This is a genomic window from Cedecea sp. VD22, from assembly GCF_037150195.1.
Classification (GTDB): domain Bacteria; phylum Pseudomonadota; class Gammaproteobacteria; order Enterobacterales; family Enterobacteriaceae; genus Cedecea.
Genome location: NZ_JBBCPX010000001.1, coordinates 223,507 through 279,406, shown reverse-complemented (window position 1 = coordinate 279,406; position 55,900 = coordinate 223,507). Strand labels below are relative to the sequence as shown.

61 protein-coding genes and 1 pseudogene (2 of these 62 running past the window's edge) are annotated in these 55,900 nt (G+C 55.3%); 40 read left to right on the top strand and 22 right to left on the bottom strand.

Features of this window, described 5'->3' with window-relative positions; all coding sequences use genetic code 11:
* On the bottom strand, nucleotides 1-221 hold the start of the coding sequence (locus WFK85_RS01440) for a Kdo(2)-lipid IV(A) acyltransferase (protein ID WP_008453533.1). The gene continues 703 nt to the left of window position 1, outside the view; 221 of the gene's 924 nt are visible here — the first part of the coding sequence; it begins with the start codon at nucleotides 219-221; the stop codon falls past the left edge of the window.
* A 224-nt stretch (nucleotides 222-445) separates the two neighbouring features.
* Between WFK85_RS01440 and trhO the strand changes: the two genes are divergently transcribed.
* Nucleotides 446-1,498, top strand: coding sequence for an oxygen-dependent tRNA uridine(34) hydroxylase TrhO (gene trhO, locus WFK85_RS01435; RefSeq protein ID WP_008453532.1), 1,053 nt, complete (start codon nucleotides 446-448; stop codon nucleotides 1,496-1,498).
* 32 nt (nucleotides 1,499-1,530) lie between these two features.
* On the opposite strand, the gene WFK85_RS01430 is transcribed toward trhO, so the two are convergent.
* The 9 genes from WFK85_RS01430 to mdtH form a co-directional block, all read right to left on the bottom strand.
* Entirely contained in the window at nucleotides 1,531-2,103 is a 573-nt protein-coding gene (locus WFK85_RS01430; protein ID WP_336707885.1) for a YceI family protein, read from the bottom strand.
* Nucleotides 2,104-2,120: 17 nt separating this feature from the next.
* The gene (locus WFK85_RS01425) at nucleotides 2,121-2,675 is read right to left on the bottom strand and encodes a cytochrome b (RefSeq protein WP_008453530.1); all 555 of its coding nucleotides are present in this window, start codon (nucleotides 2,673-2,675) and stop codon (nucleotides 2,121-2,123) included.
* Between the two features lie 264 nt (nucleotides 2,676-2,939).
* Nucleotides 2,940-3,053: a DUF2770 family protein gene (locus tag WFK85_RS01420; protein WP_071530454.1), complete on the bottom strand. Its 114-nt coding sequence runs from the start codon at nucleotides 3,051-3,053 to the stop codon at nucleotides 2,940-2,942.
* Between the two features lie 46 nt (nucleotides 3,054-3,099).
* Nucleotides 3,100-4,221, bottom strand: coding sequence for an N-methyl-L-tryptophan oxidase (solA, locus tag WFK85_RS01415; protein ID WP_166993740.1), 1,122 nt, complete (start codon nucleotides 4,219-4,221; stop codon nucleotides 3,100-3,102).
* 129 nt (nucleotides 4,222-4,350) lie between these two features.
* Nucleotides 4,351-4,605, bottom strand: a complete 255-nt coding sequence (gene bssS / locus WFK85_RS01410) for a biofilm formation regulator BssS (RefSeq protein ID WP_008453527.1) — start codon at nucleotides 4,603-4,605, stop codon at nucleotides 4,351-4,353.
* Nucleotides 4,606-4,903: 298 nt separating this feature from the next.
* Entirely contained in the window at nucleotides 4,904-5,149 is a 246-nt protein-coding gene (gene dinI, locus WFK85_RS01405) for a DNA damage-inducible protein I (RefSeq protein WP_336707887.1), read from the bottom strand.
* Between the two features lie 75 nt (nucleotides 5,150-5,224).
* The gene (gene pyrC, locus WFK85_RS01400; RefSeq protein ID WP_336707889.1) at nucleotides 5,225-6,271 is read right to left on the bottom strand and encodes a dihydroorotase; all 1,047 of its coding nucleotides are present in this window, start codon (nucleotides 6,269-6,271) and stop codon (nucleotides 5,225-5,227) included.
* A 153-nt stretch (nucleotides 6,272-6,424) separates the two neighbouring features.
* The gene (locus WFK85_RS01395) at nucleotides 6,425-6,985 is read right to left on the bottom strand and encodes a lipoprotein (protein ID WP_039301825.1); all 561 of its coding nucleotides are present in this window, start codon (nucleotides 6,983-6,985) and stop codon (nucleotides 6,425-6,427) included.
* Between the two features lie 98 nt (nucleotides 6,986-7,083).
* Complete coding sequence (gene mdtH / locus WFK85_RS01390; protein ID WP_166865567.1) at nucleotides 7,084-8,298, bottom strand: multidrug efflux MFS transporter MdtH; 1,215 nt, start codon at nucleotides 8,296-8,298, stop codon at nucleotides 7,084-7,086.
* 229 nt (nucleotides 8,299-8,527) lie between these two features.
* On the opposite strand from mdtH, the gene rimJ reads away from it, so the two are divergent.
* The 5 genes from rimJ to WFK85_RS01365 all read left to right on the top strand — a co-directional run bounded on the left by rimJ (nucleotide 8,528) and on the right by WFK85_RS01365 (nucleotide 12,904).
* Nucleotides 8,528-9,118 carry a ribosomal protein S5-alanine N-acetyltransferase gene (gene rimJ, locus WFK85_RS01385; RefSeq protein WP_166993744.1) on the top strand — a complete coding sequence of 197 codons (591 nt, stop codon included), beginning with the start codon at nucleotides 8,528-8,530 and terminating at the stop codon, nucleotides 9,116-9,118.
* Between the two features lie 3 nt (nucleotides 9,119-9,121).
* A complete protein-coding gene (locus WFK85_RS01380; RefSeq protein WP_008453511.1) occupies nucleotides 9,122-9,769 on the top strand; it encodes a YceH family protein in 648 nt (215 codons plus the stop codon).
* 2 nt (nucleotides 9,770-9,771) lie between these two features.
* Complete coding sequence (locus WFK85_RS01375) at nucleotides 9,772-10,695, top strand: Gfo/Idh/MocA family oxidoreductase (protein WP_166993746.1); 924 nt, start codon at nucleotides 9,772-9,774, stop codon at nucleotides 10,693-10,695.
* Between the two features lie 113 nt (nucleotides 10,696-10,808).
* Nucleotides 10,809-12,344: a murein biosynthesis integral membrane protein MurJ gene (gene murJ / locus WFK85_RS01370; RefSeq protein ID WP_166875183.1), complete on the top strand. Its 1,536-nt coding sequence runs from the start codon at nucleotides 10,809-10,811 to the stop codon at nucleotides 12,342-12,344.
* Nucleotides 12,345-12,421: 77 nt separating this feature from the next.
* Complete coding sequence (locus WFK85_RS01365; RefSeq protein ID WP_008453505.1) at nucleotides 12,422-12,904, top strand: cold shock domain-containing protein; 483 nt, start codon at nucleotides 12,422-12,424, stop codon at nucleotides 12,902-12,904.
* A 54-nt stretch (nucleotides 12,905-12,958) separates the two neighbouring features.
* Here the strand turns inward: WFK85_RS01365 and flgN are convergent, their stop codons facing one another.
* The 3 genes from flgN to flgA all read right to left on the bottom strand — a co-directional run bounded on the left by flgN (nucleotide 12,959) and on the right by flgA (nucleotide 14,435).
* Complete coding sequence (gene flgN, locus WFK85_RS01360; protein ID WP_008453503.1) at nucleotides 12,959-13,384, bottom strand: flagella biosynthesis chaperone FlgN; 426 nt, start codon at nucleotides 13,382-13,384, stop codon at nucleotides 12,959-12,961.
* 2 nt (nucleotides 13,385-13,386) lie between these two features.
* The gene (gene flgM, locus WFK85_RS01355) at nucleotides 13,387-13,680 is read right to left on the bottom strand and encodes a flagellar biosynthesis anti-sigma factor FlgM (protein ID WP_039291844.1); all 294 of its coding nucleotides are present in this window, start codon (nucleotides 13,678-13,680) and stop codon (nucleotides 13,387-13,389) included.
* Nucleotides 13,681-13,775: 95 nt separating this feature from the next.
* A complete protein-coding gene (gene flgA / locus WFK85_RS01350) occupies nucleotides 13,776-14,435 on the bottom strand; it encodes a flagellar basal body P-ring formation chaperone FlgA (protein WP_008453501.1) in 660 nt (219 codons plus the stop codon).
* A 159-nt stretch (nucleotides 14,436-14,594) separates the two neighbouring features.
* On the opposite strand from flgA, the gene flgB reads away from it, so the two are divergent.
* From flgB to flgL, 11 genes and pseudogenes are all read left to right on the top strand, one after another.
* Entirely contained in the window at nucleotides 14,595-15,005 is a 411-nt protein-coding gene (gene flgB / locus WFK85_RS01345) for a flagellar basal body rod protein FlgB (protein WP_008453500.1), read from the top strand.
* 3 nt (nucleotides 15,006-15,008) lie between these two features.
* Entirely contained in the window at nucleotides 15,009-15,413 is a 405-nt protein-coding gene (gene flgC, locus WFK85_RS01340; protein WP_008453499.1) for a flagellar basal body rod protein FlgC, read from the top strand.
* Between the two features lie 11 nt (nucleotides 15,414-15,424).
* A complete protein-coding gene (gene flgD, locus WFK85_RS01335) occupies nucleotides 15,425-16,123 on the top strand; it encodes a flagellar hook assembly protein FlgD (protein WP_008453498.1) in 699 nt (232 codons plus the stop codon).
* A 26-nt stretch (nucleotides 16,124-16,149) separates the two neighbouring features.
* Complete coding sequence (gene flgE / locus WFK85_RS01330; RefSeq protein WP_008453497.1) at nucleotides 16,150-17,400, top strand: flagellar hook protein FlgE; 1,251 nt, start codon at nucleotides 16,150-16,152, stop codon at nucleotides 17,398-17,400.
* Nucleotides 17,401-17,420: 20 nt separating this feature from the next.
* Nucleotides 17,421-18,176: a flagellar basal body rod protein FlgF gene (locus WFK85_RS01325; protein WP_336707896.1), complete on the top strand. Its 756-nt coding sequence runs from the start codon at nucleotides 17,421-17,423 to the stop codon at nucleotides 18,174-18,176.
* Nucleotides 18,177-18,206: 30 nt separating this feature from the next.
* On the top strand, nucleotides 18,207-18,989 hold the full coding sequence (gene flgG, locus WFK85_RS01320) for a flagellar basal-body rod protein FlgG (RefSeq protein WP_039291854.1): 783 nt from the start codon (nucleotides 18,207-18,209) through the stop codon (nucleotides 18,987-18,989).
* 55 nt (nucleotides 18,990-19,044) lie between these two features.
* Nucleotides 19,045-19,740, top strand: coding sequence for a flagellar basal body L-ring protein FlgH (locus tag WFK85_RS01315; protein ID WP_085938871.1), 696 nt, complete (start codon nucleotides 19,045-19,047; stop codon nucleotides 19,738-19,740).
* A gap of 11 nt (nucleotides 19,741-19,751) precedes the next feature.
* Nucleotides 19,752-20,848, top strand: a pseudogene (locus WFK85_RS01310) (flagellar basal body P-ring protein FlgI).
* Entirely contained in the window at nucleotides 20,848-21,792 is a 945-nt protein-coding gene (flgJ, locus tag WFK85_RS01305) for a flagellar assembly peptidoglycan hydrolase FlgJ (RefSeq protein ID WP_008453487.1), read from the top strand. Before WFK85_RS01310 ends, flgJ begins: the two are co-directional and overlap by 1 nt.
* 75 nt (nucleotides 21,793-21,867) lie before the next feature.
* Complete coding sequence (gene flgK, locus WFK85_RS01300; RefSeq protein ID WP_336707898.1) at nucleotides 21,868-23,523, top strand: flagellar hook-associated protein FlgK; 1,656 nt, start codon at nucleotides 21,868-21,870, stop codon at nucleotides 23,521-23,523.
* A 14-nt stretch (nucleotides 23,524-23,537) separates the two neighbouring features.
* Nucleotides 23,538-24,506, top strand: a complete 969-nt coding sequence (gene flgL / locus WFK85_RS01295) for a flagellar hook-associated protein FlgL (protein ID WP_008453482.1) — start codon at nucleotides 23,538-23,540, stop codon at nucleotides 24,504-24,506.
* A gap of 86 nt (nucleotides 24,507-24,592) precedes the next feature.
* Here the strand turns inward: flgL and WFK85_RS01290 are convergent, their stop codons facing one another.
* From WFK85_RS01290 to rne, 4 genes are all read right to left on the bottom strand, one after another.
* Complete coding sequence (locus tag WFK85_RS01290; RefSeq protein WP_008453480.1) at nucleotides 24,593-24,775, bottom strand: DUF1869 domain-containing protein; 183 nt, start codon at nucleotides 24,773-24,775, stop codon at nucleotides 24,593-24,595.
* Nucleotides 24,776-24,780: 5 nt separating this feature from the next.
* Nucleotides 24,781-25,131 carry a DUF1971 domain-containing protein gene (locus tag WFK85_RS01285; RefSeq protein WP_336707900.1) on the bottom strand — a complete coding sequence of 117 codons (351 nt, stop codon included), beginning with the start codon at nucleotides 25,129-25,131 and terminating at the stop codon, nucleotides 24,781-24,783.
* A gap of 16 nt (nucleotides 25,132-25,147) precedes the next feature.
* Nucleotides 25,148-25,477 carry a DUF1971 domain-containing protein gene (locus WFK85_RS01280; protein ID WP_008453477.1) on the bottom strand — a complete coding sequence of 110 codons (330 nt, stop codon included), beginning with the start codon at nucleotides 25,475-25,477 and terminating at the stop codon, nucleotides 25,148-25,150.
* A gap of 175 nt (nucleotides 25,478-25,652) precedes the next feature.
* Nucleotides 25,653-28,955 (bottom strand): ribonuclease E, encoded by a 3,303-nt coding sequence (gene rne, locus WFK85_RS01275; RefSeq protein ID WP_336707903.1) that lies wholly within the window; start codon nucleotides 28,953-28,955, stop codon nucleotides 25,653-25,655.
* Nucleotides 28,956-29,524: 569 nt separating this feature from the next.
* Here rne and rluC point away from each other — a divergent pair.
* Nucleotides 29,525-30,478, top strand: coding sequence for a 23S rRNA pseudouridine(955/2504/2580) synthase RluC (gene rluC / locus WFK85_RS01270; protein WP_008453474.1), 954 nt, complete (start codon nucleotides 29,525-29,527; stop codon nucleotides 30,476-30,478).
* A 34-nt stretch (nucleotides 30,479-30,512) separates the two neighbouring features.
* On the opposite strand, the gene WFK85_RS01265 is transcribed toward rluC, so the two are convergent.
* Nucleotides 30,513-31,097, bottom strand: a complete 585-nt coding sequence (locus WFK85_RS01265) for a Maf family nucleotide pyrophosphatase (protein WP_166993756.1) — start codon at nucleotides 31,095-31,097, stop codon at nucleotides 30,513-30,515.
* Between the two features lie 232 nt (nucleotides 31,098-31,329).
* Here WFK85_RS01265 and yceD point away from each other — a divergent pair, with 232 nt between their 5' ends.
* From yceD to WFK85_RS01155, 22 genes are all read left to right on the top strand, one after another.
* Nucleotides 31,330-31,851, top strand: a complete 522-nt coding sequence (gene yceD / locus WFK85_RS01260) for a 23S rRNA accumulation protein YceD (protein WP_336707905.1) — start codon at nucleotides 31,330-31,332, stop codon at nucleotides 31,849-31,851.
* Nucleotides 31,852-31,867: 16 nt separating this feature from the next.
* Nucleotides 31,868-32,038, top strand: coding sequence for a 50S ribosomal protein L32 (rpmF, locus tag WFK85_RS01255; RefSeq protein WP_008453470.1), 171 nt, complete (start codon nucleotides 31,868-31,870; stop codon nucleotides 32,036-32,038).
* Between the two features lie 12 nt (nucleotides 32,039-32,050).
* Nucleotides 32,051-33,085 (top strand): phosphate acyltransferase PlsX, encoded by a 1,035-nt coding sequence (gene plsX, locus WFK85_RS01250; RefSeq protein ID WP_336707907.1) that lies wholly within the window; start codon nucleotides 32,051-32,053, stop codon nucleotides 33,083-33,085.
* 6 nt (nucleotides 33,086-33,091) lie between these two features.
* Nucleotides 33,092-34,045 carry a beta-ketoacyl-ACP synthase III gene (locus tag WFK85_RS01245; protein ID WP_039291889.1) on the top strand — a complete coding sequence of 318 codons (954 nt, stop codon included), beginning with the start codon at nucleotides 33,092-33,094 and terminating at the stop codon, nucleotides 34,043-34,045.
* Nucleotides 34,046-34,062: 17 nt separating this feature from the next.
* On the top strand, nucleotides 34,063-34,992 hold the full coding sequence (gene fabD, locus WFK85_RS01240) for an ACP S-malonyltransferase (RefSeq protein ID WP_166993758.1): 930 nt from the start codon (nucleotides 34,063-34,065) through the stop codon (nucleotides 34,990-34,992).
* 13 nt (nucleotides 34,993-35,005) lie between these two features.
* Nucleotides 35,006-35,740: a 3-oxoacyl-ACP reductase FabG gene (fabG, locus tag WFK85_RS01235; RefSeq protein ID WP_008453466.1), complete on the top strand. Its 735-nt coding sequence runs from the start codon at nucleotides 35,006-35,008 to the stop codon at nucleotides 35,738-35,740.
* A 154-nt stretch (nucleotides 35,741-35,894) separates the two neighbouring features.
* On the top strand, nucleotides 35,895-36,131 hold the full coding sequence (acpP, locus tag WFK85_RS01230) for an acyl carrier protein (RefSeq protein WP_004157115.1): 237 nt from the start codon (nucleotides 35,895-35,897) through the stop codon (nucleotides 36,129-36,131).
* 85 nt (nucleotides 36,132-36,216) lie between these two features.
* Nucleotides 36,217-37,458, top strand: coding sequence for a beta-ketoacyl-ACP synthase II (gene fabF / locus WFK85_RS01225; RefSeq protein WP_166993760.1), 1,242 nt, complete (start codon nucleotides 36,217-36,219; stop codon nucleotides 37,456-37,458).
* Between the two features lie 109 nt (nucleotides 37,459-37,567).
* Complete coding sequence (gene pabC / locus WFK85_RS01220; RefSeq protein ID WP_336707915.1) at nucleotides 37,568-38,368, top strand: aminodeoxychorismate lyase; 801 nt, start codon at nucleotides 37,568-37,570, stop codon at nucleotides 38,366-38,368.
* A gap of 10 nt (nucleotides 38,369-38,378) precedes the next feature.
* Nucleotides 38,379-39,401 carry a cell division protein YceG gene (gene yceG, locus WFK85_RS01215; RefSeq protein WP_166993764.1) on the top strand — a complete coding sequence of 341 codons (1,023 nt, stop codon included), beginning with the start codon at nucleotides 38,379-38,381 and terminating at the stop codon, nucleotides 39,399-39,401.
* Nucleotides 39,391-40,029: a dTMP kinase gene (gene tmk, locus WFK85_RS01210; protein WP_008453462.1), complete on the top strand. Its 639-nt coding sequence runs from the start codon at nucleotides 39,391-39,393 to the stop codon at nucleotides 40,027-40,029. Before yceG ends, tmk begins: the two co-directional genes overlap by 11 nt.
* Entirely contained in the window at nucleotides 40,029-41,036 is a 1,008-nt protein-coding gene (gene holB, locus WFK85_RS01205; RefSeq protein WP_008453461.1) for a DNA polymerase III subunit delta', read from the top strand. The genes tmk and holB overlap by 1 nt, the downstream gene beginning before the upstream one ends.
* Before the next feature lie 10 nt (nucleotides 41,037-41,046).
* Nucleotides 41,047-41,841: a metal-dependent hydrolase gene (locus tag WFK85_RS01200; protein WP_008453460.1), complete on the top strand. Its 795-nt coding sequence runs from the start codon at nucleotides 41,047-41,049 to the stop codon at nucleotides 41,839-41,841.
* A gap of 301 nt (nucleotides 41,842-42,142) precedes the next feature.
* Complete coding sequence (gene ptsG / locus WFK85_RS01195; protein ID WP_008453459.1) at nucleotides 42,143-43,576, top strand: PTS glucose transporter subunit IIBC; 1,434 nt, start codon at nucleotides 42,143-42,145, stop codon at nucleotides 43,574-43,576.
* Nucleotides 43,577-43,747: 171 nt separating this feature from the next.
* A complete protein-coding gene (gene hinT / locus WFK85_RS01190; RefSeq protein ID WP_008453457.1) occupies nucleotides 43,748-44,104 on the top strand; it encodes a purine nucleoside phosphoramidase in 357 nt (118 codons plus the stop codon).
* Between the two features lie 4 nt (nucleotides 44,105-44,108).
* Nucleotides 44,109-44,492, top strand: coding sequence for a YcfL family protein (locus WFK85_RS01185; protein ID WP_008453455.1), 384 nt, complete (start codon nucleotides 44,109-44,111; stop codon nucleotides 44,490-44,492).
* Complete coding sequence (lpoB, locus tag WFK85_RS01180; protein WP_008453453.1) at nucleotides 44,489-45,130, top strand: penicillin-binding protein activator LpoB; 642 nt, start codon at nucleotides 44,489-44,491, stop codon at nucleotides 45,128-45,130. Before WFK85_RS01185 ends, lpoB begins: the two co-directional genes overlap by 4 nt.
* Nucleotides 45,108-45,968, top strand: a complete 861-nt coding sequence (thiK, locus tag WFK85_RS01175) for a thiamine kinase (RefSeq protein WP_166993770.1) — start codon at nucleotides 45,108-45,110, stop codon at nucleotides 45,966-45,968. The genes lpoB and thiK overlap by 23 nt, the downstream gene beginning before the upstream one ends.
* The gene (nagZ, locus tag WFK85_RS01170) at nucleotides 45,956-46,978 is read left to right on the top strand and encodes a beta-N-acetylhexosaminidase (RefSeq protein ID WP_336707920.1); all 1,023 of its coding nucleotides are present in this window, start codon (nucleotides 45,956-45,958) and stop codon (nucleotides 46,976-46,978) included. The genes thiK and nagZ overlap by 13 nt, the downstream gene beginning before the upstream one ends.
* Before the next feature lie 21 nt (nucleotides 46,979-46,999).
* Nucleotides 47,000-47,542 carry an alpha/beta hydrolase YcfP gene (gene ycfP / locus WFK85_RS01165; protein ID WP_008453447.1) on the top strand — a complete coding sequence of 181 codons (543 nt, stop codon included), beginning with the start codon at nucleotides 47,000-47,002 and terminating at the stop codon, nucleotides 47,540-47,542.
* Between the two features lie 402 nt (nucleotides 47,543-47,944).
* Complete coding sequence (locus WFK85_RS01160; RefSeq protein WP_008453443.1) at nucleotides 47,945-49,249, top strand: NAD(P)/FAD-dependent oxidoreductase; 1,305 nt, start codon at nucleotides 47,945-47,947, stop codon at nucleotides 49,247-49,249.
* Nucleotides 49,250-49,460: 211 nt separating this feature from the next.
* A complete protein-coding gene (locus WFK85_RS01155; RefSeq protein ID WP_008453441.1) occupies nucleotides 49,461-49,997 on the top strand; it encodes a glycine zipper 2TM domain-containing protein in 537 nt (178 codons plus the stop codon).
* A gap of 47 nt (nucleotides 49,998-50,044) precedes the next feature.
* On the opposite strand, the gene WFK85_RS01150 is transcribed toward WFK85_RS01155, so the two are convergent.
* The 4 genes from WFK85_RS01150 to iucC all read right to left on the bottom strand — a co-directional run.
* Entirely contained in the window at nucleotides 50,045-51,064 is a 1,020-nt protein-coding gene (locus tag WFK85_RS01150; RefSeq protein ID WP_166993776.1) for a Gfo/Idh/MocA family oxidoreductase, read from the bottom strand.
* 130 nt (nucleotides 51,065-51,194) lie between these two features.
* Nucleotides 51,195-53,396, bottom strand: coding sequence for a ferric aerobactin receptor IutA (gene iutA / locus WFK85_RS01145; protein ID WP_336707923.1), 2,202 nt, complete (start codon nucleotides 53,394-53,396; stop codon nucleotides 51,195-51,197).
* A 122-nt stretch (nucleotides 53,397-53,518) separates the two neighbouring features.
* Nucleotides 53,519-54,874, bottom strand: coding sequence for an NADPH-dependent L-lysine N(6)-monooxygenase (gene iucD, locus WFK85_RS01140; protein WP_336707925.1), 1,356 nt, complete (start codon nucleotides 54,872-54,874; stop codon nucleotides 53,519-53,521).
* Nucleotides 54,875-54,877: 3 nt separating this feature from the next.
* A protein-coding gene (gene iucC, locus WFK85_RS01135; RefSeq protein ID WP_336707927.1) for an aerobactin synthase IucC crosses the window boundary here: on the bottom strand, nucleotides 54,878-55,900 show its 3' portion. It continues 711 nt past the right edge of the window; only the last 1,023 of its 1,734 coding nucleotides appear in the window; its start codon lies beyond the right edge, outside the window — the gene reads right to left on this strand; it ends in the stop codon at nucleotides 54,878-54,880.

Genomic DNA, 55,900 nt, shown 5'->3' with positions numbered 1-55,900 from the left:
TTTTCCTCGCTCATGTCCGGGAAGCAGAGTTCAAGATTGCGGTAGGCTATTTTCGCGCGACGTTTCATCAGGCGTTTTGCCAGCCGGCCCAGCCCGCAGCCGATGCGATAAAGCACCGGGTAGGGGAGCTGCACCAGCAGGTATAAAAAGCCGATGCCCAGCCAGGTGAGCCAATAGCGCGGGTGCAGTAATGCACGGGAGAATTGCGGTAAGTTCGTCATGTAAAACCTTTGTGACGGCAATTGCCGGATCTTCTAATCATTCCATTGTGGCATTTTTTAGCGCAGAGCCAAAATACGCGGCGTCGGAGTGCCTGATATTTCATCGATTGTTGCCGCAGATGCCTTTGAGTGAGCAAAATGTAGCGTAAAACGTGGGGATGTAAATAAGCGTTATTTGCTTTATGATGCAGCCCACTTTTTTTCAACGATTGCGAGCGAACACCATGCCAGTGTTACACAACCGCGTATCGAATGAGGAGCTGCGCGAGCGCATGCTTGCCGAAACCGAGCCGCGCACGACCATCTCATTCTACAAATATTTCACTATCGAAACGCCGCAGGCGACCCGTGATGCTCTGTATCAGCTATTCCTGAGCCTGAACGTGTTTGGCCGCGTCTATCTGGCGCATGAAGGGATCAACGCTCAGATTAGCGTCCCGGAAAGCCGCGTTGATGCCCTGCGCGAAGCGATTTATGCCTTCCACCCGGCCTTAAATAATTTGCGCCTGAATATTGCGCTGGAAGATGACGGTAAATCCTTCTGGGTGCTGCGCATGAAGGTACGCGACCGTATTGTTGCTGACGGTATTGATGACCCTACGTTTGACGCAAGTGACGTGGGGGAATATCTGAAGGCTGCGGAAGTGAACGCCATGCTCGACGATCCGAGCGCGGTATTTATCGATATGCGTAACCACTATGAATACGAAGTGGGGCATTTCGAGGACGCCGTCGAAATTCCGGCCGACACCTTCCGTGAGCAGCTGCCGAAAGCCGTGGATATGATGCAGGATGACAAAGAGAAGAAAATTGTCATGTATTGCACCGGCGGCATTCGCTGTGAAAAAGCCAGCGCCTGGATGCGCCATAACGGCTTCAAAAATGTGTATCACATTGAAGGCGGGATCATTGAATATGCACGCCGCGCGCGTGAGCAAGGATTGCCGGTGCGCTTTGTCGGTAAAAACTTTGTTTTTGATGAGCGTATGGGAGAGCGTATATCTGACGATGTGATCGCCCATTGCCATCAGTGCGGAACGCCGTGCGACAGCCACACCAACTGCAAAAATGACGGCTGCCATCTGCTGTTTATTCAGTGTCCGGCCTGTGCTGAAAAATTCTCTGGCTGCTGCAGTGAAGTTTGCCGTGATGAGCTGGCGCTATCTCCAGAAGAACAGCGCCGCCGCCGGGCAGGCCGCGAAAACGGGAATAAGATCTTTAATAAATCTCGTGGGATGCTGAATACCACGCTGGGTATTCCTGACCCCGAGAAGTAATAACATTCCCCCGGTTCGCCGGGGGAGTCTTTTTACTGACGCACGCCTTCGACAGAAATAATCAGATCAACGTCCTGAGAAGCTGGCCCCAGATCCTGAGTAATATTGAAGTCCTTCAGCTTAATTTTACCTTCGGCCTCAAAACCCGCGCGCACGCCGCCCCATGGATCGTTACCCTGACCAATCAGCTTAGCCTTCAGCGTAACCGGCTTTGTCACGCCGTTCAGCGTCAGGTTGCCGATAATATCTAAAGCTTCAGCGTCTTTTTTCACTTCCGTTGAGGCGAAGGTAGCCTGCGGGAACTTAGTCACGTTGAGGAACTCTGCGCTACGCAGGTGTTTGTCGCGTTCGGCATGGTTGGTATCCACGCTGGTGGTGTTGATGGTGACGTTGACTTTATCTGCCGAAGGGTTTTTCTCGTCGAAGGTAAAGGTTCCGTCAAAATCACGGAAGGTACCGTACAGCCAGCTATAGCCGAGATGCTGAATACGGAAATTCACAAACGCATGCTGACCTTGTTTATCAATTTTATAGTCAGCGGCCACGGCGGAGCCGGTGGTGAATAACAGAGCGCCTAAGGTGGCTCCCAGCAGGATTTTCTTCATTGTCTTACTCTCCATAGTTAACGGGATGCTTTCCCCAGCATGCGCTTGAGGGTGGCATCTTTATCTAGAAAATGGTGCTTTAAGGCTGCAAGAGCGTGTAGAACGGAAACAATCACCACGGTCCACGCCAGCCAGAGATGAACTGTCCCGGCAAGGTCGGCCTGCGCCCCGAAGTCGGTTAGCGTGGCGGGCACATCAAACCAGCCAAACACGCTAATGGGTTTACCGTCAGCCGTTGAAATCAGATATCCGCTCAGCAAAATGGCGAACAATAATGCATACAGCAAAATATGTGCGGTAAGCGCGCCGATGCGCGTCAGACGTGAATAACTTTTTAACGGTGGCGGCGGAGGCGATATAAAGCGCCAGAGAATACGAATAGCCAGAGCAGACATTAACAAGATGCCGATGCTCTTATGTATTTCTGGTGCTTTATGGTACCAGACGTCGTAATAGCCCAGCGTCACCATCCAGAGTCCGAGTGCGAACATGCCATAAACCGTGGCGGCAACCAGCCAGTGAAGGAGAACCGAAAAATGTCCATAGCGTTCGGATGAGTTTCGCCATTGCATATTTATGCGTCCATGTATTTTCTAAAGAAGCTAAAACATAGGCGTTCTGTTAACAGCAGATCAACATAAATATCCGTATTTCGATATATATTTATTGTATGTCTGTTTTTTTGAATAACACTCGCGGCAGGCGTTCAGTAGAGTCGAATGAATATGATCGTTTTTGATTGAGAAGAGTATTTATTGACGGTTAATTATTTGCGCTAAAACTATATTTAATTAATTTTACGTCAATAATTGTCAATGTAACAGGAGTCTGAATAATCAAAAGAAATAGATATAAGCCAGATCGAGAAGTGCAAGTATTGCCCAGAGAAAAAGATACAGAATAAAGTGTTCGCGAATATTGTTGGTTAAAAATTGAAAAAAGCGAATCATGATGGCCCCAAGGAAAAGTGGCGGAAATGCCCGCCACTCGGGGATTCTACGCGGTTTTGAAGCGAGAAAGTACAAACGGGGATAAATCAAAGGCAGGTTTTTGACCCAAAGCAAACTGGCAGGCAATTTCGCCTAAAACGGAGGCGAATTTGAACCCGTGTCCGCTCAGCCCGGTAATGATCAGGGTGTTGTCATGGCCGGGGAGAGTATCAATGATGAAATCTTCATCCGGCGAATTGTCATAGGTGCAGGCTTTACCGTGCAGGCAGCAGCCGATGCCGGGTAAAAATTCGCGCAAGAACGGAAAGACTTCAGACCCATCGCTGGCGACGGCGCCAAAGGGTTTACGCTGCTCGGGGGAGTCAATCAGCTGCCCGCCGTTGTGCTTGCCCAGCTTCAGTTCGTTGTCTTCCGCCGGGAAGCCGTAATACTGATCTCCGTTGGGTGTTTCTGCGGTAAACGCCGGGAATTTGTTGTTCTCGCTGTAGCGCCCATCGGCCTGGTGCCAGGCAAAGATTTTGCGAACCGACGCGATCGGCAGGTCCGGCAGCAGTTTGGTAACCCAGGTCCCCGCGCTGACCAGCAGTTTGCTCCCGTGATATTCACCTTCTTCAGTCACGACGGTGACACCTTCGTCGCCGTGGCGGATCGCCGTCACCTTACAGTTAAAAAGCTGAGCGCTGCCGCCTTGCTTAGCAAGGTTGATGTAGGTTTCGATGGCCAGCTCGCTTTTCAGCACGCCTGAGTCCGTCTCAAACAGGCCGACGTAGTTTTCAGGCACAGCAATCTCCGGCCAGCGGGCGGCAATGGCGGCGGCGTCCAGGGTTTCAACCGGCAGGGAAAATTTCTCTGCGCTGGAGGCGACATTGCGAATAAAGGGCGAATCAGATGGCCCCAGGTTAATGACCCCGGTGCGGTGGAAGAGCTTCTCACCGCTGGCTTCCGCCAGGGCATCCCACAGTTTTTGTGCTCGCAGGACCAACGGGACATATTTTTCACCTTCGCCATAAGCATGGCGCATCAGGCGAGTGTCGCCGTGGTGGCTGCCCTGGTCATGCGGCGGGTGGCCGCTGTCGATCATCAGTACCTTCAGGCCCGAGTGTGTGGCATAGCAGCCTGCGGCGGCACCGACGGAGCCGCTGCCGACAATGATGAGGTCGTAGTTCATAAGCTTTTCTCTGTGGAAAATTATCTGTAGCAGGGTAATTAATTCACCGGAACGATGCAATTGACGGTGACGCTTAAAATAAAAAAGGCACCCCGTTGGGTGCCTGTGGCCATTGTTAAGCATGTGTCGTCAATGCTTGCGATAATCGCTTTCCTGGTAATCACTGGATTCAATTTTGGCTATCCCGGCCTCAAGGATGGAAATAAATTGCCGGGCGACATCGGTGGTCAGCCAGAGGGTCTGACCGATTTCGGTTTCATCGTGCTTCTGATTATTGGATGTCAGGTAATGCAGGCGCAGCATCATGGCGTCGTAGCTGTCGACGGTGCTGATATCCCATCCGACGAGGGGATGAGTCTGAATAACATCACTATTTTTTTCCATCATAACCCCTTTTATACGTGTTTAAAGACAACGACTAGTGAGGTTCATGCGTGATTTATCGTGAAGCGACTTAAGTATATCAACACTCTTGCGGTCATGGGGATGAAATAATTACCTGGTAACACTTTTTCCACATTATTCGAGAAAAGCGAACAATAAATCGACAGGCTATTCCGATGTAATCGGAAAGAAAGGCAGGAAAGACTTTAGCGGCGTTTAAAAAATAATCAAATCGGCGAGGGAAATAAAAAAACCGGATGGCGACACCCGGCAAAAAGTACCAACATACTTGAGGGTATTAGTCGGCAGAGAACCAATCGTCAGCGCTTTCCCAGGTTTCCTGGAGGATCTCGCTGATTCGCGTTTTGTCTTCTTTGGCACCGCCCAGCACGGAGAGGTTATTGCCGGAGGCATAACGTACCTGCACTTCGCTGCTGGTGTCGGGGAAATGTTGATTGATACGGCGGGAAAGCTCACAGGCAAGGGCATCGATAGCCCCGGCTGGCAATGGTGTGGTTTTGGCTATAGTGACTTCAATACGCATAACGACCCCCTGTACAATATACTGGATATTTATACAGGCTTAGTTTCCAGTAAGCAACAGGGGGCGTTGAAAAATTTAGCCTTTAACGGACCAGACGACCTCTTCACCCGCCAGGAACGGCACGATGCTGTCGTCGCCGGCTTCAATCAGTTCTGGCATTTTCTCAGTGACGCGAACCAGCTCGATGTGCTCTTCATTGACCGGCAGGCCGTAGAAGCGTGGGCCGTTCAGCGAAGCGAAGGCTTCAAAATGCTGCAGCGCGTTCATTTCTTCAAGTACCGTCGCATAGGCACCCAGCGCAGAAGGCGCGTTAAAGCAGCCGGCGCAGCCGCAGCTGGCCTCTTTGCGATGACGGGCATGTGGCGCAGAGTCGGTACCGAGGAACACGCGATCGCAGCCGCTGGCAACCAGCTCGCGCAGGGCTTCCTGGTGGGTGCTGCGTTTTAGAATCGGCAGGCAATAAAGGTGCGGACGAATCCCGCCCACCAGCATGTGGTTACGGTTAAACATCAGGTGTTGTGGCGTGATAGTCGCGCCAATCAGCGAGTTGCCTTCTTTCACATACTGGGCGGCATCTTTGGTGGTGATATGTTCAAACACCACTTTCAGCTCAGGTAGCTGGCGACGCAGCGGCTCCATGACGGTTTCAATGAAGCGCGCTTCGCGATCGAAAATATCGATGTCAGCATGGGTGACTTCGCCGTGTACCAGCAGCGGCATGCCAATTTTCTGCATACGTTCAAGCACCGGCAGGATGGCTGCGGTGCTGGTTACGCCGTGAGCGGAGTTAGTTGTGGCGTTCGCCGGGTAAAGCTTGGCGGCGGTAAATACGCCTGCATTGAACCCGCGTTCGATTTCGTTGGGATCCAGCGTGTCGGTCAGGTAGCAGGTCATCAGCGGCTCAAACTTTTGCCCGGCCGGAACTGCATCAAGAATACGCTGGCGATAAGCGGCAGCAGCTTCCACGCTGGTCACTGGGGGCACAAGATTGGGCATGACAATCGCACGGCCATAGGTCTGGCTGGTGTAAGGCACCACGGTTTTCAGCATCTCACCGTCTCGAAGGTGAATATGCCAGTCATCTGGGCGGCGGATTTTTAATACCTGAGGTAATGCGGTCATCAATGTGCTCCGGCGTGAGAGGGAAATCAGTCATCAAGGGCTGGTTTTATGCCGGGCACTAAGGATAAGGGGAAACGTTATCGTTTGCACCCCTTATGTTGCTCATGTTGCGCAAAACCCTCAGAGCGCATGAACGGCTCTGAGGGGGAAGGGCTATTCCGTTAACGGAATGATTATCTCACCGGGTTTTACTTCAATGCCTTTGGCATATTTCTTCGCCAGCGACTCGCCGGTGCTGCGGTCTTCACTCAGAATATATGCAGGCTGTTGATTGAAGTAGCTGCGCAGGGACTGGTTAAGGTATGGGATCATGGTCTGCAGTACGGTCTGCATTTTTTGCGGCTCGACCTGAGCGTCAACCACCTCCATTTCCTGCAGGTAGATGGCGCCTTGCTCTTTATTGAACACCGGCAGCGCTTTCAATTTGAGCTTCAGGACGGCTTTCTGGTTACCAAATAGCGACGTCATGTCGAGATTGGCATCGCCGGTCAGGGTGATTTTATTCGGCTCTTCCCGTCCAATCTGGCTGACTAAATGGGTTAGCACCACATGGGCTTCAGCCACGCCGGGCAGGCCAATATCCTTCGAGAAGTTATTGTGTTTTTCCAGCGACTGGTTGATTTCCTGTTCGCTCACGCTGTACTGCGTTAACTGGTTGCATCCTGAGAGCAGGCCGCTAAGCATCAATGCTGCGGCAAAAACAATCTTCTTCATAGGCTTCCTCAAAATAGCGGCTCCAATGCCGTGCCTTTCTTTATCAGCATAATGCGGCACGGCGGGAGCGGCTACCGGAAAAAGATGATACGAGAAAATTATCCCTGCCCGCCAGGCTCCAGCATCGTTGGCTCAACGGGTCTAAGGCTAAATTGCCACCACAGGGCGGCAAGGGTGATACAGCCGATAATGCCGAGCATGGCCCAGGGTAATTCCGGCTGCTGCAGGGCTTTACCTGCGTCAAACAGCCAGCCACCGCCGGTGTAACCTAGTGCGCCGCCCAGCGACAGGCCCAAACGGCTGAACCCCATGTAGCTGCCGCGAGCGCGGGCATCCGCCAGCGAGGCGCTGAGCGTTTCCCGCGCAGGCTCAGCGATGATTGAGCCGATGTAGAAGGTACAGATCAGGGCGAAAAGCTGCTGCAGGTTGGAGGCCAGACCAATAGGCATCAGGCTCACCGTCATCAGCACCAGGCCTGCCATTAAGCGTTGCTCCAGGCGGAAACGCCTTTCACTCCAGCGGGCGATAGGGTAGAGCAGCGTCAGCGAAAGCGCGGCTTCAATGGCGTACATCCATTTTACCGCCGACGCGGTACCGGCAATGTCGTTGACCATCAGCGGCAGCATCAGCATGACCTGCACCGCCAGCATGTAATAGCCGGTGAGCGTCAGAACATAGGTGATAAAGCGTTTATCTCGAAACACGCGCCCCATGCCTTCACGCATTGGGGTGCGGATCGTTGAAAGCTTATAGGCGGGCAGCAGCCAGGCATTAAGCGCGGCGCACAGCACAAACATTACGGCACCGACGGCGCATACCAGACGGAAGTCGTACTGCAACAGCCAGCTACCCAGCAGAGCGCCGATCACCGCGCCCGCGCTGTCCTGCATCATCAGGATGGAGAAGAAGCGGCCGCGGTGCTGAGGGCGAACCAGTTTGACGACCAGCGCCGAGCGGGGCGGATCAAACAGTGTTCCGCCAATGGCGGAGAGCAGGCAGGAAAGCCATAGCATCCAGGGTTCCGTGGCGATGCCCATGGTGGCAAAACCTGCGGCCCGCAGCAGCATGCCGGTGACAATCATCGGTTTAGCGCCCAGCCTGTCGGCAATCGCGCCGCCGAAGACGCCGAGCCCCTGCTGGATAAACTGACGCAGACCCAGGGCAATCCCGACCATTAAAGCGGCCCAGCCCAACTGGTCAACGAAGCGAATGGAAATTAAAGGGAAGACAACGAAAAAGCCTAATACCACTAACATGTTATCAAGCAGCAGGAAATATTTACCCAGGCTCCTTGCCTGCGCCACCCGCGACATCTCCCCTCCAGGGAACTTAATTAAACGCGACAAGTCTTTATTCTCGCTTGGCATTCGGGCTTTTAATACCTGATGCAGGACAATATTTTTTTATCGTGCAACGAGTTTGATTCAAGGCTTTCATCGAAAAAAGTGATGTCGCTTCATGTTGTTGTTTTCACACGGCGGTCAGGCGCAGGTATAGTAACAAGATGAGCCTCGTTAACCGGGATGAAGGAGTGGGATAAACATGTTTGGCTACCGCAGTAACGCACCAAAAATTCGCCTGGTGACTGACCGTCTGGTGGTGCGTCTGGTTCATGAGCGAGATGCCTGGCGCCTGGCGGATTACTACACGGAAAATCGCCTGTTTCTGAAGCCCTGGGAACCCGTTCGGGATGAGAGCTACTGCTATCCTTCGGGCTGGCAGGCAAGGCTGGGCATGATAAGTGAAATGCACAAGCAGGGTAGCGCGTACTACTTCGCGCTGCTCGACCCGGAAGAAAAAGAGGTTATCGGCGTCGCCAACTTCTCCAACGTGGTGCGTGGCTCCTTCCATGCCTGCTTTCTCGGGTACTCCATCGGTGAAAAGTGGCAGGGGCAGGGACTAATGTACGAGGCCTTGGCCTGCGCCATTCGCTATATGCAACGTAGCCAAAATGTGCATCGCATTATGGCCAACTATATGCCGCATAATCAGCGCAGCGGCGACCTTCTGGCGCGCCTGGGCTTTGAAAAAGAAGGCTATGCAAAGGATTATTTGCTGATTGACGGCGTATGGCGGGATCACGTTCTCACCGCGCTGGTTAATCAAGACTGGACCCCAGGTCGTGGAGTTTAAAAGATGAAATATCAGTTAACGGCGATTGAAGCCCGCGTTATCGGCAGCCTGCTGGAAAAACAGCTCACTACGCCAGAGCAATATCCGATGTCCGTCAACGGCGTGGTGACCGCCTGTAATCAGAAAACAAACCGTGAACCTGTGATGGAGCTGAAAGAGCATGAAGTCCAGGACTCGCTGGACGGGCTGGTCAAAGGCCATTATTTGCGAACCGTCAGCGGGTTTGGCAACCGCGTGACGAAATACGAGCAGCGTTTTTGCAACTCCGAGTTTGGTCATTTAAAGCTAGCGCCAGCGGAAGTGGCTGTGGTTACGACTTTGCTGCTGCGCGGCGCGCAAACGCCGGGTGAGCTGCGCAGCCGTGCCGGGAGAATGTTTGAGTTCACCGATATGGCGCAGGTAGAAGCGACGCTGGAAGGGCTGGCTGGCCGTGAAGATGGGCCGTTTGTCGTACGTCTGCCGCGTGAGCCGGGTAAACGAGAAAGCCGCTATATGCATCTTTTCAGCGGTGAGGTTGAGGCGTCAGTGTCCCCGGAACAAAGTATCAGCCCGGTTGCAGACGATCTCAGCGCGCGAGTGGCCGCGCTGGAAACTGAAGTCGCCGAACTTAAACAGCGTCTGGATTCCTTGTTGGCGCATTTGGGAGATTAAGGATGACGAAATTACGTATTGGCGTCGTGGGGCTGGGCGGGATCGCGCAGAAAGCCTGGCTTCCGGTTCTGGGGGCATCCGAGGACTGGTCGCTGGTGGGCGCATTTTCACCGACCAAAGCGAAAGCGCTGCCGGTGTGTGAAACCTGGCGTATGCCGTATATCGATTCGCTCAGCAATCTGGCGGCGCAGTGCGATGCTGTTTTTGTGCATAGCGCCACCAGTTCCCACTACGCGGTGGTGAATGATCTGCTCAATGCGGGCGTCAGCGTCTGCGTGGATAAGCCGCTGGCGGAAAACCTGGCTGACGCCGAAAAGCTGGTGGAGCTTGCAGAGCGCAAAAAACGCACCCTGATGGTGGGCTTTAACCGCCGTTTTGCCCCGCGTTACCAGCAGTTAAAGGCAAAGCTGTCTGCCGGGGCATCCTTGCGGATGGACAAACACCGCAGCGACAGCGTCGGCCCGGGGGATCTGCGCTTCACGCTGCTTGATGACTATCTTCACGTCGTGGATACCGCGCTCTGGCTTGGCGGCGGCAGTGCCCAGCTGCAAAGCGGGACGTTGCAAACCAATGAATCAGGGCAAATGCTGTACGCCGAACACCATTTCAGCCAGGGCAACCTGAGCGTGACCACCAGTATGCATCGCCGCGCCGGAAGCCAGCGAGAGTGGGTGCAGGCGGTGACTGACGGCGGGCTGTATGAGGTAACCGACATGCGTCAGTGGCGCGAAGAATGCGGCGCGGGTGTGGTGGAACAGCCCATTCCCGGCTGGCAAACCACGCTGGAACAGCGCGGCTTTGTGGGCTGTGCGCGTCACTTTATCGACTGCGTGGCGAACCAAACTGTCCCGGAAACCTCCGGCGAGCAGGCGCTGCTGGCGCAGCGTGTCGTTGAGAAGCTCTGGCGCGAGGCAATTAGCGAATAAGCTGTAACATATCGCGGTAGCAATTCAGCGCCGTATCGGTAGACTATGCCGACTTGTCATCATCCATGTACGCCTGCATTGCAGGCGTTCATGTTTGTGGAATAACAGAATAAATGAACCTATTAAAATCGCTGGCAGCCGTCAGCTCGATGACCATGTTTTCACGCGTGCTTGGTTTCGCGCGCGACGCCATTGTGGCAAGGGTATTTGGGGCAGGGATGGCGACGGATGCTTTCTTTGTTGCCTTTAAGCTGCCGAACCTGCTGCGCCGAATCTTTGCCGAAGGCGCTTTCTCCCAGGCGTTTGTGCCTATTCTGGCCGAATACAAAAGTAAGCAGGGCGAAGATGCCACGCGCGTCTTTGTCTCATACGTTTCCGGGCTGCTGACGCTTGCGCTGGCGCTGGTCACCGTCCTCGGGATGCTTGCGGCGCCCTGGGTTATTCTGGTCACTGCGCCGGGTTTTGCCGACACGGCGGATAAATTTGCGCTAACGTCGAGCCTGCTGCGCATTACCTTCCCGTACATTTTACTGATTTCGCTGGCGTCGCTGGTCGGGGCAATTCTCAATACCTGGAACCGTTTCTCTGTGCCAGCCTTTGCCCCGACGTTCCTTAATCTCAGCATGATTGGCTTCGCGCTGTTTGCCGCCCCGCACTTTAATCCACCGATTCTGGCGCTGGCCTGGGCGGTAACGGTAGGGGGCGTATTACAGCTGGCCTATCAGCTGCCGCACCTGAAGAAAATTGGCATGCTGGTGCTGCCGCGTATCAGCTTTAAGGATGCGGGCGCAATGCGGGTTATCAAACAGATGGGGCCGGCTATTCTCGGCGTTTCCGTCAGCCAGATTTCACTGATCATCAACACCATCTTTGCTTCGTTCCTGGTGTCCGGTTCGGTTTCCTGGATGTATTATGCCGACCGCCTGATGGAGTTTCCGTCCGGGGTTTTAGGCGTGGCGTTAGGCACTATTCTGCTGCCGTCGCTGGCGAAGAGTTTTGCCACCGGCAACCACGATGAATACTCCCGCCTGATGGACTGGGGGCTGCGCCTTTGCTTCCTGCTGGCGCTCCCAAGCGCGGTGGCGCTGGGAATTCTGGCAAAACCGCTGACCGTCTCTTTGTTCCAGTACGGTAAGTTCTCAGCTTTCGATGCCCTGATGACCCAGCGGGCGCTGGTGGCGTATTCGGTCGGCCTGATGGGGCTTATCGTGGTTAAGGTTCTGGCGCCAGGCTTCTATTCCCGGCAGGACATTAAAACCCCGGTTAAAATCGCTATCGTGACGCTGATTTTGACGCAGCTAATGAACCTCGCGTTTATCGGCCCGCTAAAACACGCCGGACTTTCCCTGTCGATTGGTTTGGGGGCCTGTATTAACGCCTCGCTGCTTTACTGGCAGCTGCGTAAGCAGGATATCTTCCAGCCACAGCCCGGCTGGACGGCATTTCTGCTGCGTCTGGTCGCCGCCGTGTTGGTGATGTCTGCGGTACTGATTGGGATAATGTACGTTATGCCTGCGTGGGATCTGGGCAACATGCCTTATCGCCTGCTGCGGCTGATGGCGGTGGTGGTGGCCGGCATCGTCGCTTATTTTGCGACATTGTTGCTGTTGGGCTTCAGGTTGAAAGATTTCGCCCGCCGCACAATTTGATTTTTTCTGGGTGGATGACGGTTTTGTCACGCCGCCCTATTCTTTATATGTTGAAAGGTTAATTAGGTGACAGAGCGATGAGAGGAATAATCACAACCTGGTTCGAAGAGAAGGGCTTCGGATTTATCAAAGATGAAAACGGTGAAAACCGTTATTTCCACGTGATTAAAGTCGCCAACCCGGAACTTATCAAAAAGGACGCGTCGGTGACCTTCGAGCCGGGAACCAATAATAAAGGGCTGTCGGCGTTTGCTGTGAAAGTGGAGCCTGAGAGCAAGCATCTGTTTATTGCGGGCGAGCGGCTTAAAATCACCTCGATCAAATCTTTCGTGGTGTACAGCGAAGAAGAGCCCGCGGACGGGAAGATTGATAAAGAAAATGCGGTGCTGTCGGTTGGGTTGCTGATGAACAGCATTCGCCCGAAGGCAGAGAAAAAAGAAGGGGAAATGCGCACGGTGAAAAAACTGGCCGTGACCACCTTCCAGGGCGAAACACATCTGTTCTCAGAGGATGAGATTGATATTGAGGCGACGGTAAAAGTCTTGAAATCGCTGAAATAAGCAAGCAGCTGGTCAAGGAGAGCGTTGACCAGCTGTTTTCATTGGCGAGGAGAATCAGATCGTGATTTTTTTGCCGCCGCGGCTGCCCTGCGCCGTTGCCTGCCCATCGGCGCCATAGAAGTCCGGTGCCTGATGCGGTTTTAACACGGCAATAGCCTGCTCATTGCGGGCCATCTGGTCTTCCAGCAACCAACCGTTATGCTGATTAATGTCCCGCAGGTGCAGGGTTTTTTGCGTGATCGTCTGCCAGCGCTGGCTAACGTCCAGGCTGGTGACCGCCCCGGCGTTTTGTTCCGCGCGACGCTGTTGTTCCAGGTAATCCAGCGTAGCCAGCAGCGAGCTTTTATCTTCAGTTATACGTTGCAGCGCATTGCTGTTTATCTGGCCTGCGGAAAGCTGCAGCTGTTCAGCGTCCATCACCTCTTTCAGTGAATTCAGCACTGCGGTCATTTGGTCCAGCACTTCTAACAGACGACTCACCGTTATTTACTCGACAAATAGCTTTGGGCTTCCTGGATCAGCGCGTCGGCGATCTTGCCGGTATCCATCTTCAGGTCGCCGTTACGAATGGCCGTCTTCAGCGCTTCAACGCGTTCCATGTTGATATCGCCGGTGCCGGGCTGCATCAGTTTGGCCTGCGCATCACTCAGCTTTACGCTGGTGCTGTTGGCGGTAGTGGATTTTTCAAGACGGCTTTTCAGCGTCTGTGGATCGCTGGTTTCACGTGGTTGAACAGTGCTTACCGGTTTCAGTGGCGACGTGCGATCAATGCTCATTGTTCTCTCCTCATCGAGGGGCTCGCGGCGTAAGAGCCAGTCAGTATCATTTGTTGATAGTACTATCGGCAGTCGCCGCGGAATCTTTAAAAAGATTATAGATTAATCAGAATATTCCCATCAGCATCCACCGTCCCGCTCACCACCTGCCCTGAGGACATGCGAACGCGGGCATTTTGCGCGACGGCGGCGTTATTCAACGCTTTGCCTTCTCCGTTGACGCTAAAGCCTTCGCCGGAGGCAATCACCTGAACCTGCTGACCGGCTTTTACTCGCCAGGCCTGGCGTACCATCGTCTGAATCACCGGCTGCCCGGGGGCAATATCCCGAAGTGAAACGGCGTCCGTCGCCTGGCCGAGATCCAGCATAGTCCGTGGCGGCAGTTGGTCAAGGCGCCCCTGGGTTAACTGCACGCTACTGGCATCGATCCTTGCACCACGGGAAATAGGGCGGCTGGCAACCACATACTGGCCCGTGGCAATCACCTGAACCTGGATAAACCGTTTGTCGCTGCCGCAGCGGGCCATGACGCTAACGTTGCCCCACAGTTTGGCATTGCCGGGCGTTGAGAATTCTGGCTGAGGGCAGGCTGGAAGCTGAGCCTCTGGCGTTTTCACCTTGACGCTGACGTCATCGCTGATCCCCGCCAGTCGCTGTTGAAAATACTCAGTCAGCGGCTGATCGAGTGCGCTCGCCATAGCCAACTGACCGAACAGCAAACTGGCTATACCGCTCAAGATTTTCAGACTTCTCATCGCGCTTCTCCGTATTCAGATTGCGGTGATTTTAACCGCGAGTCGTTTTGATCAAGGCGATAAATAGCGACGTATTTTGCGTTTATTCCACCCATCGCGTACGCGTAAGGGGATTTAAGCTTTCGGACGATTCCTAATTCTATGGACCATGGAGGAAGCATGCTCGATAAACTGGACGCCGCACTGCGATTTCAGCAAGAAGCGCTTAATTTGCGTGCTCAGCGCCAAGAGATTCTGGCCGCGAATATCGCCAATGCCGACACGCCGGGCTTTCAGGCGCGCGATATCGACTTTGCCAGTGAAATGAAAAAAGTGATGGAGCGCGGACGCGTTGAAGGAGGCGGCATGTCTCTGGCGCTCACTTCGGCACGCCATATCCCGGCAGAAACCCACTCCACTCCGTCGCTCGATCTCCTTTACCGCGTACCTGACCAGCCCGCCATGGACGGTAACACCGTCGATATGGACCGTGAACGTACGCAGTTTGCCGATAACAGCCTGAATTACCAAACAAACCTCACGGTGCTTGGCGGGCAAATCAAAAGCATGATGTCGGTGCTACAGGGATAATCGATGGCCTTACTCAATATTTTCGACATCGCCGGTTCGGCTATGACGGCCCAGTCCAAACGCATGAACGTGGCAGCAAGTAACCTCGCCAACGCCGACAGCGTCACCGGACCAGACGGTCAGCCTTACCGCGCAAAACAGGTCGTTTTCCAGGTGGATGCAGCCCCTGGCGCGGCGACCGGTGGCGTTAAAGTGACCAAAGTGATTGAGAGCGATGCGCCGGACAAGCTGGTTTTCCAGCCGGGTAACCCGCTTGCGGACGCGCGCGGCTACGTGCGTATGCCAAACGTTGATGTGGTCGGGGAGATGGTCAACAGCATGTCCGCCTCCCGTAGCTATCAGGCCAACGTCGAAGTGCTCAACACCGTGAAGGGCATGATGATGAAAACGCTCACTCTCGGTCAGTAACAGGAGCCTATATGTCCATTGCAGTCAAAGTGAACGATCCGACTAACAATGTTGATCCTACGGCTGGTGCATCGAAAAACAGCCTGACCGGCAACAGCGCCGCAGACCTGCAGGGGAGTTTTCTGACCCTGCTGGTGGCGCAGTTAAAAAACCAGGATCCGACCAACCCGATGCAGAACAACGAACTGACCACGCAGCTGGCGCAGATCAGTACCGTTAGCGGCATCGAAAAACTTAACACCACGCTGGGTTCCGTCTCCGGCCAGATCAACCAGAACCAGTCTCTGCAGGCCAGCGCCCTGATTGGCCATGGCGTCATGATCCCGGGCAACAAAATCCTGGCGGGGACCGATTCAAAAACCAACACCATCAGCACCACGCCGTTTGGCGTCGAGCTGCAGCAGGCGGCGGACAAAGTCACGGCCACCATCTCCGATAAAGACGGCAAAGTGGTGCGTACTATCGAGATTGGTGGACTGAGTGCCGGGGTGCATACCTTTACCTGGGACGGCAGCGCCAACGACGGCACCAACGTGCCGGACGGCTCTTATACCGTGGCGATCAACGCCACGAATGGCGGGACACAGCTGGTGGCTCAGCCGCTGGGCTTCGCTATGGTGAGCGGTGTTATCAACGGCAAAGATGGCCTCAAACTGGATCTCGGGACCTACGGTTCTACGACCCTCGATGCAATCAGGCAAATTATTTAAGCCTATAACCTAAGCAGGAGTAAGACATGGCGTTTTCTCAAGCGGTCAGCGGCTTAAATGCTGCGGCCACCAACCTGGACGTGATTGGTAACAACATTGCCAACTCCGCCACCTATGGTTTTAAATCAGGTTCGGTCTCTTTTGCCGATATGTTCGCAGGCTCTAAAGTGGGTCTGGGCGTTAAAGTCGCGGGCGTGACCCAGAACTTTGGCGACGGGACTACCACCGGGACCGGTCGTGGCCTGGACGTCGCTATCAGCCAGAACGGCTTCTTCCGCCTGGTAGACAGCTCCGGCTCGGTATTTTATAGCCGTAACGGCCAGTTCAAGCTGGATGAAAACCGTAACCTGGTGAACATGCAGGGCCTGCAGCTGACCGGTTACCCGGCAACCGGCACACCGCCAACCATTCAACAGGGCGCCAACCCGGTAGGCTTGTCGATCCCGAACACGCTGATGCCGGCGAAGACCACCACCACTGCGTCCCAGCAGATCAACCTGAACTCTACCGATAAGATCCCGACCGTAACGCCGTTCGATCCTACCAATGCGAACAGCTACAACAAGAAGGGCACGGTCACCGTTTATGACAGCCAGGGTAACGCCCATGGTATGGATGTTTACTACGTTAAGAGCGCGGATAACGCCTGGCAGGTTTACACCAAAGACTCTTCCGTAGCGGGTTCTACGGCAACGTCCGCCGGGTTTATGCGTTTCGACAACAACGGCAACCTGCAGGGGATTACTGCCAATGCCGCCGATCCGATTCCAAACCCGAACACGCTGCCAACCAGCATCAACGTGACCACCGGCGTCACCAACGGCGCGACACCTGCGACCTTCGCGCTGAGCTTCCAGAACTCCATGCAGCAGAACACCGGGTCTAACAACATCGTGGCGACCAACCAGAACGGCTACAAGCCGGGTGACCTGACGTCTTATCAGATTAACGACGATGGCACCGTGGTCGGGAACTACTCCAACGAGCAGACCCAGCTTCTGGGGCAAATCGTGCTGTCCAACTTTGCGAACCCTGAAGGTTTGCAGTCCCAGGGCGATAACGTCTGGACCGCAAGCAACTCTTCCGGTGTTGCGTTGCTGGGCCTGGCGGGCACAGGTAACTTCGGAACCCTGACCAGCGGCGCGCTGGAGTCTTCGAACGTGGATCTGAGTAAAGAACTGGTCAACATGATCGTCGCGCAGCGTAACTATCAGTCGAACGCGCAGACCATCAAAACCCAGGACCAGATCCTCAACACCCTGGTTAACCTGCGCTAAGCGCCTGAAGGGACGGCTTAATGGATCATGCAATCTACACCGCCATGGGCGCTGCCAGCCAGACGCTGAATCAACAGTCAGTCACGGCGAGCAACATGGCGAACGCTTCCACACCGGGCTTCCGCGCGCAGCTTAATGCTTTGCGTGCTGTCCCGGTGGAAGGGCTTTCTCTGCCAACTCGTACCCTGGTGATTGCCTCAACGCCAGGGGCTGATATGACGCCTGGTCAGCTGGACTACACCTCGCGCCCGATGGACGTTGCTATGCAGCAGGATGGCTGGCTGGCGGTGCAGACGCAGGACGGCGGAGAAGGCTATACCCGCAACGGTAACATTCAGGTCAGCCCTGCCGGTCAGTTGACCATTGGTGGCCGGCCCGTTATCGGTGAAGGTGGCCCGATTGCGGTGCCGGAAGGTTCGCAGCTTACCATCGCCGCGGACGGAACTATCTCCGCGCTGAACCCGGGCGACCCGCCAAATACCGTGGCGCCGATTGGCCGACTGAAGCTGGTGAAAGCCACGCAGCAGGAGGTGGTGCGCGGGGATGACGGGCTGTTTCGTTTGAACCCCGCCGCCCAGGCGACACGCGGTGCCATCGCGCAGGCCGACCCAACGATTAAGGTGATGTCCGGCGTACTGGAAGGCAGCAACGTCAAACCGGCAGAGGCGATGGCGGATATGATCGCCAACGCCCGTCGTTTTGAGATGCAGATGAAAGTTATCGCCAACGTTGATGAAAACGAACAGCGCGCTAACACGCTGCTGCAAATGACCTAACGCCCGGCTTACTTATTACAGGATTCAAACATGATCAATTCTTTATGGATCGCCAAAACGGGCCTTGATGCACAGCAAACCAATATGGATGTGATTGCCAACAACCTGGCAAACGTCTCCACCAATGGTTTCAAGCGTCAACGCGCCGTGTTTGAAGATTTGCTTTATCAAACCATTCGCCAGCCGGGGGCTCAGTCTTCTGAGCAGACGACGCTGCCGTCCGGTTTACAGATCGGGACCGGCGTTCGTCCGGTGGCCACCGAGCGTCTGCACAGCCAGGGCAACCTGTCTAAAACGGACAACAGCAAAGATGTGGCCATCAAAGGCGAAGGTTTCTTCCAGGTTCTGCTGCCGGACGGTACCGCCGCCTATACGCGCGACGGTTCTTTCCAGGTTGACCAAAATGGACAGCTGGTGACGGCGGGCGGTTTCCAGGTGCAGCCTGCGATTACCGTACCGGCAAACGCGCTGAGCTTGACTATCGGGCGTGACGGTGTGGTGAGCGCAACTCTGCAAGGGCAGACCGCGCCGGTGCAGGTAGGGCAGCTGAACCTGACGACCTTTATGAACGATACCGGCCTGGAAAGTATTGGTGAAAACCTTTACACCGAAACGCAGGCATCCGGTGCGCCAAACGATTCCACACCGGGATTGAACGGCGCAGGTCTGCTCTACCAGGGCTATGTTGAGACCTCAAACGTAAACGTTGCTGAAGAGCTGGTAAACATGATCCAGGTTCAGCGCGCTTACGAAATCAACAGCAAAGCGGTCAGCACCACCGACCAGATGCTGCAAAAACTGACGCAAATGTAAGGCGTTTGCCGACGCGTGAAAGCGCGTCGGCTGCCGTGACCTGAAGATGAAAGCAATGCAAAACCCAATGGTGCTCCGTCCTGTTCTCCTGAGTCTGGTGTTTGCCGTAAGCGGCTGCGCCTTAGTGCCTAGTAAACCGCTGGTTGAAGGGGCCACGACCGCGCAGCCGGTGCCTGGTCCTTCGCCAACGATTAACGGATCAATATTCCAGACCGCACAGCCGATGAACTACGGCTATCAGCCGCTGTTTGAAGACCGTCGTCCACGTAATATCGGCGATACTCTGACCATCCAGCTTCAGGAAAACGTCAGCGCCAGTAAGAGCTCCTCGGCGAACGCCAGCCGCGATGGAAAATCGGCCCTCGGCTTCGACACGGTCCCGACTTTTGCTTCGGGGCTATTGGGAGGAGGGAAAGCTGACCTGAGCGCTTCCGGCAGCAATGGCTTTAACGGTAAAGGCGGCGCCAACGCCAGCAACACCTTCAGCGGCACGCTGACGGTGACGGTCGATCAGGTGCTGGCCAACGGAAACCTGCACGTCGTAGGTGAGAAACAGATTGCCATCAACCAGGGGACGGAGTTTATCCGCTTCTCTGGCGTAGTGAACCCGCGCACCATCAGCGGCAGCAACACCGTTGCGTCGACCCAGGTGGCGGATGCCCGAATTGAGTATGTCGGTAACGGCTACATTAATGAAGCGCAGAATATGGGCTGGCTGCAGCGCTTCTTCCTTAACGTATCGCCGATGTAAGCGAGGGTACCATGGTGAAATATTTATTCGGGTTGGTTGTGCTGCTGACAGCGGCTTATGCATCAGCTGACCGCATTCGCGATCTGACCACCGTGCAGGGCGTGCGTGAAAACTCCCTGATTGGCTATGGCCTGGTGGTTGGGCTGGACGGCACCGGTGACCAGACGACGCAAACGCCGTTTACCACCCAAAGCCTGAACAACATGCTTTCCCAACTGGGTATTACCGTACCGACCGGCACCAATATGCAGCTGAAAAACGTGGCAGCGGTGATGGTGACGGCAAAATACCCGGCGTTCGCGCGAGCAGGGCAAAACATTGATGTTGTTGTTTCGTCCATGGGTAATGCGAAGAGCCTGCGCGGCGGGACTCTCTTAATGACGCCGCTCAAAGGCGTGGATAATCAGGTTTATGCCCTGGCGCAGGGTAACGTGCTGGTGGGCGGTGCGGGCGCTGCTGCCGGTGGCAGCAGCGTGCAGGTGAACCAGCTTAACGGCGGGCGTATCACCGGCGGCGCGGTCGTAGAGCGTGAGCTGGCCGGGACTTTCGGCAACGGCAACACCCTCAACCTGCAGCTTAACGATGATGACTTCAGCCTGGCCCAGCGGATCACCGACACCATTAACCGCTCCCGTGGCTTCGGCAGCGCAACAGCGCTGGATGGCCGTACGATCCAGATCCGCGTGCCAAGCGGCGGTAGCTCTCAGGTTCGTCTGCTGGCGGATATCCAAACCTTGAAGTGAGTATGCCGGTGCAGGATGCGCGCGTGGTGATCAACTCTCGCACGGGTTCCGTGGTGATGAACCGCGAAGTGACGCTGGATAACTGCGCCGTTGCGCAGGGGAACCTGTCGGTGACCGTAAATCGTCAGAATCAGGTCAGCCAGCCGAATACGCCATTTGGCGGCGGCCAGACCGTGGTGACGCCGCAAACGCAGATCGACCTACGTCAGAGCGGTGGCTCGGTACAGCGCGTTAATTCCAGCGCCAACCTGAATAATGTCGTCCGTGCGTTAAATGCGCTGGGGGCCACGCCTATCGATCTGATGTCTATCCTGCAATCCATGCAAAGCGCAGGCTGCCTGCGTGCAAAACTGGAAATCATCTAATGCTGACTGACGCCCGTTCACTTGCCAATGCCGCGTTTGACGCCAACTCGCTCAATGATTTAAAGGCGAAGGCCGGACAAGATCCTAAGGGCAACCTGAAAGAGGTGGCTCATCAGGTGGAAGGGATGTTCGTGCAGATGATGCTGAAAAGCATGCGTGAGGCGCTGCCGAAAGACGGTCTGTTCAGCAGCGAGTCCACGCGGATGTACACCAGCATGTATGACCAGCAGATAGCCCAACAACTGAGTGCGAAAGGGCTGGGGCTGGCGGATGCGATGGTTAAGCAAATGAGTAACGAGCAGGTCGAGCCATCGGAAACGGCAGGTCAGGTACCGATGAAACTCGACCCGCAAACGGTCACCAGCTACCAGAACCAGACGCTAACGCAAATGGTGCGTCAGGCCGTGCCTCGCGCGCCTTCTAATGAAGAGCCGATGAGCGGAGACAGCAAAGACTTCCTGGCGCAGCTTTCGCTGCCGGCGCGTCTGGCCAGTGAGGCCAGCGGCATTCCGCACCACCTGATTCTGGCGCAGGCCGCGCTGGAGTCCGGCTGGGGCCAGCGTCAGATCCGCACCGAAAAAGGGGAACCGAGCTTCAACCTGTTCGGCGTTAAGGCAACGCCGGGCTGGAAAGGAGCGACGACGGAAATCACCACCACCGAATTTGAAAACGGTGAGGCGAAGAAGGTGAAAGCGAAGTTCCGCGTTTACAGCTCTTACCTGGAAGCGCTTTCTGACTACGTTGGCTTGCTGACGAAAAACCCGCGCTATGCTGCCGTGACGAATGCGTCTTCAGCAGAGCAGGGTGCTCAGGCGCTGCAAAACGCCGGTTATGCCACGGATCCAAACTACGCACGTAAGTTGACTGGCATGATCCAGCAGCTGAAAGCCATGAGCGACAAGGTTTCCAAAGCCTACAGCACTGATTTGTCGAATTTGTTCTGAAGAGACTCAAGTCCCGTGGCCTGCTGCCGATAATAGGTAGCAGAACCTTTGACCACACGCTATCAAGGAACCTTCATGTCCAATAGCCTGATTAACAGCGCCATGAGTGGCCTGAGTGCTGCCCAGGCGGCATTAAGCACCGTCGGCAATAACATTTCGAACTATAACGTAAGCGGTTATACCCGCCAGACGACGATTCTGTCCCAGTCAAAAAGCACCCTGACCGGCGGCGGCTATATTGGCAATGGCGTGTATGTCAACGGCGTGCAGCGTGAGTACGACTCCTTTATCACTAACCAGCTGCGTGCGGCCCAGACGCAAAGCAGCGGGCTGACAACCCAGTATCAGCAGATGTCAAAAATCGACAACATTCTGTCCGGGACGACCAACTCGCTGTCAAAAACCATGCAGGATTTCTTCTCCGGCCTGCAGACGCTGACCAGTAATGCTCAGGATCCTGCGGCTCGTCAGGCGCTGCTGGGCAAAGCGGATGGTCTGGTAAACCAGTTTAAGGTCACCGACCAGTACCTGCGCGATCAGGACAAGCAGGTTAACCTGTCGATCAGCAGCAGCGTGGACCAAATCAACACCTACGCTAAGCAAATTGCGAATCTGAACGACCAGATCTCACGCCTGAAAGGTGTGGGCGCGGGTTCAGCGCCAAATGACCTGCTGGATCAGCGCGATCAGCTGGTTAGCCAGCTCAACCAAATTGTTGGCGTAGACGTCAGCGTGCAGGATGGTGGTACGTACAACGTATCTATCGGCAATGGTATTAGCCTGGTGCAGGGCGACACGGCTAACCAACTGGCGGCGGTTAACTCCAGCGCCGATCCTTCCCGTACGACAGTCGCTTTTGTCGATCCGATTGCCGGTAAAGTGGAAATTCCAGAAAGCCAGCTGAATACAGGTTCTCTGGGTGGGTTGTTTACCTTCCGTACTCAGGATTTGGACAGCGCTCGTAACCGTCTGGGCCAGATGGCTCAGGCCTTTGCGACGGCCATGAACAGCCAGCACACCCAGGGCTATGATGCCAACGGCGACAAAGGTACCAACCTGTTTACCGTCGGTGGCCCAACAGTCCTGAGCAACAGCCGCAATACCAGCGGCACGCAGCTGACCGCGACCACCACCGACAGCAAGCAGATTCAGGCCAGTGATTATAAGGTTGAGTTTGTGGGCGGAAACTGGAAAGTGACCCGTCTGTCGGACAACGCCAACATTAACCCCGGCGCGACAACGGACGCAAGCGGCAACGTCAGCCTGAACTTTGACGGGCTGAAAGTTGGCGTGAGCGGCACGCCTGCCAACAACGATAGCTTTACCGTTAAACCGGTATCCGACGCGGTAGTGAACATGAGTCTGGCCGTGAAAGATGAGTCGAAACTGGCGCTGGCAAGCGATCCTACCGCCGGCAAGAGCGATAACCGTAACGCTCAGGCCATGTTGGATCTGCAGAACTCTAAGCAGGTCGAAGGCAACAAGTCGTTCAACGATGCGTATGCCACTCTGGTCAGCGACGTGGGTAACAAAACGGCAAGCCTGAAAGTGACTAGTACGACTCAGGGGAATGTGGTGACGCAGCTCACCAAGCAGCAGCAATCTATCTCGGGGGTTAGCCTCGATGAAGAGTATGGCAACCTGCAGCGTTACCAGCAGTACTATATGGCTAACGCCCAGGTCCTTCAGACTGCATCATCGTTGTTTGATGCGTTGCTGAACATTCGCTAACGGGAGCCAGCGTCATGCGTATCAGTACCCAAATGTTATATGACCAGAACATGCGCGGCATTAGCGACGCGCAGAGTTTATGGCTGAGTTATGGCGAGCAGATGAGCACCGGTAACCGCGTTAACCGGCCATCAGACGATCCTGTTGCAGCGTCTCAGGCGGTGGTGCTTTCCCAGGCTCAGTCGATGAACGACCAGTACAAACTGGCGCGTACCTTTGCGACGCAGAAGGTTTCGCTGGAAGAGAGCGTTTTGCAGCAAACGGTCTCTTCAATTCAAAGTGCTCAGGAGAAAGTTGTTTATGCTGCCAGCAGCGGAACGTTGAGTGATGACGACCGTGCCTCGCTGGCAACCGATCTCGAAGGTATTCGCAACCAAATACTGAACCTGGCGAACAGTACCGACGGGAACGGTCGTTTTATTTTTGCCGGTTATAAAACTGAAGCAGCACCGTTTACCGGTGGGGCAGGTAGCATTACCTATCAGGGCGGAACGCTTCCAATTACCCAACAGGTTGATACCTCCCGAACCATGACAATTGGGCATACCGGCAATGATGTTTTCAATCGCATCTCCAGTAACGCCACGCCGGAACCCGATGGCTCGCCGAGCGAGACCAACATCTTTAATATGCTGGACTCTGCTATCGCGGCCTTGAAAACGCCAACGGCCGGGTTGGACGACGCAGGTAAGAAAGCCCTTGATGCGGCCGTCGCGAAAACAAACCGTGGGCTGAGCAATGCCCTGAGCAATGTGTCCACCGTGCGCGCTGAGTTAGGTACCCAGCTTAATGAGCTGAGCAAGCTGGATGACCTCGGTAATGAAAGAGCGCTGGCGCAAACTGACCAGATGAGTCAGCTGGTCGGCGCCGACTGGACGGCAACTGTCTCTAACTATGTTCAGCAGCAGGCTGCGCTACAGGCTTCTTATAAAGTCTTCACCGATTTGCAAGGCATGTCACTGTTCCAGCTTAACAGCCGATAGCCTTCAACGTTTTGGGCGCGTGATGAAACTGAACGCGCTTTATATGCCCGCTTCCGCACCCCGGAGCGGGCTTTTTTTTGTGCATTTCACCAGCCGCAAACTTCGTGTTCATCTTCCGTGTCATAAGCGCGGACGGTGTTGACCAGCTCTTTGACCACTTCGGCAGCGACGTCCGGGATCAGCAGCGTCATTGGCGTTTCGGTCTCATAATCGACCGAGACGCCGTTACTGTTGTTGGTGACGCTGACGGTATAAGTTGCTTTGCCCATCATGATTACCTCTGGCTGTTGACCACTTTACCCAGGCCGTTGCCTTCCAGTTTTGCTTCAGGAGAGGCGAAGAAGTCGATATTGAAATAAGTGTCGTCGGTCAGCAACTCAATGCGGTGCCACTTCTGCGGCGGAGAAATGGCAAAGGCGCCTGCCTCAATAACGATTTCCACGTCAGGTGTTGCTGAATCGGCGTCGGGAAAACCAAAATATTTCACAGCGCCCTGCATCACTGAGAGGCGGCCAAAGACGCCCGCTTTGGTGTTGTGGTGGGTAAATAAAGCGGCAGGGGCGGTCTCTTTAGTCCAGAACGGCGTGGCGCGGGTATGTAGATAGTTTTTGGGAATAGTCAGCATAATTAGATTCCTCCTGTCATGACATGGAGCGGAGCACTTCCGGGGCGACAAAAAAGTCGATGTTAAAGACGGCGTCGTCGGTGAGCAGCTCGAGGTGATGCCATTTCTCTGGCGGGAATACGCCGAAGTGACCTGCTTCAACAATCAGTTCTGTTTCTGGCTCTGGCGAGGTGGCATCGGCATAGCCCAGGTAGCGAACCTTCCCTTGCATGACGCTCAGGCGAGGGTACACGCCGGGGCGCGTACCTTTATCGAGATGTCGCTGAAACAGGCCCGCTGGGGCGGAGTTTTTATCCCAGAAGGGAGAAGAGCGGGTGTGAATGCAGTTCTGCGGTACAGGGAGCATGGTGCGTTTCTCCTCAATAAGTTCTGCAAGCATTACATCATACAATTACCCACAGCGTTTATCATAAAGTGCATTTTAAATGCATCTTATTGGTTGGCGATTGTTTCGCTTATCGATCAGACTGGGGAAATAAAAAAGCCGGTCAGGTGACCGGCTTTTGACTTAGCGCTGAAGATTACTCCACGCTTTGTGGGCGAGTGGCTGGCGCTGTAGCCTGGTGGCTGGCGCTGTGCCCGCCGGCAGAGCCTTTCCCGCTGAAGCCGAAGTCCGGGCGAACCCAGTCGCTTTGGCGAGGCGCTTCAGGCGTGTATTCCGGAGCCGGAGCGCGGGTCATTGGCGCCGTGGCGTGCTTAGCGGCAACAGAAGATTCGGTGTTAACCTCCGGCGTCACAGGCGCTGCTTCAACCACAGGCGCTGCTTCAACCACAGGCGCTGCTTCCACAACAGGTTTTACCTCTTCAACTACTGCAACCGGCGCTTCTTCAACCGCTGGAGCCTCTTCAATCGCTGGAGCCTCTTCAACCGCTGGAGCTTCTTCAATCGCTGGAGCTTCTGCCGCTACCGGCGCTGGTTCGCTGACTTCTGCGATCGCCTGAGCAGTTTCTTCCTCTGCAGGCGAAACCTGTGCCACGATCTCTGCGACAGGCGCTTCATCCACTTCGGCAACCGGCTCCGACTGTTCAGCCACCGGTGCTTCAATCACTTCTGGATGAGCTGTTTCCACCACGGCAGGTTCAATAACGGTTTCCACCGCTTTCACCGGCTCGATGACCAGGCCGTCTTCAACAGGGGCTTCTACTGCTGCAGCCTCAGCGACGTTAACGTGCTGAACGTCTTCGTGAGCCTGGAACGCCTCTTCCTGAGCAAGCTGATCGTGTGGACGGGCAACAGGGTAGGTGATGAACACTTTCCCGGATGCCAGCTCTGGAGAGGCGCATGCTGCTGCCAGTGGCATCGGGGATACCGCCGGGTAACGCTCATCACGATAGCGACGACGGCGCTGGCCGCTGACACGCAGGTGACGAGGAGAGCGACGTGAACGACGCGGCATACCGGCAGTATCGCGGTTTTCACCGTTATCATCCTGCTGTTCTGCATTTACCGGCGCTTCTACAACCGCAGGCAGTGCAATCGGTGCCTGCTCGGTGCTGGCCTGTACAACCTGAGTTTCTTCTACTGCAGGAACATCGGCAGATTCAAAGCGAACTTTCTGGTTCAGCTGGCGCGGTTTACGGCGCTGCATAACCTGAGTGCGTTCTTCCTGCTCGGCATCCTGCTCGACAACATTGTCCTGCTGCAGTGCTTTGACTTCCTGCTGTGCCTGACGTTTTTCATCAGAGCGACGGCGGTTACGCTCGCGACGTGGCTGTTGCTCGTCACGGGACTTCTGCTGTTTTTCAGCATCGTCAACGGCAGCAACAACGTTCTGGCGTGATTCACGAACTTCCGCATTTTGCTGTTGACCGTTACGACGGTTGCGACGATTGTCGTCACGACCTTCACGCGGTTCGCGAGCTTCACGGGCTTCATTGTTGCGGTCATCGCGGCTGTTGCGATTGTCACGGTTGTCGCGATCGCGGTTGTTACGGTCCCCACGGTCATTGCGATCGCCACGATCGCGGCGGTTGTTCTGACGGCGGTTATTGTTACGACGATCCTGACGCTTATTTTCAGCGTCGGTCGCTTTCTCTTCCTTCACTTCTTTCACTTCAGCGGCAGAGGTGTCGCCGGCGAAGAGTTTTTTCAGTGCAGAGAAGAAGCGGCTAACCAGGCCCGGCTGTGCAGCGGCATCAGCTTTTGGCTGAGCGGCTGGTTTTGCGGCGACAACAGCAGGTTTCTCCGCCGTGGTTTCCTGTGGCGCAGGTGGCACCTCTGGCATGACAAAGGTGGCCAGTGCAGGCTGCTCAGGGCGCTTACGCTCGGTGTACTCTTCGTCAGACGGCACCGCCATCTCTTCTTCATGCAGCTTAGGCAGCATGTAGCTCAGCGTCTGGGTTTCTTCGCCTTTACGCACGCGCAGTACGGAGTAGTGCGGGGTTTCCATCTGATCGTTTGGCACGATAATCGCGCGCACGCCGCCCTGGCGTTTCTCAATGGCGCTTACTGCATCACGTTTTTCGTTCAGCAGGTAAGAGGCGATTGGCACAGGAACAATGGCGTGAACTTCTTTGGTGTTCTCCTTCAGCGCTTCTTCTTCAATCAGACGCAGAATGGAGAGCGACAGGGATTCGTTATCGCGAATGGTGCCGGTACCGCTACAGCGAGGGCAGACGTGGTGGCTGGACTCGCCAAGAGAAGGGCTCAGACGCTGACGCGACATTTCCAGCAGGCCGAAACGTGAGATATGGCTGATCTGGATGCGGGCTCTGTCTTGACGCACGGCTTCACGCAGGCGGTTTTCAACCGCGCGCTGGTGGCGAACCGGCGTCATATCGATGAAGTCGATAACGATCAGGCCGCCGAGATCACGCAGGCGCAGCTGACGGGCAATTTCATCGGCCGCTTCAAGGTTAGTGTTGAAAGCGGTTTCTTCGATATCGCCGCCGCGGGTTGCACGCGCGGAGTTGATGTCGATGGCGGTCAAGGCCTCGGTAGTATCAATAACGATAGAACCGCCGGACGGCAGACGGACTTCGCGCTGGAAGGCGGACTCAATCTGCGACTCAATCTGGTAGTGGCTGAACAGCGGAATTTCACCGGTGTAGAGCTTAATTTTGCTGCTGAAATCCGGGCGACCCAGAGCAGCGATGTGCTGGCGAGCCAGCTCAAGCACTTTCGGGTTGTCTATCAGGATTTCACCGATGTCCTGGCGCAGGTAGTCGCGGAAGGCGCGAACAATAACGTTGCTCTCCTGGTGAATCAGGAAAGGAGCAGGGCGGTTTTCAGCGGCTTTCTGAATGGCTTCCCAGTGCTTCAGGCGGAAGCTCAGATCCCACTGCAGCGCTTCTGCAGATTTGCCCACACCCGCGGTACGTACGATAAGACCCATACCGTCCGGCAGTTCAAGGGAAGAAAGCGCTTCTTTTAATTCGGTACGGTCATCACCTTCGATACGACGAGAAATGCCGCCGGCGCGAGGGTTGTTTGGCATCAGAACCAGATAGCTGCCTGCAAGGCTGATAAAGGTGGTTAAGGCTGCGCCTTTGTTACCGCGTTCTTCTTTATCAATCTGGACGATCACTTCCTGGCCTTCGCGCAGAACATCTTTAATGTTTGGGCGACCGTGGGAAGCGTAGTTCGAAGGGAAGTATTCGCGAGCGATCTCTTTCAGAGGGAGGAAACCGTGTCTTTCTGCGCCATAATCAACAAACGCCGCTTCCAGACTTGGTTCAATACGGGTGATTTTGCCTTTATAGATGTTTGCTTTTTTCTGTTCGTGCCCTGGGCTTTCAATATCCAGATCGTACAGACGTTGCCCATCTACAAGGGCGACACGCAACTCTTCTTGCTGAGTTGCGTTAATTAACATTCTTTTCATCGTAACTTACTCATTATTCTTACATTGGCGACAGAGCTGCGGGCATGGTGACGCTAACCGGGAGTGAACCGATGGCCTCGTGACTAAACGCGTGTCGCCAACCTCACGGTTGTCGTTTGCTGAGAGGCGCAAAGTGTCGGTTGCCTGTATTTCATACGGAAATACAGCGCAATTATCGTGGGAATAACCTTAGAATATTTCTTAAGAGTTGATTCCATATTACCGGTCAGGCTGCAACCCGCAGCCCGCTAACTGCCTGAAAGTACAATACGTCTTACGCCATTGCTGCGTGGATGGACGTTCAGGCAAAATGGGTATTCCGCAAACTTTCTTGTTCTAACAAGATTCAACACGGAAAACCGCAACATTATTCCACTGCTAACCTTGTTATAGCAAGATGACTTTTGCTATTAGCGCCCTGTTTCTTACAGTTTTTTAACCGCTATTTTAACCTCGCCACAAAGGGGATGAAAAAAGGCGGTCTGGACGGTTTAAAACAGAACAGATTGTCAGTTAAGCACATAAAAATGAGTGGCGCTATGCGCCAGGGCTATTTAGAATCGCCGACCATGAAAACAGAGACTCCATCAGTAAAAATCGTTGCAATTTCCGCCGATGAGGCCGGGCAGCGTATCGACAACTTTTTGCTCGCCCGCCTGAAAGGCGTGCCAAAAAGCATGATTTATCGCATCGTGCGCAAAGGTGAAGTGCGGGTAAATAAAAAACGCATCAAGCCAGAGTACAAACTTGAAGCAGGCGATGAAGTGCGCATTCCGCCGGTGCGCGTTGCCGAGCGTGAGGAAGAAGCCGTTTCTCCGCATTTGCAAAAAGTCGCTGCGCTGACCGATGTCATTCTTTATGAAGACGACCACATTCTGGTGCTAAACAAGCCTTCCGGTACTGCGGTACACGGCGGTAGCGGCTTGAGCTTCGGGGTGATTGAAGGGCTGCGCGCCCTGCGCCCGGAAGCGCGCTTCCTTGAGCTTGTACATCGCCTTGACCGCGATACGTCCGGCGTTCTGCTGGTCGCTAAAAAACGCTCTGCGCTGCGCTCGCTTCATGAACAACTGCGCGATAAAGGCATGCAGAAGGATTACCTTGCGCTGGTGCGCGGGCAATGGCAGTCGCACGTAAAAGTCGTACAGGCGCCGCTGTTGAAAAATATCCTGCAAAGCGGGGAGCGCATCGTGAGAGTGAATAGTGAAGGCAAGCCTTCTGAGACTCGCTTCAAGGTGGAAGAGCGCTACGAATTTGCGACGCTGGTTCGCTGCAGTCCGGTTACCGGGCGCACGCACCAAATTCGTGTGCATACTCTCCACGCGGGCCATCCGATCGCCTTTGACGATCGTTACGGTGACCGCGAGTTTGATAAGCAGCTTGCGGGCACCGGGCTCAACCGTCTGTTCCTCCACGCTGCCGCGCTCAAGTTTACCCACCCGAATACCGGGGAGGTGATTCGCATTGAAGCGCCGCTGGACAATCAGTTAAAGCGCTGCCTGCAGGTTTTACGCAACGCTAAATAAAGAAAAATGCTCCGCTTTGACGGAGCATTTTTTATTACGCCAGCAGCGGGTTACAGTCTTCGTTGCGCAGCATTTTGCACAGGCTGATGAGCGGCAGCCCGATTAACGTATTGGGATCTTTCCCCTCAAGCCTTTCAAACAGCGTGATGCCCAATCCTTCGCTTTTAAAACTCCCGGCACAGTTGAGTGGCTGCTCTTTTTGCACGTAGCGGCGAATTTCATCCTCCGTCAAATGACGAAAATGAACATCAAAAGGCTCGCACAGCGTTTGTAGCTGCCCGTTGGCAGAATTATACAGAGCCAGCCCGGTATAAAAGGTCACGATAGTGCCCCGGGCCAGCATCAGCTGATGTACGGCATTCTCTACCGTGTGTGGTTTTCCCGTAATGTGGTTATTCAGAACACAAACCTGATCGGAACCGATAATAAGGTGGTGCGGGAAGCGTTCTTTTAATGCCTGCGCTTTGGCCTGGGCGAGACGGGTCACTAAATGGCGTGCATCTTCTCCCGGGTATGGCGTCTCATCGACCTCTGGTGACGCAGTGATGAAAGACATGCCGAGCTTTTCAAGCAGGCTGCGGCGAAAGGGGGAGGTGGAAGCCAGAACAATCGGTTTCATATTTTTTTCATTAAAGATAGCGAATTGGATGAAGGCATTTTAAACTGTGCCACCGCAATGTGTGCGAATATACCCGTCATATTTTAAGCCGCACGGGCGTTACCTGTACTCACTTAGCTGAGCTGGGCGTCTGCCTGCAACTTAAACTATTTAGGGTAGAAATGGCAAAAGGCGCTGTTTCCAGGCCTTTTTCTTTGACTCTATGACGTTACAAAGTTAATATGCGCGCCCTATGCAAAAGGTAAAATTACCCCTGACTCTTGATCCGGTTCGTACGGCTCAAAAACGCCTTGATTACGAAGGAGTGTATGCTTCCGATCAGGTTGAGCGTATCGCCGAGTCTGTAGTCAGTGTGGATGCTGATGTAGAATGCTCCATGAGATTCGCTATCGATAACCAGCGCCTCGCGGTCTTGACCGGCGATGCAAAGGTGACGGTAACGCTCGAATGCCAGCGTTGCGGGAAACCGTTTGTGCATCATGTTCACACAACGTATTGTTTCAGTCCGGTCCGCTCTGACGAACAGGCTGAAGCACTCCCGGAAGCGTATGAGCCGATTGAGGTTAACGAATTCGGTGAAATCGATCTGCGGGCGCTGGTGGAAGATGAAGTTATCCTCTCCCTGCCTGTAGTTCCGGTGCATGATTCTGAACACTGTGAAGTGTCCGAGGCGGACATGGTCTTTGGCGAACTGCCTCCAGAGGCGGAAAAACCAAACCCATTTGCCGTATTAGCCAGTTTAAAGCGTAAGTAATTGAGGAGTAAGGTCCATGGCCGTACAACAGAATAAACCAACCCGTTCCAAACGTGGCATGCGTCGTTCCCATGACGCGCTGACCACCGCCACCCTGTCCGTGGACAAAGTTTCTGGCGAAACTCATCTGCGTCACCACATCACTGCCGACGGTTTCTACCGCGGCCGCAAGGTTATCGCTAAGTAATCTGGCGCAACCTTGAGACGTCTAACCCTAGCGTTAGATGCCATGGGTGGGGACTTCGGTCCTTCCGTGACAGTGCCTGCAGCGTTGCAGGCACTGGACTCTAACTCTTCGCTTAATCTTCTTTTAGTCGGCAATCCCGACGCAATCACGCCATTACTTGCCAAAGCTGATTTCGAGCAACGCTCACGTCTGCAGATTATTCCTGCGGAATCGGTTATTGCCAGTGATGCCAGACCTTCTCAGGCGATCCGTGCCAGCCGGGGATCGTCAATGCGCGTTGCGCTGGAGTTGGTTAAAGAAGGGCGGGCAGAGGCTTGCGTCAGTGCCGGGAATACCGGTGCGCTGATGGGGCTTGCGAAGTTACTGCTCAAGCCGATAGACGGAATAGAGCGCCCGGCGCTGATGACGGTATTACCTCATCAGCAAAAAGGTAAAACGGTGGTGCTCGATCTCGGCGCCAATGTTGACTGCGACAGCACGATGCTGGTGCAGTTTGCCATTATGGGTTCCGTGATGGCCGAAGAAGTACTGGGTATTTCTCGCCCGCGCGTTGCGCTGCTGAATATCGGCGAAGAAGAGACGAAGGGGCTGGACAGTATCCGCGACGCCTCTGCATTATTAAAAACAATGCCTTCAGTGCACTATATTGGATACCTTGAGGCCAACGAATTGCTCACCGGCAAGACGGACGTTCTGGTCTGTGACGGTTTTGTCGGCAACGTCACACTCAAGACGATGGAAGGTGTTGTCAGGATGTTCCTTTCACTGCTCAAATCGCAGGGGGAAGGAAAAAAAAGGTCGTGGTGGCTGATAATATTGAAGAAGTGGCTACAAAAACGTCTGATAAGGCGATTCGGTCACCTCAACCCCGACCAGTATAATGGCGCCTGTCTGTTAGGATTGCGCGGCACGGTGATTAAGAGCCACGGTGCGGCCAATCAGCGAGCGTTTGCTGTCGCGATTGAACAGGCAGTGCAGGCGGTGCGGCGGCAAGTTCCCACCAGAATTGCTGCCCGCCTGGAATCTGTATTACCCAAGAGTGACTGAGCGTAAATGCATACGAAGATTATTGGTACCGGCAGCTTCCTGCCTGAACAAGTGCGTACTAACGCTGACCTGGAAAAAATGGTTGATACGACCGACGAGTGGATTGTCACCCGGACTGGTATTCGCGAGCGTCGTATTGCGGGCCCGAATGAAACCGTTTCAACCATGGGTTATGAAGCCGCGCTTCATGCACTGGACATGGCCGGCATTGATAAAAATGACATCGGCCTGATTGTTGTAGCAACAACCTCTTCCACGCACGCTTTCCCAAGCGCCGCCTGTCAGATTCAGGCGATGCTGGGAATTAAAGGCTGTCCGGCGTTTGATGTGGCGGCGGCATGCGCAGGCTTTACCTACGCGTTAAGCATTGCCGATCAGTACGTGAAATCTGGCGCAGTGAAGAATGCGCTGGTTATCGGGGCCGATGTTCTGGCACGTACCTGCGATCCTGAAGATCGCAGTACCATTATTATTTTTGGCGATGGCGCGGGCGCCGTTGTGTTAGGGGCGTCTGAAGAGCCTGGTATCATTTCTACCCATCTGCACGCAGACGGTAGCTATGGCGATCTGCTGACGTTGCCGAACGTCGATCGCGTGAATCCTGAGAATTCAGTTCACCTGACGATGGCCGGGAACGAAGTGTTTAAAGTCGCGGTGACCGAACTGGCTCATATCGTCGACGAAACCCTGGCTGCGAATAACCTCGATCGCACCGCGCTCGACTGGCTGGTACCGCATCAGGCTAACCTGCGCATCATCAGCGCGACCGCGAAGAAGCTCGGTATGCCGATGGATAATGTCGTCGTGACCCTGGATCGCCATGGCAATACCTCTGCTGCATCCGTCCCGGCTGCGCTGGATGAAGCGGTACGCGATGGCCGTATTAAACGCGGTCAACTGGTGCTGCTGGAAGCGTTCGGGGGCGGTTTCACCTGGGGCTCTGCACTGGTTCGTTTTTGATTAAAGGAATTTTCGACATGACGCAATTTGCTATGGTGTTTCCGGGACAGGGTTCCCAGTCCGTTGGCATGCTGGCCGATCTCGCGGCAAGCTATCCGGTGATTGAAGCCACGTTCCGCGAAGCCTCTGACGCGCTGGGCTATGACCTGTGGACGCTGACGCAGCAAGGGCCAGCGGAAGAGCTGAACAAAACCTGGCAGACTCAGCCGGCCCTGTTGACGGCTTCTGTCGCTTTGTGGCGCGTTTGGCAGCAGCAGGGCGGTAAAGCACCTGCGCTGTTAGCAGGCCACAGCCTGGGCGAGTATTCCGCGCTGGTGTGTGCTGGCGTAATTGATTTCGCCGATGCTGTTCGCCTGGTTGAGCTGCGCGGCAAGCTGATGCAGGACGCCGTTCCGGAAGGGACTGGCGCGATGTCTGCCATTATCGGTCTGGACGATGCTTCTATTGCCAAAGCCTGTGAAGAGTCAGCGCAGGGGCAGGTTGTTTCTCCGGTGAACTTTAACTCTCCGGGCCAGGTTGTGATCGCGGGTAACAAAGAAGCCGTTGAGCGTGCAGGCGCTGCGTGTAAAGCCGCGGGCGCAAAACGTGCTCTGCCATTGCCGGTTAGCGTGCCGTCCCACTGCGCACTAATGAAACCTGCGGCGGATAAGCTGGCGGTAGCGCTGGAAAATATCACCTTTAACGCACCGGTAATTCCGGTTGTGAACAACGTTGACGTGAAGTGTGAAACCGCGGCAGACGCTATCCGTAGCGCGCTGGTACGTCAGCTCTATAGCCCGGTCCAGTGGACTAAATCCGTAGAGTTTATGGCGGCACAGGGCGTTTCCCAATTGCTGGAAGTGGGTCCGGGTAAAGTATTGACCGGGCTGACCAAACGTATTGTTGACACCATGACGGCAACGGCCATTAATGAGCCTGCAACGCTGTCAGCGGCGCTTGAACAATAAAACGAGGAAAACCATGAGTTTTGAAGGAAAAATTGCGCTGGTTACCGGCGCTAGCCGCGGTATCGGCCGCGCCATCGCAGAGACCTTAGTGGCTCGCGGGGCAAAAGTTATCGGGACTGCGACCAGCGAAAGCGGCGCGCAGGCCATCAGCGATTATCTGGGCGAAAACGGCAAAGGCTTTATGCTGAACGTGACCGACCCGGCTTCCATTGAAGCCGTGCTGGACAGCATCCGTAAAGAGTTTGGTGAAGTAGACATTCTGGTGAACAACGCCGGTATCACTCGCGATAACCTGCTGATGCGCATGAAAGAAGACGAGTGGAACGACATTGTCGAAACTAACCTGTCATCTGTTTTCCGTCTGTCAAAAGCGGTAATGCGAGCTATGATGAAAAAGCGTCATGGGCGTATTATCACTATCGGTTCTGTGGTTGGTACCATGGGAAATGCTGGTCAGGCTAACTACGCTGCGGCGAAGGCTGGTTTGATTGGCTTCAGTAAATCGCTGGCGCGCGAAGTCGCGTCTCGCGGTATTACTGTGAACGTTGTTGCTCCGGGCTTTATTGAAACGGACATGACGCGTGCGCTCTCTGATGAACAGCGTGCGGGTATACTGGCGCAGGTTCCTGCGGGTCGCTTAGGCGACGCAAATGAAATCGCCAGTGCAGTAGCATTTTTAGCCTCTGACGAAGCTGGGTACATCTCTGGTGAGACCCTGCACGTCAACGGCGGAATGTATATGGTTTAATCACGGTGAAAAATATTTGCGTTATTTGGGCGAATGCCCGCAAAATAGCGTAAAATCGTGGTTTGACCAGCCGGGATTTGGTTGCATCTTTTTCAACATTTTATACACTACGAAAACCATCGCGAAAGCGAGTTTTGATAGGAAATTTAAGAGTATGAGCACTATCGAAGAACGCGTTAAGAAAATCATTGGCGAACAACTGGGCGTTAAGCAAGAAGAAGTAGTGAACACCGCTTCCTTCGTTGAGGACCTGGGCGCTGATTCTCTTGACACCGTTGAGCTGGTAATGGCTCTGGAAGAAGAGTTTGATACTGAGATTCCGGACGAAGAAGCTGAGAAAATCACCACCGTTCAGGCTGCCATTGATTACATCAACGGCCACCAGGCGTAAGTGAACATCTCCAGGCGGTCATTCGACCGCCTGAGTTTTATCTGAATTGTCCCACTAGTATTTTTTCCCTCCCTGGAGGACAAACGTGTCTAAGCGTCGTGTAGTTGTGACCGGACTGGGCATGTTGTCTCCTGTCGGCAATACCGTAGAGTCTACCTGGAAAGCTCTCCTTGCCGGTCAGAGTGGCATCAGCCTGATCGACCATTTCGATACTAGCGCCTACGCAACGAAATTTGCTGGCTTAGTAAAGGATTTTAACTGTGAAGACATCATCTCGCGCAAAGATCAGCGCAAGATGGATGAATTCATTCAATATGGAATTGTTGCTGGCATTCAGGCCATGCAGGATTCTGGCCTCGAAGTAACGGAAGAAAACGCGGCCCGCATCGGCGCTGCAATCGGCTCTGGTATCGGTGGCCTGACGCTTATTGAAGAGAACCACTCTTCTTTAGTTAACGGTGGCCCTCGTAAAATCAGCCCGTTCTTCGTGCCTTCAACCATCGTCAATATGGTGGCAGGTCACCTGACCATCATGCTGGGTCTGCGTGGTCCGAGCATTTCCATTGCCACGGCTTGTACCTCTGGCGTACACAACATCGGCCATGCGGCACGTATCATTGCCTATGGTGATGCAGACGCAATGCTGGCAGGTGGTGCAGAAAAAGCCAGTAGCCCGCTGGGCGTTGGTGGCTTTGGCGCGGCGCGCGCACTGTCTACCCGTAACGACAACCCGCAAGCGGCAAGCCGCCCGTGGGATAAAGATCGTGACGGCTTCGTACTGGGCGACGGTGCAGGGGTCATCGTACTGGAAGAGTACGAACACGCGAAAAAACGCGGCGCGAAAATTTATGCAGAAGTTGTTGGCTTTGGTATGAGCAGCGATGCGTACCACATGACTTCTCCACCAGAAAACGGTGCAGGTGCTGCGCTGGCGATGGAAAACGCACTGCGCGATGCAGGGATTTCTGCAGGGCAGGTTGGCTACGTCAACGCCCACGGTACCTCTACACCGGCAGGTGATAAAGCTGAAACGCAGGCGGTTAAGTCTATCTTTGGTGCCGATGCAAGCCGTGTGATGGTGAGCTCAACTAAATCGATGACGGGCCACCTGTTAGGGGCGGCGGGTGCGGTAGAGTCTATCTATTCCATCCTTGCGCTGCGCGATCAGGCCGTGCCACCAACCATCAACCTCGATAACCCGGATGTTGGCTGTGACCTGGACTTCGTGCCACACGAAGCTCGTCAGGTAAGCGGCCTGGAGTACACTTTGTGTAACTCCTTCGGTTTCGGTGGTACCAACGGTTCGTTGATCTTCAAGAAGATCTAACCGTTTCTGAAAGGGCCCGCTTGCGGGCCCTTTTGCTGTTCAGAATTCCCCTCTTGTCGCCCGTAAATCCCTCTGGCAACCTTGTGTCTCCGTATCCTGAGGAACCCCTATGTATCTTATTAATGGTCAGTGGCAGGAAACGCTGCCGGCAAACGACCGGGCGATTCAGTTTGGCGACGGCTGCTTTACTACCGCCCGTGTTATTGATGGTGGGGTTCGCTTTCAGGCAGATCATCTTCGCCGCCTGCAGCAGGCCTGCGAAGCGCTGATGATAGGGCCGGTTGACTGGGCCATGCTCAGTGATGAGATGGACATGCTGGCGACCTCTGAAACCAAAGCCGTGCTCAAGGTGATTATTTCTCGCGGGGCGGGCGGGCGCGGTTACAGCGCATCGAACTGCACACAGCCTACGCGAATGCTCTCTCTGTCGCCTTACCCTGACTTTTATCCCGCCTGGCGCGAGCAGGGGATTAGGCTGGCGCTCAGTCCTGTGAAAATAGGCATTAATCCTTCCCTGGCGGGTCTTAAGCATCTTAACCGGCTTGAACAGGTTCTTATTCGTACGCATCTTGAACAGACGGCGGCCCAGGAGGCGCTGGTTCTTGACAGTCAGGGGAGCCTGGTGGAATGCTGTGCGGCTAATTTATTCTGGCGCAAAGGTTACGACGTTTATACGCCGTGTATTAACGGTGCGGGCGTGAATGGCACGATGCGCCAGCGCATCATTGCGTGCCTGACGGATTCCTCCTGGCGGCTGCATGAGGTCAGCGAAGGTCTGGAAACCCTGGCCGATGCGGATGAAGCGATCGTTTGCAATGCGCTAATGCCGGTTGTACCGGTGAACCAGGCCCAGGACTGGGACTACACATCGCGTGAACTTTACTGTTTTTTAGCCCCACTTTGTGAGTAACCGATTACCGATGAAAAAAATGTTTCGTTTCTTTCTGGTTTTGCTGATTGTGCTTGGCATCGCCGCCGGTGCAGGCATGTGGAAGGTGCGCCAGCTGGCAAAAGCGCCGTTGCCGATCAAACAGGAAACCATTTTCACCCTGAAGCAGGGCACCGGACGTTTAGCTCTGGGCACTCAGCTTTATGAAGAGAAACTGATTACACGCCCGCGTGTTTTCCAGTGGCTGCTGCGCGTTGAGCCGGATCTGGCCAAATTTAAGGCTGGCACATACCGCCTCACGCCAGGGATGACGGTCACCGATATGCTCCGCCTGCTGGCCAGTGGGAAAGAGGCGCAGTTCCCGCTGCGTTTTGTGGAAGGTATGCGCCTGAGCGATTTACTCGAGCAGCTGCGAGATGCCCCATACATCCAGCACACGCTAAAAGACGACAGCTATGCGACCGTGGCGGAGACGCTGAAATTTGAGCACCCTGAATGGGTCGAGGGCTGGTTCTACCCGGACACCTGGATGTACACCGCCCACACCACGGATGTTGCTTTGCTTAAGCGCGTGCATCAAAAAATGGTTAAAGCCGTGGCGCAGGCCTGGGAAAGCAAAGTTGATGGCTTGCCCTATAAAACCGAAAACGACCTGGTGACCATGGCCTCGATCATCGAAAAAGAAACCGCGGTCGCGGCCGAGCGTGACCAGGTGGCGTCGGTGTTTATTAACCGCCTGCGTATTGGCATGCGCCTGCAAACCGACCCCACCGTTATCTACGGGATGGGCGACAGCTATAATGGTAAGCTAACGCGCAAAGATCTCGAGACTCCCACGCCGTATAACACCTATGTGATTAGCGGCCTGCCGCCGGGCCCGATTGCGGTGCCGAGCGAAGCGTCTCTGCAAGCGGCGGCGCACCCGGCAAAAACGCCGTATCTCTATTTTGTTGCTGATGGTAAGGGTGGTCATACCTTTAGCACCAACCTCGCCAGCCATAACAAGGCGGTGCAGGTCTATATCAAAGCTCTTAAGGATAAAAATGGACAGTAAATTTATCGTCATCGAAGGCCTGGAAGGCGCCGGGAAAACCAACGCCCATAACGTGGTCGTGGCGACCTTAAAAGAGCTGGGTATCAGCGAGCTGACCTTCACGCGTGAACCCGGTGGCACGCCGCTAGCCGAGCGCCTGCGTGAGTTAACGCTCAACAATGCCGGGATCGGTGATGAGAAGGTGACCGATAAAGCCGAAGTGCTGATGTTCTACGCGGCGCGCATCCAACTGGTAGAAACGGTGATCAAACCGGCCCTGGCGCGTGGTAGCTGGGTCATCGGCGATCGCCACGATCTCTCCACCCAGGCCTATCAGGGCGGCGGGCGTCAGATTGACCAGCAGTTATTGATGGCGCTGCGCAACACCGTGCTGGGCGATTTTTATCCTGACCTGACGATTTATCTCGACGTGACGCCTGAAGTGGGGCTGACCCGCGCCCGCGCCCGGGGTGAACTTGACCGCATTGAGCAGGAATCTATCGACTTCTTTAACCGCACACGTGCGCGTTATCTGGAACTGGCAGGCCGCGACAGCCGCATTAAAACCATCGACGCAACGCAGCCGCTGGATGACGTCTCGCTGGCCGTGCGTGAGGCCGTGCTGAGCTGGTTCCGGGAGCAGCAATAGTGAAATGGTATCCGTGGCTTCGCGGCGCGTTTGAGCAGCTTATCGGCCAGTATCAGGCCGGGCGTGGGCATCATGCGCTGCTGGTTCACGCGCTGCCGGGCCTGGGGGACGACGCGTTAATCTACGCCCTGTGCCGCTGGCTGATGTGCCAAAGTCCGGAAGGCAATAAAAGCTGCGGCCACTGCCATAGCTGCCAGCTGATGCAGGCGGGTACGCACCCTGACAGCTACTCCCTTGAAGTAGAAAAAGGCAAATCCAGCCTCGGAATTGATGCCGTGCGTGACATCACCGAGAAGCTTTATGGCCACGCCCAGCAGGGCGGGGCGAAAGTCGTCTGGCTGAAAGATGCCGATCTGCTGACCGAGGCTGCGGCGAACGCGTTGCTGAAAACGCTGGAAGAGCCGCCAAGAAATACCTGGTTCTTTCTGAGCAGCCGCGAACCCGCGCACTTGCCCGCAACGCTGCGCAGCCGTTGCCTTTATTGGCACCTTGCGCCCCCGGATGAGCGTTTTGCTCTGGCATGGCTGGGCCGCGAGACAACGGCCTCTGCGGAAGAGCTTCAGGCCTCGCTGCGGCTTAGCTCCGGGGCTCCTGCCGCCGCGCTGGCGCTTTTGCAGCCCGAACAGTGGAAGGCCCGGCAGCAGCTTTGCGAGAAGCTCACTCAGGCTGGGGAAGCGAACAACCTGCTGGCGCTTTTGCCGGCATTAAACCATGAGGACGCTGCCCGCCGCGTCCACTGGCTTTGCGCGCTGCTGGTTGATGCCCTCAAGTGGCAGCAGGGGGCAGGGGCGTGGCTCACCAACGCGGATATGCAGCCGCTGGTGGCAAGCCTCGGCGGGCGTTATTCCCCGGCCGTGCTGCAAAGCCTGCTTCACCACTGGTTTACCTGCCGCGATGCCTTGCTTAACGTGGTAGGTGTTAACCGTGAGCTCCTGCTCACGGAAAGTCTTCTTACGTGGGAGCGTCTGGCTCAGCCCGGCGCACTGCTTCACTCACATCATCTATAAGAGTATTACTATGTTTCTGGTCGACTCACACTGCCATCTCGATGGCCTGGATTATCAATCCCTGCACAAAAACGTTGATGACGTTCTGGAAAAAGCGGCCGCCAGGGACGTGAAGTTTTGCCTGGCTGTGGCGACTACCCTTGACGGTTATCGGGGAATGCGTGAGCTGGTCGGGGAGCGTAACAACGTGGCCTTCTCATGTGGCGTACATCCGCTGAACCAGGACGAAGAGTACGACGTTGAAGAGCTGCGCCGCCTGGCCGCCGAACCTGGCGTTATCGCAATGGGGGAAACCGGGCTGGATTACTTCTATACGCCGGAAACAAAACCGCGTCAGCAGGAATCTTTCCGGAACCATATCCGTATTGGCCGCGAGCTGAACAAGCCAGTGATCGTCCACACCCGTGATGCCCGCGCCGATACGCTGAGCATTCTGCAGGAAGAAAAAGTGACAGAGTGCGGCGGGGTACTACACTGTTTCACGGAAGACAGAGAAACGGCGGGTAAACTGCTTGATATGGGGTTTTACATCTCTTTTTCCGGGATAGTGACCTTCCGGAATGCCGAGCAGCTGCGTGACGCCGCGCGTTATGTCCCGCTGGACAGAATGCTGGTGGAAACGGACTCCCCGTATCTTGCACCAGTGCCACATCGCGGGAAAGAAAACCAGCCTGCTATGACGCGTGATGTTGCCGAATATATGGCCGTACTGAAGGGCGTTTCGCTGGAAGAACTGGCTATTGCCACCACGCAGAACTTTGCTGATTTGTTCCACGTCCCCTTATCCCGCCTGCAATCTCTCTGAAATTCATAGTTATTTTAAAGCTCGTAATTAATAGCCTAAGCGAGTAAAGTGCACCGCCATAAAATGAGCGGTGCACGCTCGTTTTGAACCATTTGTAAGCGTGTTATGTAAATTAATGAAAGTTTTTCGCGCGATCGGCTGAGAAACGTGATAGCCGTCAAACAAAGTTTTCGTTATTTATTTTACTCTGCGTAATAAATAAAAGGACACTTAGATGTCCTGTTTATGAACCGGTTCTCCCCCCGGTTCGATGCGTAAATGCGTACAAAAAAAGCACAAATACTCAGGAGCACTCTCTATTATGTTTAAGAATGCATTTGCTAACCTGCAAAAGGTGGGTAAATCGCTGATGCTGCCAGTCTCCGTACTGCCTATCGCAGGTATCCTGCTGGGCGTCGGGTCTGCAAACTTCAGCTGGCTGCCGGTCGTTGTCTCTCACGTTATGGCGGAAGCGGGCGGTTCAGTCTTCGCCAACATGCCGCTTATCTTCGCTATCGGTGTGGCACTGGGCTTCACTAACAACGATGGCGTATCTGCCCTGGCGTCGGTTGTTGCCTATGGCATCATGGTGAAAACCATGGCCGTGGTCGCGCCTCTGGTCCTGCACCTGCCTGCGGAAGAAATTGCAGCTAAACACCTGGCGGATACCGGCGTGCTTGGCGGTATTATCTCCGGTGCAATTGCGGCATACATGTTCAACCGTTTCTACCGCATCAAGCTGCCTGAGTATCTGGGCTTCTTCGCCGGTAAACGCTTTGTACCGATTATCTCCGGTCTGGCGGCTATCTTCACCGGCGTAGTGCTGTCCTTCATCTGGCCACCAATCGGTACGGCTATCCAGACCTTCTCTCAGTGGGCTGCATACCAGAACCCGGTTGTTGCCTTCGGTATCTATGGCTTCATCGAGCGCTGCCTGGTACCGTTTGGTCTGCACCATATCTGGAACGTTCCATTCCAGATGCAGATCGGTGAATACACCAACGCTGCGGGCCAGGTGTTCCACGGCGACATCCCTCGCTACATGGCAGGTGACCCGACTGCGGGCAAACTGTCCGGCGGCTTCCTGTTCAAAATGTACGGCCTGCCGGCTGCGGCCATTGCTATCTGGCACTCTGCTAAACCAGAGAACCGTGCAAAAGTGGGCGGGATCATGATCTCCGCGGCGCTGACTTCGTTCCTGACCGGTATCACCGAGCCAATCGAATTCTCCTTCATGTTCGTGGCCCCGATCCTGTACATCATTCACGCGATTCTGGCGGGTCTGGCATTCCCTATCTGTATCCTGCTGGGCATGCGTGACGGGACGTCCTTCTCTCACGGTCTGATTGACTTCATCGTGCTGAGCGGTAACAGCAGCAAACTGTGGCTGTTCCCAATTGTCGGTATCTGCTATGCGATCGTGTACTACACCATCTTCCGCGTACTGATTAAGGCACTGGATCTGAAAACCCCGGGTCGTGAAGACGCCACCGCAGAAACCACCGCTGGCGTAACCAGCGAAATGGCACCTGCTCTGGTTAGCGCTTTCGGCGGTAAAGAAAACATCACTAACCTCGACGCTTGTATCACCCGTCTGCGCGTTAGCGTGGCCGACGTGGCAAAAGTTGACCAGGCTGGCCTGAAAAAACTGGGTGCAGCAGGTGTGGTTGTCGCAGGTTCCGGCGTTCAGGCTATTTTCGGCACCAAGTCCGATAACCTGAAAACCGAAATGGATGAGTGGATCCGTAACAACTAAGTTTGTTCGGGGAGCGATAAGGGAGGCGAAAGCCTCCCTTTTTTGTTACTGAAAAAAGACGAATTTGTTTTAAAGGCCAGCACTTAACGAAAGAAAAGCGTGCAGAAGGTTGAGTCAAATGAGCGCCTCGCTCATACTCCCAACACCGTTTTCTCCTTCAAGGAACAGCTCATGGCCGAAGAAACTATTTTCAGTAAAATTATTCGTCGTGAAATTCCGGCGGATGTGGTTTACCAGGACGAACTGGTCACCGCGTTTCGTGATATTTCCCCTCAGGCACCCACCCACATCCTCATCATTCCAAACGTGCTTATCCCAACGGCCAATGACGTTAAAGCTGAACACGAGCTTGCGCTGGGGCGGATGATGACCGTTGCAGCTAAAATTGCAGAACAGGAAGGGATTGCCGCTGACGGCTACCGCCTGATCATGAACTGCAACCGACACGGTGGGCAAGAGGTGTACCATATTCACATGCACCTGCTGGGTGGCCGTCCGCTTGGCCCAATGCTGGCGCATAAGGACTGAGCCTATGTCGCGCTTTTCCCTGAGTCTGTTAGCGCTGCTGCTGGTGGCGGGCTGTAGCTCTAGCCCCGCCATTCCGGTGAACAACGACCAAACCCTGGTCATGGAATCTGCGGTGCTGGCGGCCGGGATTAGCGCGGAAAAACCGGATATCTCTCAACAGAATGGTGCCACGGTGGCCGAATCATCGCTGTATAATGAGCAGCATAAGCCGGTCACGCTGTACTACCGTTTCTACTGGTACGACAAAAAAGGGCTGGAAATCCACCCGCTTGAGCAAGTGCGTACCGTTACCCTCCCGGGGCAGTCTTCGCAGCGTATTGAATCGACTGCAGCCTGGCCGGGAGCCAAAAAAGTACGTCTTTCTCTCTCTGTAAGGAGCGAATTTTGATTAGGGGACTTCATCGTTATCTGGCCGTCACTGCGGTGGCGCTGATCCTGACCGGGTGTATTAATCGCGGCGAACAGCCTGCCCCGGTAGAAGAAGTTAAACCTGGCACAGAGCAGCCTGCTCAGCCGGAGCCTACCGTGCCAACGGTACCGACCGTGCCGACGCAGCCTGGCCCTGTGGAACAACCAGAGCCTACTATTCCGCCTCAGCCTAAGGTTCGCACCTATGACTGGAACAGTGCCATGCAGCCGATGGTCAGCAAAATGCTGCAGGCGGATGGCGTGACGCCGGGTAGCGTGTTGCTGGTGGACAGCGTCAACAACCGCACCAATGGCAGCCTGCAAACCAGCAGCGCGACTGAAGCCTTGCGCGGCGCGCTGGCCAACAACAACAAGTTCACGCTGGTTTCTGCGCAGCAGCTCTCGATGGCTAAGCAGCAGCTTGGGCTTTCCCCGCAGGACAGCTTAGGTACGCGAAGCAAAGCGATTGGCATTGCGCGTAACACCGGCGCACAGTACGTGCTTTACACCAACGCCAGCGGCAACGTGAACACGCCCACGCTGAAAATGCAGCTGATGCTGGTGCAAACTGGCGAAATCATCTGGTCGGGTAGCGGTGCTGTTCAGCAAACCAACTAAAGCATCGCTCGATGCGGCAGTGACTCGATACCTTCCGGCGGCTCAGGCCGCCGGTTGTGTTTCTGCGCTCGAGGGACTGAGCGGCACAAGCTACCGCGTAGAGACAGAAGCCGGCAGCTTTACGGCAAGAAAGCTGCCCGAACAGCGCTTGCCGGGGATTTCCCTTCGGCGGCATCATCGCGCGCTCAGGCAGTTGCCCGTCGGCATCGCGCCCGAGCCCTGGTGTCTGGCGGAAGGCTGGCTGTTCACCCGCTGGCTTGACGGCGAGGTTTTGCCGAACCTGGCCCCGCTCACTGAATTAACGGGCTTATTGTATTATCTTCATCGGCAGAAACCGTTCGGCTGGCGCATAAGCCTGGCTCCGCTGCTTGAGTTTTACTGGCAGGAAAGCGACCCAAACAGGCGAACCCTGACCTGGCTGCGTGAATTAAAGCGCCTGAAGCGGCGTAGGGAGCCCAGGCCTCTGCGGCTGGCCCCTCTGCATATGGATGTTCACGCGGGAAATCTGGTGCGGCAACCGGGCAATCGCCTGGGGCTTATTGACTGGGAATACGCCGGGGATGGCGATATTGCGCTGGAGCTGGCCGCCGTGCTGGCGGCAAACACCGTCGACAGTAAAGCGCTGCTGGAGTTGTATGCTGCTCAGGCTTCACTCAGCCTTGACGTCCTCAATCGCCAGGTTGCGCGCTGGCGGCCGTGGATAGCGTTACTTATGGCGTCCTGGTATGAATGCCGCTGGCGGCAAACCGGGGAGCAACATTTTATTACGCTGGCAGACGACGCGTGGCGCGCGCTGCGGGCGAGCAAACATCAGGAGAGAGTATTGTGGGCCCAGTAATGTTGGATGTGGCCGGCTTCGAGCTGGATGCGGAAGAGCGTGAAATTTTGCAGCACCCGCTGGTGGGCGGTTTGATTCTTTTTACCCGCAACTACCACGACCCGGAGCAGCTACGTGAACTGGTGCGCCAGATCCGTGAAGCTTCGCACCATCGTCTGGTTGTTGCCGTCGATCAGGAAGGCGGCCGCGTGCAGCGCTTCCGCGAAGGGTTTACCCGTCTGCCTGCGGCACAATCTTTTGCGGCACTCCGCGGCCTGGAAGAGGGCGGCAAGCTGGCGGCTGAGGCTGGCTGGCTGATGGCGAGCGAAATGATCGCCATGGATATCGACATCAGCTTTGCGCCGGTGCTGGATATCGGGCACATCAGCGCGGCCATTGGGGAACGTTCCTACCATGATGACCCGGCCAAAGCGCTGGCAATGGCCACGCGTTTTATCGACGGGATGCATGCTGCGGGCATGAAAACCACCGGTAAACACTTCCCTGGCCACGGGGCGGTCACCGCCGACTCGCACAAAGAAACCCCGCACGACCCGCGCCCGAAGGCGGAAATCCGCGAGCATGACATGCGCATTTTTGCCTCACTGATTCGCGAGAATAAGCTGGATGCCATCATGCCTGCCCACGTTATCTATGATGAAGTCGATCCGCGTCCGGCTAGCGGCTCTGAGTATTGGCTAAAAACGGTCCTGCGCGGCGAACTGGGCTTTAATGGTGTGATTTTTTCCGATGATTTGTCGATGGAAGGCGCGGCTATCATGGGCAGTTATGCCGAACGCGGTCAGGCATCGCTGGACGCCGGTTGCGATATGATCCTCGTCTGCAATAATCGTAAAGGGGCGGTGAGCGTGCTTGATAACCTGTCGCCGGTCAAAGCAGAACGTGTTACAGGTTTGTATCATAAAGGGTCATTTACCCGCGATGAGCTGCGTTCATCCGATCGCTGGAAGCAGGTGAACCAGCAGCTGGAAGCGCTGCACGAGCAGTGGCAGGCGCATAAGGCGGGCTAATATTCAGGTAATGAGGATGCGATGATAATCTATTTGCACGGTTTTGACTCAAACAGTCCCGGAAACCATGAAAAAGTGCTGCAGCTTCAGTTTATCGATCCCGACGTGCGGCTGATCAGCTACAGCACGCTGCATCCGAAGCACGACATGCAGCATCTGCTGAAGGAAGTCGACAAGATGCAGCAGCTTACCGACGACGAACGTCCCTTAATTTGCGGCGTGGGTCTCGGCGGATTCTGGGCGGAGCGCATTGGTTTTCTCTGCGATATGCGGCAGGTTATTTTTAACCCGAACCTTTACCCCCATGAAAACATGGAAGGGAAGATCGACAGGCCGGAAGAGTACGCGGATATCACCACCAAGTGCGTGCCAAACTTCCGTGAGAAGAACCGCGATCGATGCCTGGCTATTCTCTCGCGCAACGACGAAGCGCTGGACAACCGGCGCACGGCTGAAGCGCTGCATCACTACTATGAAATCGTCTGGGACGAGCAGCAAACCCACAAATTCAAAAATATCTCCCGGCATTTGCAACGCATTAAAGCCTTTAAAACCCTGGGCTAAATTTTCCCGTCATACTTCAAGCCGCAGGTGTGTTGGCTGCACCTGCTATTCGGCTCATCCATGAGCCTCACCCTAAAGGGCCGCTGCGAGCAGCGTTCAAATCTATTCCCGACAGATTTGTCACCCCAGTCACATAGTTAGCTATGCTCCTGGGGTTTCTCAGCTTTGCCGCCGTCCTGCAACTCGAATTATTTAGGGAAAATGTCATGGTCAGCCTCGCGCTGGCCTTTTTGTTTATCTTTTCGGCATAAAAATTGATGTACATCAATTTTGGTATGACCAATGCACCCTTCATGTTATTCTCGATAAAGTTTGGCGTTAAACGTGCAGTAACCCTTTGTTAATTAAAGGTTATTTAGATAACTTTTAATTAACAATTGGTTAATATTTTAGGGGGTCAAGTTGACTACACCATTGAAAAAAATAGTGATTGTTGGCGGCGGCGCTGGTGGTCTGGAGCTGGCGACTCAGTTGGGTAAAAAACTGGGGCGTGGCAAAAAAGCCAAAATTACGCTCGTCGACCGTAACCACAGCCACCTGTGGAAACCGCTGCTGCATGAAGTGGCTACCGGTTCGCTGGATGAAGGCGTGGATGCGCTGAGCTACCTGGCCCACGCGCGCAATCATCATTTCCAGTTCCAGCTGGGTTCCGTGGTGGATATCAACCGCGAAAGCAAAACGCTGACCATCGCCGAACTGCGCGATGAAAAGGGCGAGCTGCTGGTGCCTGAGCGCAAGCTGCCATACGACACGCTGGTGATGGCGCTGGGGAGCACCTCCAACGACTTCAACACCCCTGGCGTGAAAGAGAACTGCATCTTCCTCGACAACCCGCATCAGGCGCGTCGTTTCCATTCCGAGATGCTAAACCTGTTCCTGAAATACTCCGCCAACCTCGGCGCAAGCGGCAAGGTTAACATCGCTATCGTTGGTGGTGGCGCGACGGGCGTTGAGCTGTCTGCTGAGCTGCATAACGCCGTTAAGCAACTGCACAGCTACGGCTACAAAGGGCTGACCAACGAAGCGCTGAACGTCACGCTGGTGGAAGCCGGGGAGCGCATTCTGCCTGCGCTGCCGCCGCGCATTTCTGCCGCCGCGCACAGCGAACTGACCAAGCTTGGCGTTCGCGTGCTGACGCAAACCATGGTGACCAGTGCCGAAGCGCATGGCCTGAACACCAAAGACGGCGAGTTCATCGAAGCGGATCTGATGGTCTGGGCGGCGGGCATTAAAGCGCCAGACTTCATGAAAGATATCGGCGGCCTTGAAACTAACCGCATTAACCAGCTGGTGGTTGAGCCAACGCTGCAGACCACGCGCGACCCGGATATCTATGCTATCGGCGACTGTGCATCCTGTGCTCGCCCGGAAGGTGGTTTCGTGCCTCCTCGCGCTCAGGCCGCGCACCAGATGGCTTCCCGCGCGCTGACTAACATCCTTGCGCAGATGAAAGGCCAGCCGCTCAAAGCTTACAGTTATAAAGATCACGGTTCACTGGTTTCATTGTCCAAATTCTCCACCGTGGGTAGCCTGATGGGTAACCTGATGCGCGGCTCGATGATGGTGGAAGGCCGCATCGCCCGCTTCGTGTACATCTCCCTGTACCGTATGCACCAGATTGCGCTGCACGGTTATTTCAAAACTGGCCTGATGATGCTGGTGGGCAGCATCAACCGCGTGATTCGTCCACGCCTGAAGCTGCACTAAGTTTTATTTCCTTCCGAAACCCGGCCCCGTGCCGGGTTTTTTATTGCCGGGAAGCAGCATAACATTCGGCATATTCCTGGCGGATTGCTCGGAGTTGTCTTAAACACACGTTTTCACCGCACGATCCCGCACTTTTGATCCGTTGTCTGATTTCTCAATATTGTCACTGCAGTGCAAAATTAGGTTAACAACAAGGTCAGGAGGATGTCCTGTGAATAAATCAATGTTAGCGGGTATAGGTATTGGCGTGGCCGCTGCGCTGGGCGTGGCTGCGGTAGCCAGTTTGAACGTGTTTGACCGTGGTCCCCAGTATGCACAGGTGGTGTCAGCGACGCCAATCAAGGAAACGGTTAAAACACCGCGTCAGGAGTGCCGCAATGTGGCCGTGACGCACCGCAAACCTGTTCAGGATGAGAACCGTATTTTAGGTTCTGCTCTGGGCGCGGTGGCCGGGGGCGTCCTTGGTCATCAGTTTGGCGGTGGACGCGGGAAGGATGTTGCCACGGTCGTGGGCGCGCTGGGCGGCGGCTACGCCGGGAACCAGGTGCAGGGCGCGATGCAGGAGGGGGATACCTACACCACCACCCAGCAGCGCTGCAAGACTGTGTATGACAAATCAGAAAAAATGCTCGGTTATGATGTGACCTACAAAATCGGCGATCAGCAGGGCAAAATCCGCATGGATAAAGACCCTGGCACTCAGATCCCGCTGGACAGCAAAGGCCAGCTGGTGCTGAACAAAGCCTGATACCGAGTCTTAAAATATAAACCCGCCTTTCGGCGGGTTTTGTGTTTCTAGTGCTCGCCGCGCAGCGTTTGCTGCAGCGTCAATAAAACCCTGACTTCCTGAATTCTGCGGCGGGTTAAGGCGGGAATCGTCACAGGAGCCTGCTCAAACAGTGTTTTACCGGCAAAAATGACCTCTCCGAGGCAGCGGTCGTACAGCGGTCCGCTGATATCCAGTTTTACCTCGTCGTCAACGCTCAGGGTTTCATTTACCCCGCGTCTGTCGACGGCAATCACTCTGCCATCTTTCAGCACGATATTAATACCTTTTTGCCCCCCTGCGGGCCCGGCATATTTGTTCAGCTGCAGCACGCAGGGGATGCCGCCCATTTCCCCGCGCAGCAGCGCCTGGCCCTCTGCCGTGGTGACATCGCCGGGCACAATGCCGTTGCCGAGCCGGTCTTTGGCCAGCAGCAACTCCAGCTCCAGCGCTTCGTCAGCGCCCGCCTGCATCAGCGTTTCGCGCATCATCGCCAGCACATGCGTGCCGATGTCCACGATAACGCCGTCCGGGTGGTGCAGCGCACGAGTATCAGGCTCGCCGGTGGCAAAATTCAGCGCAATCGGCTCTCCGACGGCATTAAACCCGCTGGGCTCCAGCAGGAATCCCTCGATACGGTCGATATCTTCGAGGCGGTCGATAAAACGTGCCGCATCGGTTCTCACCATCCAGTGATCCAGGGCGAGCACCCGCGCGGCAATGGCCGGATCGCTCAGCAATGATGTCAGTTCGTCCAACTGCTGAAGCGTTGCCGAGACGGGTTTTTCCACCACGACGGGCAGCGAACTTTGCTGTAGCACCTGCTTCAGGATCGGCCAATGCTGGAGCGATGACGTGGTGATAAACACCAGGTCAAGCGGCAGCGCCAGAAGCTGGGTTAGGGAGGGGAGAAGCGTGATGGCATCAGAGCGGTAGCATGGGGCGGGATCAAACCCATAGCAAACCACATCGCGCCGGGCGAGTCGCTGAATAGCTGGCAGGTAAGCCGTTTCTATTACGCTGCCCACGCCAATAAACCCAACTTGCATATCGTCTCCGGTCATAAGAGAGGAAAATATCCCTTATTTTTAAAAGACTATTTTACGCGGGTCGAGGGATAAACTGTTAGGAAGGGTAAGCGTGTGAACTTGCCCGGCAGCTGCCGGGCAAGGAAGAGGCTTAGAACAGCACAGAGTAGTTCATGCCGAAGGTGCGACCACGGCCTTTGTAGTCATACAGCGAAGCAGGGCCGTAGCCCGGGCTGTAGTACAGTGGCGCACGCTGGCCCCAAACGGTGGTGTAATCACGGTCAAAGACGTTTTCGACGCTAAAGCTGAGTTTACCCGCCGGAAGCTCGTAGCTGCCCAGTAAATCAACAGTGGTGTAACCGTCGATGCTGTAGCCTGCCGCGTCGCTTACGTTAAACGACGTTGTGCTCTGCACGCGAAGGCTCCACGGATCTGGTGCCCAGCCAATATAGGCGGTCGCTTTCGACGGGCTGGCGACTTTCACGTCATATTTCTGCCAGCTGCCGTTAACTTTTGACTCGGTTTTTAAGACGTTGAAGTTAGCGCCGGTGCTCCAGTTGGTGTCTGGAATAAAGTAGTCCACCGCGCCTTCCACGCCGTAAATACGACGCTTGTCGTCAACAACGCTGATGGTCAGGTCTTTATTCGCCAGCACGCTCTTATCGGACAGCGAGTAGTAGGCGGCAATCTGCGTGCGCAGGCTGTCGCCGGTGTAGCGCCAGCCCAGTTCGTAGGAATCAACCTTCACGCCCTGCAGTTTGCTCGCGCCGACGTTGACGCTGTTGGTCAGCGGCAGGTGGCCGTTAACCGCCGCGCCATAGGTGCCACGGCCGTAGTATTTACCCGGATCAGGCAGCTCCACGCCCTGGGAGAAATTCAGCCAGGCCTGTTGGCGCTCGGTGATGTGCATCAGCAGGCCGGCGTTGAACAGGAAGTTGTCGTAGTCGGTGGAGCCGCCAGGAATGGCGTCAGCAGATTTTGCCGTGCCGGCCGCGATTTGCTGCTGCTGCGCGTAGCCGATGAAATCATCAATCTTGTTCTCGGTGTACTGGTAACGCACGCCGCCGCTCAGGGTAAAGATCTCGTTGATGTCATAGCTGGACTGCAGGAACGCCGCCATGTTGCTGATGTCATACGCCGGGTAACGTCCGGTGGTATAGATTTTCTGGTTGTTCAGGCCACCGGAGGCGCTGGCCTGTGCCAAATCGAAGAACATCTGGTTGGAGGTGAAGCGCTCGTGGTCCGCGTCCAGGCCGTAGGTCAGCTGCCAGCCGTCGAGCGGCTTGCTGTTCAGCGTCAGCTTCGCGCCGTACTGATTAGTATCCTGCTGGGAAGAGGAGAACGCCGTGGCTTTTTTGTTGGCGTTTACCGTCGGGAACGGATAGAACAGCAGCGATTCATCGCGGTAGTAAACCTGGCCCACCAGCTCCTGACCGAGGAAGTCGCTGTTGGAATACTGCATGCTGATCAGGTGGCGCTCTGTGCCCGGAACACGGTCAGAGTTCAGTCCTTTGCTCACGTACGGGCTGCTTGTCCCGCTGATGGCAGAGAAGTTTTTCCCGAGGTTCAGGCCGTAGTCGTCGTCGCCCTTACTTTTGTAATACTGGGTAACGAGCTGCAGCTGCTGGTTTTCATCGATATTCAGCGTGCCGGTACCCATCACGTCCAGGCGGTCGGAATACTGTAACCCGGTCTGGGTGTTGTCGAGCAGGGTGGCATCACCGTTGCCGTCAAACCAGCCGCCGAATTTCTGATAGGCCACTGACGCACGGCCAGAAATATGGTCGTTCCCGCCGGAAATGGCACTGGCGACGCGCTCATCGTGGTCTTTGCTGCTGTTAAAGCCGCTCTTGATCCCGGTCTCAAACTCTACCTGTGTATCCTTCTGGCCTTTTTTGGTCACGATATTAATCAGACCGCCGGTACTGCCGCCGCCGTACAGGGCGGTCGCGCCGGAAATGACTTCAATATGATCGATGTTGAACGGATCGATAGAGTCCAGCTGGCGGCTGTCGGTACGGGAAGAGTTGAGACGCACGCCGTCAACCAGCACGACCAGCGGGCGACCACGGACGTTCATGCCGTAGTTGGTACGGCTCTGGCTGCTGACGTCGAGGCCGGGGATCAGCTGGGCCAGCGCATCTTTAAACTCTTTGCCGCCCTGGATCTGCTGCTCCAGTTCGGCTTTCTCGATCACCCAGGTGGTTTGGGCCATCTCGGCGACGGTGCGGTTGCTGCGGTTGGCGGAAACCACCATCGTCTCGTCACTGGTTTGCTGTGCCACTGCCGGCGCCATCATGGCGAGCAGTAACGGATTGAGCGCCCAAAGCGTTTGCTTTTTGGTTATCATCATTGTTCCTTCATACGGGCTGACAAACATCGGCCCAAATATGCTGTGTCCTCGTCATTCTTCAATTTGACGCGGGGTTAACGGTTACCCCCGTCCCGCAGTGGCCTGCGTGCCGGGGGATAAACTCAGTTAGCGCCGGGCTGCATTTCGAATGATTTTGAGGAGTAGTGAGTTAAGGACGCAGCGCTGTGCTGCGGTTTTTCCCGGCTGCCGCTGCGCCATTGGATCAGCGCGGGCGGCGTACTGAGATCGAACAAATCACGCCCCAGCGCGCGATTCAGGATTTTGGCGGAGCGCCACGCCATCAGGCTCAGCTGCGGCTCGGCAATGCCGTGGGTTTGCATGCTGGCGTTGACCGCGAAGATGTTATTTCCGGCCGGGCCATTCCACTCCAGCGTAAAGTCGTCGCGCACTTTGAAGTTGCACTCATCCAGCATCGTCATGCGTGACATTAACGGCGAAAGCATTTGCGGCAGCGTAGGGCGGTAGCCGGTGGCGAAAATCACCACGTCGCTGTCCAGCGTGTCATAGCCCTTGTCCAGATGGTGTTCCAGCAGCAGCTGCCAGCCCTGGCCACGGCTTTCAAGGCCTGTTACAGAGCGGCTTGGCAGCAGGCGAGCATTGCGCGGCAGCCCGAGCACTTCAAAGCGGTGATACAGCTCGCGGTAGATGGTCAGCAGCGAATCGGCGGTAATGCCGTCGGAGGTCATCTTCTGCTCATCGAGCATTTTCTGCCGCGCGCCTTCATTCAGGCCCACAAAGCCGGTGACGTATTCCGGCGTGAAGTATTCGTTGGCAAACGCGGCTTCATCCAGCGCGTTAAAGTTATTGCGGCGTGAAACCCAGTTCACTTCGGCAACTTCGCCCCAGGCGCCACGGAACGCATTCAGGAACAGGTCGGCACCGCTTTGCCCGCCGCCAACCACCGTGACGCGTTTCCCGGCCAGATTCGGCAGACGCAGGCTCATTTCGCTGGCGTGGAAGCAGGTTGGCGTGGCGGCTTTTACGCACGGCGGCAGGTGAGGCTGCTTGCCAATGCCGAGGCAAATGTTGCGCGCCAGCGTTTCCCCCTGGCCGGTCTGCACCACAAACAGCTTGCGCTGCTCGTCGAAATCAACGCGCTCAACCGTCTGGTTAAACTGCAGGTTGTTCATGCACTCTGCGGCCCAGCGCAGGTAGTCCGAAAACTCATCGCGCGAGACGGTGCGCAGCTCGGTGGTCAGAAAACGGTAGAATTTTTTACGTTTCACCAGGTAGTTCACAAAGCTGAACGGGCTGGTGGGGGCCACGGCGCTGACCAGGTCTTTCAGGAACATGGTCTGCATATGGCAGTCCGGCACTAACATGCCCGGGTGCCACGCAAAGTCAGGGCGGCTGTCAAAGAACTGGCTGCTAAATCCCTCTGCTTCGTGAGACAGCGCCGCAATGCTCAGGTTAAACGGGCCGATACCTACGCCAATAAAATCAACAGTGTTTGTCATAATTCAATCCCTGGTTACCAGCCACAGCGGGTTTTGCAGATCCTCGAGGTAATTCGGCAGCATACGGCTACCGCCGTCCTGGTCAGGCCAGGTCAGTTTTACCGGGTTCAGCACAACGCGGATGATTTGTGGCTTAAAGAGTGAGAAAAGCGCAAAACGCGCCGACATTTGCGGGTGTTCCTGCATGTAATCACTCAACACTGCGGCCAGCAGCTGATAAAAGCGTCTCTCCGGCACGCCAAGGCGGGCCATGAGCGGCGAAACAAAACGCAGCACCGTCACAAAATGGCCGGTCTGCAAATCATGAATTAAATAGTCGGCGCTCAGGCGGGCGGTCACATCCCGCACTTCCTGAGGCAGGGAGTCCATCTCCGGGAACTCATCCTTCACCAGACGCATATCGCCCTGAAAATCTTTCAGCAGCACGCGCTGCGGCACGCCGTCTTTCATGGCTAGCGTAATATTTTGTCCATGGGCGATCAGCGCCACGCCATAGCGGCAGAGCAGGTGATACAGCGGCACCACCACCACGCGGAACATCTGCGTCAGCCAGGCTTCTGCATCCATGCCGGAGCGGGCAATATAGGCCCCAATCAGCGGCTGATTGTTTTCGTCGCACTCCATCAGGGTCGCCATCAGAATCGGCGTCTCGTCAGGCTTCAGCCAGCGGGTCGGGTTCTCGCGCCAGATAACGCCCAGCATCTCCTGGTAGCGATAGGGCGCCTGAGCCAGCGCGGCGTAGCCCTCATGAGAAACATAGCCGGCAGCCGGTTCGCCGAGGATCACCGCCCCGGTTTTCACCAGCGTGCTGTCGGTAGCAAAGACGTTCTGCAGCCAGCGGGAAGCCAGCGGCCCGGCGGCAATGTACTTGCCCGGAATACCGCGGTAGCAGGAGGTGTTGTAAATCGTCAGCGGCAGCTTGATGTCTAACCCGCCCTGGCGGCTGGCGTTGGTCAGGGTGCGCAGCGACTGCTGGGCCAGCCACTGATCGCCAAATTCGCCCAGAGACACCATCTTGCCTTCGGC

Bases quoted from the DNA above. Each gene is read 5' to 3' on its own strand.
- WFK85_RS01365 (WP_008453505.1), top strand. From the start codon at position 12,422: ATGAGAGGAATAATCACAACCTGGTTCGAAGAGAAGGGCTTCGGATTT.
- WFK85_RS01150 (WP_166993776.1), bottom strand. From the start codon at position 51,064: ATGCAAGTTGGGTTTATTGGCGTGGGCAGCGTAATAGAAACGGCTTAC.
- WFK85_RS01185 (WP_008453455.1), top strand. From the start codon at position 44,109: ATGTCGCGCTTTTCCCTGAGTCTGTTAGCGCTGCTGCTGGTGGCGGGC.
- murJ (WP_166875183.1), top strand. From the start codon at position 10,809: ATGAACCTATTAAAATCGCTGGCAGCCGTCAGCTCGATGACCATGTTT.
- yceD (WP_336707905.1), top strand. From the start codon at position 31,330: ATGCAAAAGGTAAAATTACCCCTGACTCTTGATCCGGTTCGTACGGCT.
- WFK85_RS01245 (WP_039291889.1), top strand. From the start codon at position 33,092: ATGCATACGAAGATTATTGGTACCGGCAGCTTCCTGCCTGAACAAGTG.
- WFK85_RS01200 (WP_008453460.1), top strand. From the start codon at position 41,047: ATGTTTCTGGTCGACTCACACTGCCATCTCGATGGCCTGGATTATCAA.
- flgA (WP_008453501.1), bottom strand. From the start codon at position 14,435: ATGAGAAGTCTGAAAATCTTGAGCGGTATAGCCAGTTTGCTGTTCGGT.
- dinI (WP_336707887.1), bottom strand. From the start codon at position 5,149: ATGCGTATTGAAGTCACTATAGCCAAAACCACACCATTGCCAGCCGGG.
- pyrC (WP_336707889.1), bottom strand. From the start codon at position 6,271: ATGACCGCATTACCTCAGGTATTAAAAATCCGCCGCCCAGATGACTGG.
- tmk (WP_008453462.1), top strand. From the start codon at position 39,391: ATGGACAGTAAATTTATCGTCATCGAAGGCCTGGAAGGCGCCGGGAAA.
- flgG (WP_039291854.1), top strand. From the start codon at position 18,207: ATGATCAATTCTTTATGGATCGCCAAAACGGGCCTTGATGCACAGCAA.
- flgJ (WP_008453487.1), top strand. From the start codon at position 20,848: ATGCTGACTGACGCCCGTTCACTTGCCAATGCCGCGTTTGACGCCAAC.
- yceG (WP_166993764.1), top strand. From the start codon at position 38,379: ATGAAAAAAATGTTTCGTTTCTTTCTGGTTTTGCTGATTGTGCTTGGC.
- ycfP (WP_008453447.1), top strand. From the start codon at position 47,000: ATGATAATCTATTTGCACGGTTTTGACTCAAACAGTCCCGGAAACCAT.
- iutA (WP_336707923.1), bottom strand. From the start codon at position 53,396: ATGATGATAACCAAAAAGCAAACGCTTTGGGCGCTCAATCCGTTACTG.
- WFK85_RS01325 (WP_336707896.1), top strand. From the start codon at position 17,421: ATGGATCATGCAATCTACACCGCCATGGGCGCTGCCAGCCAGACGCTG.
- WFK85_RS01430 (WP_336707885.1), bottom strand. From the start codon at position 2,103: ATGAAGAAAATCCTGCTGGGAGCCACCTTAGGCGCTCTGTTATTCACC.
- bssS (WP_008453527.1), bottom strand. From the start codon at position 4,605: ATGGAAAAAAATAGTGATGTTATTCAGACTCATCCCCTCGTCGGATGG.
- flgK (WP_336707898.1), top strand. From the start codon at position 21,868: ATGTCCAATAGCCTGATTAACAGCGCCATGAGTGGCCTGAGTGCTGCC.
- WFK85_RS01375 (WP_166993746.1), top strand. From the start codon at position 9,772: ATGACGAAATTACGTATTGGCGTCGTGGGGCTGGGCGGGATCGCGCAG.
- flgE (WP_008453497.1), top strand. From the start codon at position 16,150: ATGGCGTTTTCTCAAGCGGTCAGCGGCTTAAATGCTGCGGCCACCAAC.
- acpP (WP_004157115.1), top strand. From the start codon at position 35,895: ATGAGCACTATCGAAGAACGCGTTAAGAAAATCATTGGCGAACAACTG.
- flgC (WP_008453499.1), top strand. From the start codon at position 15,009: ATGGCCTTACTCAATATTTTCGACATCGCCGGTTCGGCTATGACGGCC.
- WFK85_RS01265 (WP_166993756.1), bottom strand. From the start codon at position 31,097: ATGAAACCGATTGTTCTGGCTTCCACCTCCCCCTTTCGCCGCAGCCTG.
- flgL (WP_008453482.1), top strand. From the start codon at position 23,538: ATGCGTATCAGTACCCAAATGTTATATGACCAGAACATGCGCGGCATT.
- WFK85_RS01425 (WP_008453530.1), bottom strand. From the start codon at position 2,675: ATGCAATGGCGAAACTCATCCGAACGCTATGGACATTTTTCGGTTCTC.
- flgM (WP_039291844.1), bottom strand. From the start codon at position 13,680: ATGAGCATTGATCGCACGTCGCCACTGAAACCGGTAAGCACTGTTCAA.
- fabD (WP_166993758.1), top strand. From the start codon at position 34,063: ATGACGCAATTTGCTATGGTGTTTCCGGGACAGGGTTCCCAGTCCGTT.
- hinT (WP_008453457.1), top strand. From the start codon at position 43,748: ATGGCCGAAGAAACTATTTTCAGTAAAATTATTCGTCGTGAAATTCCG.
- trhO (WP_008453532.1), top strand. From the start codon at position 446: ATGCCAGTGTTACACAACCGCGTATCGAATGAGGAGCTGCGCGAGCGC.
- WFK85_RS01395 (WP_039301825.1), bottom strand. From the start codon at position 6,985: ATGAAGAAGATTGTTTTTGCCGCAGCATTGATGCTTAGCGGCCTGCTC.
- WFK85_RS01280 (WP_008453477.1), bottom strand. From the start codon at position 25,477: ATGCTCCCTGTACCGCAGAACTGCATTCACACCCGCTCTTCTCCCTTC.
- WFK85_RS01285 (WP_336707900.1), bottom strand. From the start codon at position 25,131: ATGCTGACTATTCCCAAAAACTATCTACATACCCGCGCCACGCCGTTC.
- rluC (WP_008453474.1), top strand. From the start codon at position 29,525: ATGAAAACAGAGACTCCATCAGTAAAAATCGTTGCAATTTCCGCCGAT.
- fabG (WP_008453466.1), top strand. From the start codon at position 35,006: ATGAGTTTTGAAGGAAAAATTGCGCTGGTTACCGGCGCTAGCCGCGGT.
- flgD (WP_008453498.1), top strand. From the start codon at position 15,425: ATGTCCATTGCAGTCAAAGTGAACGATCCGACTAACAATGTTGATCCT.
- iucD (WP_336707925.1), bottom strand. From the start codon at position 54,874: ATGACAAACACTGTTGATTTTATTGGCGTAGGTATCGGCCCGTTTAAC.
- rimJ (WP_166993744.1), top strand. From the start codon at position 8,528: ATGTTTGGCTACCGCAGTAACGCACCAAAAATTCGCCTGGTGACTGAC.
- WFK85_RS01420 (WP_071530454.1), bottom strand. From the start codon at position 3,053: ATGATTCGCTTTTTTCAATTTTTAACCAACAATATTCGCGAACACTTT.
- WFK85_RS01380 (WP_008453511.1), top strand. From the start codon at position 9,122: ATGAAATATCAGTTAACGGCGATTGAAGCCCGCGTTATCGGCAGCCTG.
- mdtH (WP_166865567.1), bottom strand. From the start codon at position 8,298: ATGTCGCGGGTGGCGCAGGCAAGGAGCCTGGGTAAATATTTCCTGCTG.
- rne (WP_336707903.1), bottom strand. From the start codon at position 28,955: ATGAAAAGAATGTTAATTAACGCAACTCAGCAAGAAGAGTTGCGTGTC.
- solA (WP_166993740.1), bottom strand. From the start codon at position 4,221: ATGAACTACGACCTCATCATTGTCGGCAGCGGCTCCGTCGGTGCCGCC.
- rpmF (WP_008453470.1), top strand. From the start codon at position 31,868: ATGGCCGTACAACAGAATAAACCAACCCGTTCCAAACGTGGCATGCGT.
- ptsG (WP_008453459.1), top strand. From the start codon at position 42,143: ATGTTTAAGAATGCATTTGCTAACCTGCAAAAGGTGGGTAAATCGCTG.
- flgB (WP_008453500.1), top strand. From the start codon at position 14,595: ATGCTCGATAAACTGGACGCCGCACTGCGATTTCAGCAAGAAGCGCTT.
- WFK85_RS01315 (WP_085938871.1), top strand. From the start codon at position 19,045: ATGCAAAACCCAATGGTGCTCCGTCCTGTTCTCCTGAGTCTGGTGTTT.
- pabC (WP_336707915.1), top strand. From the start codon at position 37,568: ATGTATCTTATTAATGGTCAGTGGCAGGAAACGCTGCCGGCAAACGAC.
- WFK85_RS01290 (WP_008453480.1), bottom strand. From the start codon at position 24,775: ATGGGCAAAGCAACTTATACCGTCAGCGTCACCAACAACAGTAACGGC.